Raw genomic sequence first — 56,566 nt, 5'->3', positions numbered from 1 at the left:
GCTGGTCATGTTCCTGGATAACTTATACTCGCTGATTTCCATCAGCTAAGTTATCCGTTAAAGTCCATTTAGGACTTTAACCCTTAATTTCTCTGTTTAATTTTCAAAGACCAATTTGCTTTGCTTCGTTACAGCTTTTATATCTTATCATCTAAGCTTTCATCTGTCAACATCTTTTTTTAAGTAATCTTTACTTGCTATTAGATATTGAAGATTTTTTAAATGATTTGTTGTCGCTTTGTGTCAGCGACAAGGAATATAATATCATTTTTAGATATTAGCCTTCAACATTATTATCCTGTTATATTAAAATAACCTTCTATTACTCTTATAACCTCACTATTATTGCGAATATCTCATGATGACACGCTAGGACAAGTATCTTTATTATACTTCAATAAATCTTAGAAAAGATATATAAACAGAGCTGCTTATTTATTCTCTTGTTTTATCCTTTAAGTCTAAATATTCTGGTCTCTCTTTTGATTGAGTTACATTACTAAATATAAAATTTTTCATAGCCTTAAAACTGAAAGGCGATACAGGTGAGGTATACGGTACATCGAAGCTGGTTGTAGATGCTAACTTAATCATAATAATACTGAGGCCCATAGCAAAACCAAATAGTCCAAAAACAGCTGTTAAAAAAATCATTAAAAACTTTAAAATCCTTATAGGGGTTATAATTGTAAAATCAGGTACGGCATATGAAGCTAATGATGATAGAGCTACTATTATTATTATAGGTGAACTGACAAGACCTGCAGCTACCAGTGCTTGACCAATTACTATAGCACCAACAATTCCTATAGATGTACCTATCTTTTTGGGAAGTCTTAGGTTCGCTTCTCTTAATAACTCAAGTATAATTTCCATAATAGTAGCCTCTAAAGCAGAATTAACCGGAACCCCTACCCTGGAGGCTGCAATAGCTAAAATATATTGAGAAGGTAGAAAGTCTGAATGAAAACCAACAACTGCAACATAAATAGATGATAGAGTTAAACTTATTATTAGTGAAAGAAATCTTATAAATTTTAAAAATATGCCAAAATATACATTTTCATAATGATCATCTCCTGCATCAAAAAACTCTATAAAAGTTTTCGGTGCTATTAATGCCAGGTTGCTCCCGTTAACAAGAATACAAACCTTTCCATCTAATATGTCGGCACATGCTTCATCAGACCTTTCACAAATACCAGTCTGCGGAAATAAATTATTACTTCCATCAGATATAAATTTTTGCACATAACCTGATTCCAATATTCCATCCACATTAATTTTTTGAATTCTATTTTTAATCTCCGCTACATATGTTGGATTTGCAATATCTTCAATATATATTACAGCTACAGAGGTTTTTGTCCTTTTTCCCACGCTATAATAATCAATTTTTAGAGCAGAATTCCTTATTCTGTATCTGATAAGTGATATATTTACATCTATAGCTTCAACAAAGGCATCCTTTGGCGATCTGGCCGATGACTGTACTGCGGGAGACTCTACACTTCTTTTTTCCACTTTTAAAGTATTTGCTACCAAATACTTCTCACAATCAGATATTATAATAATTGATTTACCATCAAGAATATAGTTACTTATTTCATTTTCATCATTGGCGCAGAAAACCTCATCTAAATAGATAACAGATTTCATTATTAAATCCTCTGTAATATCGTGATTACCGGAATACTGAATAATAGGTTTTATTATTTCTTCCGAGAGTCTTTCTTTGTTTGTTATCTGTGGAATATAAAGTATATAAATTGACTTATTCTTAACATACAAACTTCTCACTGATACATCGGATATATTGTTTATGAGTTCTCTAATCTTATTTGCATATTTATCTTTTCTTATCATAATATCCATCCTTAGTTTAGTCATTTAATTTTTGTATCTAGAAGATTTGTATTTTTAATTTTTGTTGTGACATTTATATGAAATTCAGCATTTAAATACTCTTCTTTCCAGTTAATCTTCCGGTATGTGCTCATATTTTGTGATTTAAAGTACCTGCCGAAAGCAAATACATCACATTTAAACTCATTTTTTGAGCGTTCTATTGCTTTAAGTACGTCATGTTCTACTTTTCGGCTAACCATTTCTTCTAGCTTTTTAATATCATTTTTACTAATCATTTCAATTTTATATGGATAGTATATCTGTGAAATAAGCTTTAAATCTAAATATATATTAACTTTATTATTTTCATAACTAGTCCTTACCCTTCTTTTCTTAAGCTTCGATTTTATTGATACTAGATTTTTTTCATTACTTGGATGAGGAAAAGGAATTATGTTCGTTGCTTTTTTGGATAAAATAAACAAAAAACCGTCACTTTCTTTTTTATCTATAATTCCAACTAGCTTTGAATCTTTCATTGCTGCCATCCCAATATACTCTATAGTACCTTCTTTTTTTGTAATGTATGGGAGCAAATATCCTATGTCGCCAAATTGTATATCAGCATTTATTTCTTGAATTATTTTATATAGGGCAGCTCCAGTATCACTTAGATATTTTATCGTATCTTCCGCAGCATATCCAATTGATATGTCATTTTCAATTTTACCACTAAAAAATTCTCTTGAAGATTCTTTACTTACTGCTGTAAGTGCAGAGCTCCTAAACTCTGGGGCATTGTAATTTCTATTTATATAAGATTCTATTCCTCTTTCAGCATATTTCTGGCTAAAAACAATTGCTCTTTGAGCGCCTAAGAAACTTTCAAAGGGTTCGTGTGAATTATAAGCACTTCTTGCATCTTCAAAATATCTGCCTGTGGCAACATTAATATATGTATCAGTTATTTGTCCTTTTCCGCCAGATGATGAATTTTTAGATAGAAGACTTGCAATTTCACCCGTAAACTCTATTTTATCATCTGTCTCGTCTATTCCATTTGCCAGAATAATACTTCTTTTATTCACATCATTATAATCCCAACAGCCAGTTAAGAGTGTGGTTAAGCTTAATAAAAACATAATACTTTTATATTTTTTTATCATTTTTTTTCACCTTTGTAACAATTAATAATATAAAAGGAATTATAAAAAAAGTCATAATGCCTGCGTAGGATAAATATGTAATAAATTTTTCTACCTGCATTATAGATTTAGGAATTAGAGATGTGATATAAGACAGAATAATAATAAAAATTATAATTATACTAGGCCTTATGCCTTTAAAAACTTTACTTGTTAAAGTTACTGTTCCATAGTTCCATAAGCTCAAACTGCAAACAATATTTAGCATCCAAATAAATATATATATACCATCCAGCCTCCTCAAAAACTCAAGAGAATATACATCAATCCCCTTTGCAACTACAAATACAGATGCTTTTATATGTATAATTGGCTCAACACCAGTAACTGATAAAACTGATTCTATAATGAAAATATATAAAATTCCTATAACCCCAACCATTAATGTTGTATATCTAGCTATTTTTTTATTATTATTTTTCTTTATAGGAATTACAGTAAGTATCTCCATTCCAATCAGAGGAAGAAATATTTTGCCTATTCCTTTAAAATAAACCATTATATCATTTGTAACAAATATGGGAGTTATATTTACTAGTTTACCTTTAGTAAATAAAATTAAGCTGAAAATTATTGAAAAACCGATACTTATAGCTCCATATATTTGACATAATCGTATGATAGTATTTAAGCCCTTTGCTGCTGCATATCCAGTAACTATATAAAATAATATACTAATGTACTTTACAGGTGTTTTTATCAGAATTGTGTTTGTCATTGTCTCACTAGATATCCTATTAATCATTGTAAAAAATAAAAAGAAGTAGATTATATAGACGAAAGTAAAAACATATGTTAAAAATTTGCCTACTAATTGCAGGCTGTACTCATAAATAGTTTTATCTTCATGCACATATTGCAGATATGTAAGCATATATGTAATAACTATAAAAATTATCGTTGCAATAAATAAGCTGACCCATCCACCAGTTCCCCCAACTTCCGCTGTATTTTTAGGCAAATCTATAATTCCATAACCTACTATTATACCGTATAGGACAAATGAAACCTGTCTGCTGGTAATATTATTTTTCATTTATAATTCCCCTCAATGGCATTTCTAATAGTTTATCCATTTAATTCAGAAATATAATTTGAAATCAGTATATATACATGCTTATGGTTTTTTGCCTTTTTAAAAAAACTAAAAAAAGTCTGCAAAGCATTTTATTATGATGCTTTGCAGACTTTTTTATTATAGAAATTAAGCTTATAGTTATATTTCTCTTGTTGCTAATTTTAAGAATTCTAAATCTTCACCCTTTAAGTTAGATGATAACTTTCCAAATACAGTCTTATGATAATTATTTAGCCATGCTTTTTCTTCTGGTGTTAATAAAGAAACATCAATAGGCTCTAAATCAATAGGACATAAAGTTAATGTCTCAAACTTCATGAATTGTCCGCCGTACTCTGTCTTTTCATCTTCTTGAGCTGTAACAAGGTTTTCTATTCTTATTCCATGCTTACCAGCCTTATAAACTCCTGGCTCATCAGACATAATCATTCCTTTTTCAAGCTTAACGGTATTAGGAACCATAGCTATTCTGTGTGGTCCTTCATGAACATTTAGGAAGAAGCCTATACCATGTCCTGTTCCATGCTTATAATCCATTCCGGCATTCCATAATGGAATTCTAGCTAATATATCAAGATTTGAGCCAGTAGTTCCATAAAGGAATCTCTGACTTGCTAAATTAATCATACCCTTTAGTACAAGAGTATAATCTTTCTTTTCTTCCTCAGTTAGCTGTCCCATTGCTAAAGTTCTTGTTATATCTGTTGTGCCATCTAGATATTGAGCACCTGAGTCTATTAAGTAAAAGCTTTCTGGTTTTATAGTTCCAAAGCTAGTTTTTGTAGGATGATAGTGAACAACTGCAGCATTTTCCTTGTATGCTGAAATTGTTGTAAAGCTTAAATCGTAGAAATTATCTCCTTCTCTTCTAAAGGCTTCAAGTTTATCAGCTGCTTCAATTTCAGTTATAGTACGTGTCTTTATAGTTTTCTTTATCCAGTTGATGAACTTAACCATAGCAGCGCCGTCTCTAACCATAGCGTTTCTTACATTTTTAATTTCAACTTCATTTTTTACTGCTTTTAATCTTGTTGTAATATCCATAGCTTCTACAGTTTTAACCTTGATTGCATCATAAACCCAAGTATTAGTCTTTGATGGATCAACAAGTACTGTCCCCTCTGTAATATTAGCAACGAAATTTACTATGCTGTCATAAGGTCTTAGCTCTACATTAGCTTTTTCAAGTTCTTCTTTAACCTCTGAACTTACTTTTCTATCATCTATGAATAAGTAGTTTTTGTTTTCTGTAACAACAGCATATGCTATTGTCAATGGATTACATTCTACATCTCTTCCTCTTATATTAAAAAGCCAAGCAATATCATCTAAACCTGATATTACATAATAATCTGCACCTACTGCTTTCATTTCAGAAACAACTTCAGAAAGCTTTTCTTCTCTTGATTTTCCAGTATATTTTATATCATGAAGTATAACTTCTGTAGTAGGCTTTTCTGGTCTGTCTGACCAAACTTCATTTATTAAATCTTCATTTATTGCATATGAAAAGTCTTTGCTGTCTAAAACATTTTTTAGACTTCTGAAATAATCTACTGATATAACCTTTCCATCAAATCCAACCTTTGATCCTTTACTTAGAGAATCTCTTAGGAAAGCTTCAATAGTTGGCACTCCGCTTTCACCCATTCTAAATAAAGTTACTCCTGTACCCTTAAGCTCATTTTCAGCTTGAAGAAAGTATCTTCCGTCTGTCCATAAGCCAGCTTCTTTTAAAGTAATTACTGCTGTTCCTGCTGAACCTGTAAAACCTGATATAAAGGCTCTAGCAGTATAATGTTCTGCAACATATTCGCTTTGGTGAGGGTCTGAGCTTGGTACTATGTATGCTTCAATATTTCTTTCTCTCATAAGGTTTCTTAACTTTTCGATTCTTTCTTTTACGTTCATAATTTCACCTCATATTTTTGTCATATTTTAGTAGTAATACTTCATGATACTGATTACATTATAGCACAGCTTTCATTAATAACATAATATTCGTAAATTTTTTTCACGATAAATTCATTAAAAAGTTGTTAACTTTAAAAAAATGCCCAAGGTTAGTCTGTAATATATATATCTATCAAAGAACTAATATGAAAGTTATAAAAATAAAGGAAGTAAGGAAAACTATTTATTGACTCTGGGGGTGATTTATTACAATTATGAATGATATAAATCTTAAAAATAAAATAAATGAAATATCAAAAGATATTGGTAACAGACATCTAGTCGTAAAATTTTTTATAATAGGAAAAATAAAGCCAATAAATGCTTCCATATTATATTTAGAAGGTTTAACAGAAAAAAATATTATTGACAGAGACGTACTGTCTCCACTAATGTTTCGTGTCGATGAAGATTTAAGTACTATTTTAAATCTTCCTGAATATCTTTGCGAAAAATATATTTCCATGAGTAATACTATTGTCGAAAAAGATATAAATAAAGTACTATATTTTTTAAAAAGAGGTTGTACTGTTATTGTATTAAGTAATTCTCCTCAATTTATTCTAATTGATACATCTTCATGGATGCGCAGAGCTATAGAAGAACCCCCTAACGAAGTCGCTATCAGAGGTTCTAGGGAGGGTTTTACTGAAAATCTAGAAAGTAATCTTTCAATGATAAAACGTAAAATTAAAGATAAAAACTTATCCATTGATAAATATCTAATAGGCTCTAGAGGTCAAACTGATTTAGCTATTGTATACATGGAAGATATTATCAATAATGATATATTAAATGAAATAAAAAAGCGTATAAAAGCAATTGATGTAGACTCAGTACTTGCTACCGGAGTGCTTGAGCAATTTATAGAAGACTATACCTACTCTCCTTTTCCCCAAAGTTTTGGAACTGAGCGTCCGGATATTATTGCGGCTGCACTTCTAGAAGGCAGAGCAGCTATTATTCTTGATGGTACACCTTATGTTATCACCTATCCTTCTACTATGATTGACTTCTTTCAGACGGTTGAAGATTACTACGAACGCACACTAATTTCTTCTTTTATAAGGATAATTAGATTTACCGCTGTTACTCTTGTTTACACTTTGCCTTCATTGTATTTAGCCCTAATAAAATTCAATAGCGAGCTTATTCCAATAAAATTTGTTATTCCAATAGTTCAATCGAGAAAAGGTATAGCACTTACTCCTTTTATGGAGATACTTTCAATGCTTTTCGTTATAGAGCTACTTAGGGAATCAGGATTAAGACTTCCAAGTAGAATAAGTCAAACTGTAAGTGTTGTTGGTGGTTTTATTATAGGAAATGCAGCTCTTCAGGCAAAATTAGTAAGCCCGGCCACACTGCTTATAGTCGGAATTACAGCTGTATGCTCCTTTTCCATACCTAATTACGAAATGGCTCAATCTGTAAGAATTATTACTATCCCTGTCTTAATCCTTGCTAATATTTTTGGCGTACTTGGGGTTACTATAGGCTGGTATTTCATAGTTCTTCATCTTTTTTCCATTGATAGCTTTGGAGTGCCATATCTTAATTTTAATAACAAGGGTGATTTTAAGGATATTTTTCTCCGCTATCCCTTATGGAAGATGAACAACAGGCCAGTATCTGTATCGAGTAATAATCCTGTACGTCAAAAGAACTTTAGAAAAATATTTAGGAGGCCAAAAAATGAATAATCCAAGCAACAATAGTGTAGATTCAAGACAACTTATTTTTCTATCAGTAGGAACTATTGTTGGCATCGGGGCTTTATCACTTCCTAATGACCTTGTAAAAAAGTCTGGCCAAGATGCTTGGATTGCAGGAATTTTAGGAGCTGTTTTCCCCTTATATCTTGGCACACTATGGCTTTTTGTTGCTAAAAAATATCCTGATAAAAACATCCTTGATTTGAGTAAGTTATGTTTTGGTAAAATACTAGGTACATTTCTAAATTTTTTATTATTTTTAATGTTTCTTTATAGAACAACATCAGTCGCTTCAGGATTGTGTAACATTTTTCTTATATCATTAGCATCTTACCAAACTCAGCTAAAACTTTTAATAGTTTTTTTATTGATAGGATCAATTACTGCCTATAAGGATTTACGCATATTAGGCAGGCTAAATACTCTGATTTTCTTTATAACAATTATTTTAAGTTCAATTTTGGTATTCGCCTTTAAAGAAGGTAATTACAGAAATCTTCTTCCTGTATTTCAGGCATCTCCAGTTAATATAATAAAATCTACAAAAGAGTCTTTATTTGCTTACAATGGTATTGAAATAATTTTTATTGCATCACCATTTTTGGTAGAAAAGGATAAGCTGGCTGGATGTATATATAAGACAATATTTATTGTAATAGGAATATATTTTTGGTTTGTATTCATAACTATTTATTTTTTAGGCATAGATCTTATACCTAAATATGTATGGTCAGTATCTACTGTGCCTAAAGCTGTTGTAATACCTGTAGTAAGTAATTTCAGGCTCATTTTTATGATGTTTTGGAGCGTAATTATCTTTAAGACCTTATCAAACTTTTATTTTTTATCTGCATTTACACTGAAAGATATATTTAAAAAAGTTAATAAGAAAATCATTTTCATAGTCATTTTTATTTTAAGTCTTTATTTAAGTCTTCAATATAAAGATGAGATTACAAGAAGGAGTATCAATAGCAGACTTGCAGTAATAGATGCAATATTCTCAGTTGCTTATACCACAGTTATTGCTTTTATATGTCATTTAAAGAAGGGTGCTAATGATGAAAGTTAGGTTCAATAACTACTTCAAACTGCTTATTTTGTTAATAATTTTAACTGGATTTATGTCAGGAATAACTGCTCAGCCTATAGAAGAAATGTTAATTACTAATGGAATTGGTTATGATTTAGAAAAAAAGGCTGGAGGTGAACTTCAATTTATAATTCCAACAAGCTTCTATACCTTTAAAAACGAAAAGTTATCTTCTTGCGATGTAAGAAGGGCTATTGGTAATACAATTGGTACTGCAAGAGAAGATAGGCAGACCAAAATAAGCAATAAGTTTGTATTAGGTTTTGAAAAGGTTTATTTATTCAGCGAAGATATATCTGAAAATGGTATTAAAACAATTATAGACTTCTTATTCAACAATCCAGCAGTAAATGATAATGGTTCCATTGCTGTAATCTCTGGTTCTGCAGAAAATGCTTTTAAAAGACAAATAGAAGGAGCTAATTGTGCTGCAGATGAGATTGACGGAATTATTCGTAATCTTAACAACAACAACTTTTTTTCAAAACACTATAATCTTTCTGATATTTACATTAAAACTACTCAAGAGGGAAAATCTCTGGTTATTCCTTATATAGAAAGCACCGACGAGGGTTTTGAAGTTAAAGGACTTTCCTTATTTAAGAACTATAAGATGATTGGAAAGCTAAATATGGCTGAGACTCGATTTTTTAATCTTCTAAGAGAGAACAAGTGCCATGGTCATATAGACATACAAAGAACCCCTACTGAATCTTTCAGTTTTTATGGCACCTCCAAACGAAAGGTTACTTGTGAAAAAAATGGTGACAAATATAAATTTACAATTGAAGTCACATTAAATGGTGAAATTTTGGAAAACGAAATGTTTAATAATTTTTATAATAATATTAATGCAAAAGAAGAGGTTCAGAAGGAAATAGAAGAAAAAATAAAAAATTCTTCAGAAACTTTAATTAAAAAAATAAAAAATGATTACAGCTTTGATGGTCTTGAACTTGGAAGTATAGCAGCTGCGAAATATGGGAGACGCAACGGAATAGATTGGGATAAAGTTATATCGGATTCTGAAATTGAAGTAAAGCCTAAGGTCCATATTGAAAGAACGGGGCGCGGAGATTTATAATAAGCATAATACTACAGGTATGCTAGCGTGAAAACCAGCATACCTGTTTTAAATCATTTAATCTTCTCCCACCAGGCTTCAGTTTTCTTAGGTACTTTAATATCTAATTTTTCGCCAATCATAGGATGAAGCAAGTTCACATTTCTTCTGCTGCTTTCTTTAGTTACTCTAATTATAGGTTCATCCCATGCATGCATAGACAAGGTAAACTTAGCCCAATGAGAAGGTAGCAGTTTTTCTGCTTTTAAGTCAACAGAAGCTTGAACTGTCTCTTCAGGCATCATATGCGAATCAGGCCAATGCCCGCTGTACTGACCACATTCTAAAATAGCTAAATCAAAAGGACCATAGCTTTCTCCAATTTGCTTAAAATGAGAGCCATAGCCTGAATCTCCACTATAGAAAACTTTCATATTCCCTGTCTTTATTACAAAGGATATCCACAAAGTTTGATTTTTCTTTCCCCCTCTTCCAGATAAATGCCTTGCAGGAGTTATAGTTATCTCAAACCCATTATCAATAATTATACCTTGGTTCCAGTCCTTTTCAATTATTATACTTTTATCAAAGCCCCAGCGCTCAAAATATGCTCCTACCCCAAGCCCTGCAATTAGCTGTTTAATTTTAGGTCTTAATTCTGCTACAGCCTCATGGTCTAAATGGTCATAGTGGTCGTGTGAGATAAGAAGATAGTCTATATCCGGAATATCACTTACTTTATATATATCACTCCCTTTATAGCTTCTATTAAAGAATTTTATTTTAGAAGCACTGCCGCTCAGCACAGGATCTATTAAAAATCTTTTACCATTAAGCTGAATGAACCAGGAGGAATGCCCAAACCAGATAATAATATCTTCATTTGGATTTAAACTCATTAAATCAGTTTTTATTGAAGGCAAAGCACAAGGAGGTTCACGTCTTTTAGTTTTATTGAAAAACATATCCTTAAGCATTCTAATGATGCTTGTATAGTCTGATAAATCATAAACACCTTCAAGATTATGAAATCTTCCTTTTCTGTAATTAGGTGAATTTTTTATTCTTCTAAGCCTTTCTTTTGATGTATTTTTTCCAAGTTTAAGCTTCATCACTGAATCCTCCTTTCTATAAACCATTCTGATAATTTAATAGTATTCTCCAAAAGAGTATTTCTAATCTTTTCTCAAACTATTAGTACACAAAGACATTTTTCAAATCATATACTGACATTATGATTATTTTTAAGCAGGTGGTTTTTATAAGCGAGCATTCAGGATTTAATTTGAAAGAACTTCAGCTTTTAGGAACAGGAACTCAGGGCAGTGTATATAAAATTGACAGTGAAAAATGCATTAAAGTATTTAAGAGCAAAAGAGAGTGCAAGGAAGAAGTACAATCTTTAACAATAGCTCAGGGAGATATTCATTTCCCAAAGCTCTATAAATATGGAGAGAACTATATTGTAAGAGAACTAATCTCCGGAATTGAGCTTGATAAATATTTAGAGACACATAAATTAACATCACATACTATAACTAAGATTATTGAACTGTATGAGTCCATGATTAAAGTTGGCTACAAAAGACTTGATGCAGCTATATTTCATGTTTTTGTTACTCCTTCTTATGAGCTTAAGCTTATAGATACTGCAAAATCAATGAAAAAGAAAACTGAAATTCCAAACTTGCTTATCAGCGGTATTGAAAAGACTGGCTTTAAACAGGAATTATTTGATTTTCTGAAGGAGACTAGACCTGATCTTTATGAAAAATGGAGACACTATAAAAAAATTAATTACAAAAAGATTAGTTAATTTGGAGATGATACTGTGAGATTCATGATATTAAGCGATACAAAAGGCAAGGATAATGGTATAAATGAAAAGGTTGTATCAAAATTATTAAAAGAAAGCAAAAAGCTAAAATCTGAACCTGAATTTATTGTACTTGGCGGGGATAATATAGCGGGCAGCAGTGATAAAGCTATATTAGTTAGTCAGCTTCAAGGCTTTAGAGCACTAATTGAAAAATATTATTCTGATAAACCTTTGCTTCCCATAATAGGAAATCATGAAGTAAATAACGAACCTATAGATAATTCTTACGAAAAAGTATTTCAAATGTTTTACAACTATACATTGCCCGATACATGCCTTGAGGATTATAACAATACCGCTTATTATGTGGACTATGGAGATACAAGACTTATAATACTTAATTCCTTTCACTATGGAGAGCTAAATAAAATTTCCGAAAAACAGCTTGCTTTTTTTGAAGCTGCTGCTTCAAGAGAAACTAAAAATAAATTTTTATTTGTTCATTCTCCTGCCTTTCCTACAGGAGCTCATTTAGGGCATTGCTTGGGCTTGTACCCTAGTGAAAGAGATGCCTTTTGGAATATAGTTAAAAAGCACAATATTGATATTGTTTTTTCAGGACATGAACATAATTATTCAATAAGAAAAATAGACTGTGTTCATCAAATTATTACTGGCGGAGGAGGAGAAAAACTTAGAGACAAATATAAAGATAAGAAGGGGGTACTGGTTGCTCCTATAGCTAAACACCATTGTGTAATTGTAGATGTTGATGAAGATTTTATCAACGTATCCGCTATTGGTATAGATGGAAAAGTCTTAAATAAATTTAAAATAGATAAATAAAAAATGCCATCGCGATATCTAGATAAGAAGTTATCTAGATATCGCGACGGCTTTTTATTACTTATAAGCATCTGCTAAGCTGCTTGATTATTTAATATAAGCAATACCTGATACTGGAATATCAACAATCAATACTCCCTTGCCTAAATTTATATTTTCCTTTTTAACTACTTCCCCCATGCAGTTTAAAACTTCCATTTTCCTATGTCCTAAATCATTTTCTATTTCAACATAGAGTTTATTTTTTAATGTTCCGTTTACTAATATTATATTTTTGTTTGCTTCCTTGCCTAAATGCACAACAAAATCAGCGTATACAGCTGCTAAATATTGTTCTTCTGTGCTAGAAACAATTACAGGATAGTTTAATGCAGGATAATAGGGTATAAGTCTGCCGTCTAAAAGTACATCTCTATGCTGCTTCCAAAATCTCAGCCAAAAGCTGATCATTTTAAAATGCTCTTGAGGTAAATTCTCAAATCTCATAGATAATTGAGGTACTGAAAATAATATATTTATAAACTGCAAAGCTGCACTTTCCACAGTATCATCAGTATTCCACATAAGCATATCTGAGTGAGCTGCAGTATTTCCACATAAAAGTCTTATATCCATTGATCCTATTCTATTAGTTATTGGGTCATTAGGACAGTCTGTAACTCTAAACATATTACCATACTTTCTCATATAAGGTCCTATATATCTTTGCCTAAATTCAATCATAATATCAGGCTTAATAAATCTAAGCTTTTCAATCACTGAACTTAATAAGCAATCTACGGCTTCTTGAACTGATTCAAAATCCATAAATTCATTGTAATTATCCTTTTTATCATAAGGTAAATCAAATTCATCTACAAAATCAAGCTTTAGGCCGTCTAGGTCCCATTCAGCAACTGCATTCTCATATATAGAAATCAAATATTCTCTAACCTCAGGATATCTTGGGTCAAGTACTCCTGTCTTTAAAATTTCATCATAGCCTAAAAGCTTATCTTTAAACCTGTTCCAAACTTCTGAATACAACCCAACAAATGGAACACTGTACCAAAGCAAATATTTAAGTCCCATATCATGCACTCTTTTTACATGCTCTTTCATATCAGAAATTCTTTTACTAGATACCTTCCAGTCGCCGCAATAAGCATACCCCCTATTATTATCCTCTGTCTGCCAGCCGTCATCCACAATAACAGCCTCGCAGCCTAGTTTTTTAGCTATGCTGCATTGCTTTTCAATTTCATAATCCTTAAGCTCTTGATGAAAACTGTACCAGGTCGAATACATAGGCTGCCTTGCAGCTTCAGGCACAAAGGCAGTCTTATACTTTTTAAAGGTTTCCCACCATTTTGAAACATCCTTTAGGCTTTCGTAGAAGGGTATGTCTCTTGTATCTATTCTAAGCTCTCCTTCATATTCATGTGTTTTCTTTGAGAGTTCTGTAAAGAGAACAATTTTACATTCAAAAGTACCATCCTCTTCATGTACACCTACATTAATGTTAACAGTATTTAAAGCATCAGAAAAAGCACATGTATGTCTATTCTGACCATTTGCATTATAAAGACATGAAACCGGTGCAGAAATTGTTGCCTTGGAGAAAAATCCTCTTGCCCAATCAGCGTGGAAGGCCTTATTTCTAAAAGCTGTAGGATACCAATAAGAATGTATATCTATAATTGGCTGCTTCCATGAAATTGTTACTTTAGGCATATAAATTGGATTTTCTGAAGTAATTTTAAACTTTATGCTTTCCAGACCCTCTTCTAACTTTTCACTCACGATATTTAAATTTAAATCATCTGCTCCATCTATTCTAATTATTCTATAGTTTGATTTAATTTCTTTCACTTTAGCCTCCTCCATTTCTTAAAAACCCAATTACAACTTAAACAAACTTAGGAAGCCAGTCGCCATGGGCCTCAATCAAATCGTCACACAAGGAAATGATATCATCTATTGATAATTCTGCTGAAGTATGAGGATCAAGCAGTGCAGCATGATAAATATGTTCCTTCTTACCTGTTAAAGCTGCTTCCAAAGTCAATAGTTGTGTATTAATATTAGTTCTGTTTAATGCAGCTAGTTGAGGCGGAAGCTCACCTATATAACATGGAGTTACTCCGCTTCTGTCAACTAAACATGGAACTTCTACTACTGCATCTTTAGGCAGATTTGTTATTAATCCTGCATTTAATACATTTCCTCCAATTTTATATGGAATATTAGTTTCCATAGCCTCCATTATATATGAAGCATATTCTGTTGTTCGTTTATGCTCGATGTTTTTGTTGTTAACCAAGTCCTTGCCCATTTGCTCCCAGCCTTTTATTTGAGCTATGCATCTTCTTGGGTATTCATCAAGAGGTATATTGAATTTTTCTATTAACTCAGGATATTTATCCTTTATAAAATAAGGCATATACTCTGCATTGTGTTCACTTGATTCTGTTACATAATAACCGAATCTCTTCATTATCTCATAACGGACCATATCATGGTGTGGGGCTTCTCTTTCTAGAGCTCTTTTCTTAATTTCCGGATATAAATCTTCTCCGTTTCTTGAAATTTCGAGCAACCAAGCCATATGATTTATACCTGCTATCTTCCATTGAAGATTATCAGTTTTCATTTCCAATCCTTTTAATAGATGATCTGCGCAAACTTGTACACTATGACAAAGCCCAACAGTCTTAATACTTGTTCCTCTAAGCATAGCTCCAGTAAGTGCAGCCATTGGATTTGTATAATTTAAAAACCATGCATCGGGGCAAACTTCTTCCATATCCTTAGCAAAATCAAATAATACAGGAATGGTTCTTAAAGCTCTAAATATTCCTCCAATACCTAAGGTATCCCCTATAGTTTGGCGCAAGCCATATTTTTTAGGTATCTCAAAATCAATAACTGTAGAAGGTTCATATCCCCCTACTTGAATAGCATTTACTACATATTTTGCTCCTCTTAAAGCTTCTTTTCTATCTAGATAAGCTGTAATCTTTGCACGTCCATTATTGGAATTATTATTAATATTATTTAAAATAACTTCTGATTCATTTAATCTCTTGTGATCTATGTCATAAAGCGCAATCTCCGAGTCACAAAGCGATGGAGTTGACATCACATCACCTAATACATTTTTCGCAAAAATTGTACTACCTGCCCCCATAAAAGCTATCTTTCCCATAAATATCCCTCCATTTAAACGTTTTATTTTTACTTTATTTTTGTTTTCATTTATAATTATAGTCAGTAGACAAGTTAATATATATGGAATTATGTTGTTAGTGTATAGTTCAATGTTACATTAATTTATATTAAATTTTCTTGGAGGTTTCATATGAGTGATTTTCTTATGGAGGAATTATTCCTAGAAATAACAAATAAATATGACTCAAATTTAGTAGTTTATCAATGTGGCTGGGAAAACTGTAAACCTAAACATTCTTATGGCCCTGCAGTTAGAGATCATTATTTGATACACTTTGTTACGGAGGGCTGCGGCAAATTTTATATAGATGAACTTACATTTGAAATAAAAAAAAACCAGGGTTTTTTAATATGCCCTGGTGATATAACTTATTATGAAGCTGATGAAAATACTCCCTGGAATTATATATGGGTAGGTTTTAACGGAATAAAAGCCCCTCAGTATATTAGTCAGCTTGGATTAAGCAAGTACAGTCCTTTAATAACAACAAAACATCCTGACATTGTTAAAGAATATTTGAGTAAAATTTTTGAAAGCACAAAACTCGAACATGCTCGCGAAATTGGAATGCTGGGTTATCTTTATCTATTTCTATCGGTATTGATTGAAGAAGCCAAGGTAAAAGAACCAACAAGCTATAAACATGAATATATACAAAAAGCTATAGAATATATAGAAATGAATTATCATAGAAGTATATCCGTAAAAAACATCGCAGAGCATATTGGCTTAAATAGAAGCTATTTTAGTAGTCTTTTTAAAAACTCCCTAAATATATCTCCAGAAAATTTTTTGATCCAATACAGGGTTAATAAAGCCTGTGAGCTTTTAAAGCAAAATAAAAACTTAAGAATAGCGGATGTATCCCGGTCAGTTGGATATACGGATCAGTTGGCTTTCTCAAAAACCTTTAAAAAGATAAAAGGTTATTCTCCCAGCGAGTATTTAGTAAAAAGTTAATATCTATATAATATTAGGACTGGTTTAAAATAAACCAGTCCTAATATTATATTTAAAATTCTTAACTTCACAAAAATTACTCATGAATTTTATAAATTCAAGTGTTTTTATATGTATTAATTTTACATGAATTAAAAATGTATTTACAAATAAAAAATATGATTATATAATAAATATATACTTTAAATGAATCACGATTCATAAAAAAGGGGTGCTATTATGCCAAAAATAATTAAAGACGTTGAGCAAACTATTAGAAACTTTGCTACTCAATTGTTTATGGAACTTAGCTATACAAATGTTGATATGAAAATGATATCCCAAAAATCCAAGGTAGCTGTTGGAACTTTATATAATTACTACGAAAATAAAAAACAGCTTTATATAAGCATACTTAAAGAAAGTTGGCAAAATACATTCAACAAACTTGATAATATAAACGAACTTACTATTTCTTCGGAACAAAAGCTCGAAAAACTTATAAAAACACTTTATGAAGATATTGAATCAAGAAATGGATTAGGAAAGGCTTTAATAAACACTTCAATAGATGAGCTAAAAGATGACAGTGAAATTAACGATTTAAAACTCTGCCTGATTTCAAAATTAGAGTATTTCTTTGAATGTAGTGCTAAGGTAAATCATCTTAGCAATTGTTCTAACGTTGATATAAGATTAGCAGAATCGTTAATGGTATGTTTATTAACAATGATAGAATTCCATCCAAATGATAAGGAAGATAACATCAATTTCTTAATTAAATTTATAAGCTTATCATTAAAATAATGCAGTAAAGGAGGCAAATTATTATGAATTTATTATTTTATATTTTAGCAGTAGCTATTGGTGTTGTAACCGGCGGTATTACAAGTCTTATAGGTGCCAGCGGAGTTATGATTATAGTTCCTATTTTAAGTATGTTCTTCAAAGTTAGTGTTCACACCGCAATAGGTACAAGTCTTTTTGTAGATGTTATAGCTTCTTTAACTGTGGCCTATTCCTACTACAAGAATGGCAATATTGAGCTTAAATCAGGTATTTGGATAGCTTTAACTTCTATTATTGGAGCTCAGTTAGGTGCATCCTTTGCAAGTAAAATGGGTGAAGGCAACCTTTCTTCAAGCTTTGGGATTGTTTTAGTTATTGCAGGCTTATCAATGATACGAAAGAGTTATAAAGAAAAAAATGCTCCATCAGATACTGTAAGTGGATTTATACATTTTAAAGCAGAATGGCAAAAAATATTAGCGGCATTAATTATAGGATTAGGTATAGGAATATTAAGCGGAATATTTGGAGCCGGCGGCGGAGTTATGATACTTCTAGCTTTAATAATATTAATGTCATTTCCACTTCATAAGGCTATAGGTACTTCTACTCTTATAATGGCTATAACTGCTCTTTCCTCAACTATAGGTTATGCTGTTAGAGGAAACATAGATATTTTATTAGGCATTTTACTATCAGCAGGTGCTGTAATAGGCGGAATTTTAGGCTCTCGCTTTGCTAATAAGATTAATGAAAAAACATTACAACGAACTGTTGGCATATGTTTTACGGCGATGGGTATAGTAATGACCGCAATAGCTATAATAAAATAAAAATGGGGAACGTAGATAGATTCGTATAAATTCAAATCTATCTACGTTCTCCTTTCTCATAATAGAATTAGCCTAAATAAATCAGATAATCTTCACATGATGCTGTTCATTTTCATGCACTGGTATTACCACATACGAGCATTTACTTCCATCACTTTTTTCTTCTTTTTGTGCTTTGACTTTTGTCCCATCTATCATAAATTCATTAGAATTAGTGGAAAATACGGCCTTCCAAAGTACAGTGTCTTTTCCTTTGTTTATAAATACTGCTTCTTTATTTCCTACGCACTTTATTGAAATTTCATTATTAAATATAGGAATATTGTCAATTTCAATCCATTCTACATCCTCTGTTAATCTTGGGGTGCTTTCAATTAATTTTTTTGTTGCATCCGGCTTTATCCCAACCATACCTGTAATAATACTGCCAACAACACTATAAGATACCTCGGGATATTCCCTTCTCTTCTTTAAAGGGCTTACTAAATCCATTATAAAGTCATATGCTTCTTTATCAAAGCCGTATTTGTATAACACCTCTGGATAATGAGATTCTGTTTCAACATTTATATTCTTACAACTTAAGAGTACTTTAATAGAATTATCAACTCTTTGCTTACCTTCAACAATATCAAAATATAAAGGTAGAGTTGTTACCAAGTGCCCGCTTTTTTCTGCATCATTTTCAGAAACACCATAAAACTCTCCATTTTCTAAAATAAAGGTATTGTAATTATTTTTATTTTCATTCCACCACTTAGTATTAAACATACGTTTTACATTTTCTGCTTTTTCTTCATGTTCTTTTGCTTCTAAATTATTTCCTCTTAGCCTCTGTATTTTAGAATAAGATAAATACCCCCTGTACTGTGCAGACAGCATATCACATGCGGATATAATTTTATCAACTCCAACCTGACCTTCAAGGTATGAAGGAATTCCTCTGTAAATGCAGTCTCCCTTATACTCTAAAAAACCATCATTATTAATATCCCAACACTTTACATAATCCTTAACAGTTCTTTCATAAAAGTTTAAGAAACCCGGATCATTAATATAATCTAAATCTCCTGTCCAAAGGTATTGCCTATAGCAACAATCCAAAACATCAAAGTTTGCAGGTAGGTTATACCAAAAGTCATCATCGGTTTTATAATCTTCCGGAGCAGGCAAATTATATTTGTTTATTTCCCAATAGCTGCACCAATCTCTTGACTTACTGATATTTTTAGCAAATTTTTTCAGCATATTTTTATTAAATGAACTTAGTCCAAGTATTTGCGCACCTGTGCTTTGATGAGAAACATCCCTCATGCAGAAGGCATCTCTTCCCGGAAGTGATGCCTCGTACCATAACCCTACAGGATCATTTGTATTAACATATTTTAAGGCCTTCTCTTTAGCCCAGTTAAAGCCTTCAACAAGCTTAGCATTAGAAGATTTTATAGAAACTCTATTTAACTCCATAACTTAATGCTCCTTTATTTTAAGTAAAATTATTCTTTAACAGCTCCAATTGTTATTCCTGATATAAAATACTTTTGGAAGAACGGATATATCATTGCAATTGGAACTGTTACAATCATTGTTATAGCAGCCTGCACTGTCTTTGGTGTAAGTGAAGAGTATTGTGTGGATGCAATCTGCTGGTCTCTTATTTTTTCTAATGCCTCTGTTTCTAGTAAAACTCTTCTTAAATATACCTGTAAGGTATCCCACTTTCCAGATGGATTATAAACCACGCTTGTAAACCAATCGTTCCAATGTCCAACACCGTTAAAAACACATATTGCTGCTATTACCGGAATACATATAGGAAACATTATTTTCCAAAATATTGTAAGTTCTCCTGCGCCATCTATTCTTGCTGATTCACTTAGTGCATTAGGTATTTCCTGCATATATGCGGCAATAATAAGCATATTATAAGCACTAAAAATACTAGGTAGCCAATATATAGTAAAGGTATTTGTTAAATGTAATTTAAGCATCAATAGATAAAAAGGAATTAATCCACCGCTAAGATACATTGTTATAACAAAGAGTCTTCTCATGAATTGTCTTCCTGAAAATCCTTTAATAGTTACCACATATGCCAAAAGTGCAGTTCCTATTACACTTGTAGCTGTTCCAACTACTACTCTTGCTATAGAAATAAATGTGGCTTTAATCATAGACTTCTGAGAAAATATAAATTTGTAAGACTCAAAAGAAACTTTCCTAGGCCAAAGATATATTCCTCCTTTAATTGCATCAGTACTATCATTAAAAGAAATGGCCAATTGATTTATAAAAGGATATAGCATTATAATAATTAGTAATATCATGAAAATAATGTTAAAAATATCAAATATTTTGCTTCCTAAGCTCTTTTTATAATGTCTTAGTTCCATTTTATACCCCCTAGTTTTCCTTATACTACTCATAATGATTATCAATCATCATGGTCTCCAAACAAAAATACTATTACATTACTGATATGTCAAAAAACTTCTTACTTAGACGATTTGTCAAAAATACAAGTGTAAGACCAATAACTGATTTAAATAATCCAACTACCATACCATATGAATATCTTCCTAATTGTATACCGTATCTATATGCATAGGTATCAATTACATCCCAATACTCTCTGGTCTGAGGTGAGCCTAAAAGAAGCTGCTGCTCAAAGCCTGCATTTAAAATGCTTCCTATTTGAAGTATCAAAAGTACTATTATTGTGCCTCTTATTCCAGGTAAAGTTATGTGCCATACTTTTCCAAACCTGTTTACTCCATCTACCTCCGCAGCGGAATATAATTCTTTATCAATACCTGCAATGGCGGATAGATAAAGAATGGATGAATACCCAATAGTTTTCCATATATTCGCTGAAGTAATTATAGTCCAAAAATACTTACCTTCTCCCAAAAATGATATTTCTCTGTGCAGCAAACCAAACTTTTGAAGAATAACTGGTAATAATCCATCAGTACTCAAAAATGTATATATTAGACTTGCTGTAACTACCCAAGAAATAAAATATGGTAAATAGGACACGGTTTGTATAGTTTTCTTAAAATACTTACTGCTTATTTCGTTAATTAGCAATGCAAGTATAATTGGCGCTGGAAATCCAAATAAAAGATTTAATCCACTTATAGCCAAAGTATTTCTCAGAACATTAAAGAACTCTGGCGCGCTAAAAAATTGTTTAAAATAAAATAGTCCTGCCCAGTCACAGGCAAAAATGCTTTTTCCCGGAGTATAGTGAAAAAATGCTATTAACATTCCATACATGGGATAATAAGCGAATACAAGAACCCATATTATTATTGGAATACAGATCATCCATATGTGTTTCTCTCTTTTAAATGTTCTTATTATTTTATCTAATTTCTTCTCTTCTTTGACTTGTAAGTTTCTTGTCTGTATAGATTGATTGCTCATTATTTTCTCCTTTCACTCGAAACACTAGGCAGCCTGAGTTGTTCTCTCCCCATCGAGCACTTGGTACCTAAGATGTTCGCTTCCTCTCGCAGGTTGCCTTTTGCATTTTATTAAAAAGAGAAGGGGGCAGTCTCCCTTCTCATTAACAATATTACTTCTTACCCCAATTGTTTAAATTATTCTTATATTGTTCTGTCATATATTTTTCTAGCTTATCTACACCTGCTTTTTGGACCTTGCTCTTCAATTCTGCATAATTTTGGTCAAACTCTGCATCAGTCTTACTCAAAATAGCTTTTGCCCAATAGCTTCTGACAATATCATCAACTTGCTGTTGAATAACTGTTACAGGATTATCTGGTAAGAATCCAATTTGATCCATAGCTGAATTATCATAAATAGTATTTTTTAAGTTATCATTCATAACTTTCTTCCACTTTGCCTGATCATTAAAGCATTGATCAATCCAAATATTTGTTTGAGGTGCATCACTAATAACTCCACCAGTATGATCTAACCACAAGTAATTTGATCCAAGCGGCTCATGTGCTTTATAATCATAAGTAGCATTAATTATTTCTTGTTTAGTCTTTTCATTAAAGCTCCACTTTCCATCTTTAAAATTCCAATTAGAATTATCTAGGTTTGGAATTCCCCAAGCAAATAATCTTGTACCATTTGGCGTAATAGCAAAATTAAGGAATCTCATTATTGCTTCTGGGTCCTTAGCTTTATCTGTTATAACAGTATATCCGCCTGCTGTTGTATCTTTTGGTGATAGATACGACTGTTCAGCATTAGAAGATTTTAATGAAACTTGTACAAATCTTTGATCTTCAGTCCAGTTTTTGTTTGTTTTTTGCCACACTTCATGTCCTGCATTCCAAGTTTCCCACCATGCTCCAATGTGACCTACAACTCTCTCATCAGAAACTTTTGTTTTCCATTGCTCAAATTTATTTGAGAATGAATCTGGATCTAACATTCCATCTCTATAGGCTTTATTATAAAACTTAGTAAAATCTAATCCTTCTTGAGTATTTACCCAATGTGTTAAATTGTGGCTGCTGTCTTCCTTATAGCCTTCCTTTAACCCCCATATACCTGCTGCTGCAGGTACAGAACCAGTTGATGAAGCATTTGCTGTAGATATAAAACAATTGTCATTATCCCAAGATAGTGCATATACCTTTTGTCCCTTTGAGTTTGTTGGATGTTTTTCCACAATCTTCTTTAATACATCGTAATATTCTTCAGGAGTTTCAAACTTAGGAGCTCCTATTTCCTGATACCAGTCCCATCTAATATGTGCTGAATAATCAGGTATAGGAAGCATTCCCCATCCAAATGGTAATGCATATACCTTGCCATCTTTATCTTTATATCTACTATATAAATCTCCCAATTCTTTTTTGATACTTTCACCATACTTATCTATATAAGGTGTTAAATCTTTTATTTTTCCTTGCTCCTTTAACTTCTCTACATCTCCCTTGCTAAGTCCTGTTATTACTTCGGGATAATCATTAGAAGCTAATGATAAATTAAACCTTTCGTCACCATCTTGATTGTAAACGATTTTATTTAATTTAACATTAAAGTTATCTAATACGTATTTTTCTAGAGGTTCAGTTCTTGTTTTAGATTTTTCAGGATCATATTTGCCCTTAGCATAAAAATTGATTTCTACAGTTTTTTCTGGAATCGCCCATCCATACTCATTAGTCCCTTTAGTTTTCCATTCACTATTTGTAGAAACAGTATCCTTTTTACATCCTATAAGTGTTGAAGTTATGAAAATACATGCTAGCAGGGCAACTAAATGTCTTTTTTTCATGTTATTTCCCCCTATTATTATTTTTTTCAAAATCTCACAAGTATTATATCAAGTAATTCATAAAATTAAATTATAGTCAATTTGATGTAGTAAATAAGCCAGCTGCAGCAGCTTATTATACTGATAGTGCTGTTCCGCGGAACTTTAAAATTTTCTTTTCTAGTATATTTAAATTATATGATAGGAACGCACTTGTTTAAAATGAATTAATGTTAGAAGTATATGTTTGATTGTTAGTTATAAAATCTTTTTAAATAAAAAAATATTGACTTGTCCTTATCAGGCAAGTCAATATTTTTATGTTACTATAGTTTTATAGCCTTATTTTCCCTTCCAAGCAGTGCCTTCTTTTGAATCGATAAGTTCAATATTCTGATCTAAAAGAATATTTCTAATTTCATCTGCTCTAGCCCAGTTTTTTTCTTTTCTAGCTTGATTTCTCTCCTGGATAAGATTATTAATATAAGTATCATCAACGCTTAAATTTTCATTTGCATTATTAATTTCGGTTAAGTTCAGAGAAAATACCCTATCAAAATCTTCAATTAAATATACCTTTTCGGAATTATTTAAAGCCTCATCCTTTATAACCTCTGATAATATTGTAAACGCATTTGCTATATTCAAATCATCACTTATTTGCTCAGCAAACTTAGCTTGGTAGCTCTTAATGTTATCTTCATTAAGCATATCTTCAGCATTTTTACTCTCCAGTATTCCTTTAATTTTGCTTTTTAGTCTACTGAACGACTTTTGAGCCTCTTTTAAACTTTCAAAGCTAAAAACTAATTGTTTCTTGTATTTAGACTGAAGGCAAAAATATCTGTAATCTAATGGACTAAAGCCTTTTTCAATAAGCTTTGAAACAGTTAAGAAACCTCCGTTTGATTTTGACATTTTGCCGTTATCAAACACTAAAAATTCACCATGCATCCAATAGTTTACCCATTTATGTCCTACAGCACTTTCTGATTGTGCTATCTCATTTGTATGGTGCACAGGTATATGGTCAACACCTCCGCAGTGTATGTCTATTCTGTCACCGAGATACTTCATTGACATTGCTGAACATTCGATATGCCATCCCGGAAATCCTTTGCCCCAAGGTGATTCCCACTGCATTATTTGATTACTAAATTTTGAGTTTGTAAACCAAAGTACAAAATCCATTGGATTTTTCTTATGAGGATCAACCTCAACCCTGCTTCCTGCCTTAAGTTCGTCTATGCTTAGGTTTGCAAGCTTAGTATAGTCAGGGAACTTTTCAATAGAAAAATATACATTACCGTTGGCTATATAAGTAAAGCCTTTTTGCTCAAGCAATTGTATAAACTTAATCATATCTTCAATATGTTCTGTGGCTCTGCACACAACATAAGGTCTTTTTATATTTAAAAGCTCGCAATCCTTCAAAAAAGCTTCCTCATAAAACCTTGCAATTTCCCATACTGTTTTCTTTTCTCTGCTTGCGCCTAAGGCCATCTTATCCTCACCGCTGTCTGAATCGGACTCCAAGTGTCCCACATCAGTGATATTCATGGCGTGCTTTACTTCAAAGCCTATATACTCTAATGACTTTTTAAGAACATCTTCAAAAATATAGGTTCGTAGGTTTCCTATATGCGCATAATTGTATACTGTAGGTCCACAGGTATAAAGTCTTACTTTCCCTTCTTCTACTGGTATTATTTCTTCCTTCTTTCCAGTTAACGTGTTATAAACCGAAAACTTCATTAATATTACCTCCCTATCTTTCTTAACAAAAAATAAAAACTGCAGGCAAAAACCTGCAGCTTATAATGCTAATTAAAATTAAACTTATAAGGCTATCTCAATAAAATTGCAGACTTGTTGCTATTTAAACTTACTAATATTAAATTAGTTAAATAACAACAGCAACAGCATTTCATTTTGATTGACCTCCTCTAAATGATATATACACATTATATACCATCTTTCAGGAAAATGTACATATAAATATTCTAAAAATTTAAACTAATTATTTCGACCATCTCTTAAGCTTTGGAAGCTGCTCGTTTAATAGTCTTCTTGCTTCAGCTTCTTCCATGCCGTTCTCCTTCATGAATGGAACGCATTCCTCAATCATTTGCTCCAAAGTAGCATTAGGAGAAGTAAATGCACCTTCCTTGTAGCAGTAAATACAATACTCGGTATTTTTAGTTCCGTCGGTGTTTGTACCCAGAACCTCCTCATTCATTGGCATTCCGCAGCTTTGACAAAATAATTTTTCCATAATGTTTTCCTCCCTATATGTTTTATAATCTAATTATATAGGGTTAAATATGACAGCATTATGTCATGTTATAATTATTTATTATAAATATTTGATATTTTTAAAGCCCGTTCCCTAATTATATCTCTAATATGCTTTGGTTTAACAACCTCGACTTCACTTCCATAACTTAAAATCATGCTGTATACCCATTCATCTTCTGGATAGTTTACGCTAACTATTAGATTGCCTGCTTCATCATAGGTTATGGAAGATTCATCAAAATACTCCTCTACTCGGTTCCTTACTGTGGGATTAAACTTCATAACTATATGCTGAGGAAAACCGCTGCTAAAACTTTTTTGCCAAGGAAATTCTTCTACCTTTCCTTCTCTTTCTTCAAAGGCATCTTCTAACATATTTAAATCTTTCATTCTAGAAACCTTAAATAGTCTGTAGTCATTTCTTGCTCTACAGTAACCGTAAATATACCAGCTATATAGTTTTAATACCAAAGATATGGGCTCAACTAACCTTTCAGAAATTGATCCATTTGAACTGATATATTTAAAGGATATAACTCTTCTTCCTTCTAATGCTTCTTTTATAAGAGCAACCTTCTTTTCCTGAGGATTATATCTCTCCCATGGTGTCATATCAATAATCAACTTCTGAGACCTTTTATTTATATCCTCTATTTTATCCTTAGGAATCAGTCCTTGAACCTTTTCCATAATATTATTAACACTTTTATCACTTAAAGCTTTATTTACTCCACTTAGCGCTCTTAAAATAGATGCTATTTCATCAGGTGTCAAAAAATTTTTATCAACCTTATAGTTTTTTAATATACTGAAGCCTCCATTTTTACCTTGATGAGCCACTATAGGTATTCCTGCCATATTTATGGCTTCCATATCCCTAACTATGGTTCTTACTGACACCTCAAAATACTCAGCCAATTCACTTGCTGTTATCTTATCCTTATTCATAAGCAGCATAACTATTGCCAGCAGCCTCTCAACCTTCATACAATCACCATAACCTTCTCATGCTTAATCAAGCTTCTTTTTAAACCTTATCATACTTATTATAAGCAGTACAAGGCCAAGCACAAATAATAATGATACATCATTAAGCAAATACTCCATGCCCACTCCTTTTGTTACTATTCCTCTTAAAATATTTAGGAAGTAGGTTAAAGGAAGTGCATAGCCTAAATACTGTATAAACTTAGGCATAGCTTCTCTTGGAAAAACAAATCCTGATAAAAGCACGCTTGGAAGTATAATAAGCACACTAAGCTGCATAGCTTGAAGCTGAGTTTTTGATACTGTAGATATAAGAATGCCTATGGCAAGTGCACAAACTACAAAGCCTGCTCCCAAAAATAGCAGCAATCCAAGACTTCCTGCTATAGGAACTTGAAACCATATAAGCCCTAAGGCAAGAGAGAAAATAAAGTCTAAAAAACCTATTAATACGTAAGGTAAAAGCTTTCCTAATATAAGTTCATGTGATTTTATAGGGGTTACAATAAGCTGCTCTATAGTACCTCTTTCTCTTTCTCTTACTAATGCAAAAGCAGTTAAAAGTACAGTTATATTTTGCATTATAAGTCCTACCAAGCCTGGAATAGTAAAGTTCTGATTTCTAAGACTTGGATTATACAATACCTTAGTGGATACCTCAACACCACCAGTATTTATATTTTGTGACAATTTCTCAGACAGACCAGCCATTGTCTTCATTCCGCTTTTTTCACCGGCCATTACTCCGCTTGAAAAAGCTGTTTTTGCGGTAGTAGGGTCAGAGCCATCAATTATAAGCTGTACCTTTGGTCTTTCTCTACTCAAAAGTTTTTCAGAATAATTTGGAGGTATAATAATCCCTGCATGAACTTTTCCACTGTTTATCTTCTGCTCCATATCTTCTAAATTATTTACATTTCCTTGTATTTTAAAATAAAGAGTATTTTGAAAGCTCCTAATAAGTTCACGACTTTCAGCTGTATTACTTTGGTCAAGTACTACTGTTGATATATCTTCAAGCTGCGTAGCTACTGCATATCCAAATAATAGCATCATCATAATAGGCATACCTATAGCAATACCAAAGCTCGCTTTATCTCTTTTTATCTGGATGAATTCTTTTTTTACTATTGCCCAAAATCTCTGAAGCTTCATATTTCCTCCCCCTCTCCTACAATAGTTTTCAGTTCTTCAAAGGAGGCTTCTATTTTTTGATTAGTTGATCTTTCAACATATCTTATAAAAACATCTTCGAGGTTTCCTACCTGCTCTTTTTCTATAAGTTCTTTTGGAGAACCTGCAGCCATTATCTTTCCATTAAAAATAAAACATAGGAGATCACAGCTTGAAGCTTCGTCCATATAGTGAGTAGTTACTAAAACAGTGATGCCTTCTCTAGCTAAGGAATAAATCATTTCCCAAAATATCCTTCTGGATACTGGATCTACTCCTGCTGTAGGTTCGTCTAAAATAAGAAGCTTTGGTTTATGGATAAGTGCACAACCAAGCGCCAGCCTTTGCTTCCAGCCTCCTGAAAGGTTTTTAGTTATATTTTTTTCTCTTCCGTTTAGTCCTGCCATAGCTATTATAGCTTTTTTTCTTTCTTCTTTTTCTTTCTTTGAAAGTCCATAAACTCCGGCATAGAAATCTAGATTTTCACTAACTGTCAAATCTTCATAAAGGCTAAATTTTTGTGACATGTAGCCTATACTCTGCTTTATTTTCTCAGACTCCTTTTTTATATCATACCCAAGTACCTCAGCTGTACCTGATGTAGGGGTAAGCACTCCGCATAGCATTCTAATAGTTGTCGACTTTCCTGATCCGTTTGGACCTAAAAAGCCATAGATTTTTCCCTTTGGAACCTCAAAGCTTATATCATCTACCGCCTTAAAGTCTCCAAAGCTTTTAGATAAATTTTTTACTGATATTGCATTCATAGATATCACCTCAATTCCACATCTACCATAGTACCTGGCATTAAAGTGGTATTGTCATCAAGCTTAAGTTTAACTTCAAAAACCGTCTTTTCCTTATCACTTTTTTTCTCTACATTCTTAGGAGTAAATTCAGACTCTGGGGAAATATATATTACTTTTCCCTGTCCTAAATCTTTGCCATTATAATAAATTGGAAAATTACTATTTAGCTTAATCTCATTTCTCTTTTCCTCTTCCACATATATCTTTACATATCTGGTTTTTAAGTTTATTGCCTTTGCGATATTCATACCAGGTGAAGCAATTTCTCCCTTATGAAGGAAAACGTCAGATATTACTCCATCATTGGCTGAGGTTACCTTTGTTTTTTCTATTTGCAAACTAAGAAGGTCAACTGAAGCCTGAGCCTGCTTAACAGCCTCCTCAGCCTGATCTTTAACTTTGCTGCTTGCCTTGCTTGGCAAATCATCCTTTTTAAGCTTAGCAATGTTAAGGACTGCTTCTGCCTGCTGCTTCTGTATTTCAAGCCCTTTACTCTCAATTTGTGCAACTACTTGATTTGCTTTTATCTCCTTTCCCTGCTCAACTGATATATTTTCTATCTTCCCGGAAATCTCTGCTGGAATATAAAAACTCTCAGCTTCAACTGTTGCCGTATACTTATTGCTTTTTTCCTCACCTTTTAAACTGCATCCTGAAAAATTCAGTAATAATACTGTTACAGTAATGAGTGAAAATATCTTCTTAATCATAAAACTTCCTCCCTTTTATACAAACCATTTAAAAATAGATCTATCATTATATCCAGCTGCTTATCCTCTTCCACAGTGACTAAGTCAGGCATTATTTGCTTTTGTATAACGTACAGGCCCATCATGCCGATTAACGATCTTATAACTATATTTGTATCTATATTTCTAAATCTTCCTTTCTCTATCCCCTGTTGAAAAAACAATTCTACAATACTCTTTCCTTTGATTATTATATTTTTGATCAAGGCTTCCTTTAAATCTTCATGATATTGCACTTCGGTCATAACTACCTTTATCATGTCCCAATATTTTACTGCAACATCGAATCTATCTTTTAATAATATTTTGAGTACTTCTTTTTCATCTTTATCTTTATTTACCTCAAAAATTTGAGCAAGTCTCCTTGTCATTATCCTTTCCCCCATCACCTCCACAAGCTTAATCATAACTTTTCTTAAAATATCTTTTTTAGTTTTAAAATATCTAAATATAGTGCCTTCAGCTATTCCAGCTTCTTTTGCAATTTCACTTGTAGTTGCAGCACTAAATCCTTTTTCTGAAAAAATCTTAACCGCTGCTTCTATTATTTCTTCTTCTCTATCTCCACGTGCCACTAGCAAAACTCCTTTCAGTATTTATCAATAATTAAAATGAGTGATTACTCACTTTTATTTTAGTACTAATATTTACTAAAAGCAAGGGTAATATAAGAATTAGATGAAATATTCAATTGATAGTTGTTAATTTCCTAATAAGATGTATAGGAGGATTGCTATGATAATTTCTAATGAGGTTTATAACTGCTTAATTAATCAGGCTATTGTTATGAAGCATGCTTCTCAGGAAAGCGGAAGTGAAATTGCTAAAAAAGTTGTTGAGAAATACTTTAGAAATGATAGGTTCGACACTGATGAGAAAGGTAATCTTATACAAGAGATAGCAAAGATTCTAGGAAAGTAAAAAAGGCAGCTAAGCTTAGCTGTCCTTTCTTTCAAAAATATTTAATTTAAAGACTTCATTAATGCTAACAGGCTTAGATAAAATGTATCCTTGAACAATCTTACAATTACTATCTCTAATCAATTGAAGCTGTTCTTGTGTTTCTACGCCTTCTGCAACAGTTATAAGTTTCAATTTATTAGCTAATTCTATAATGGAATTAAAAATTATATTTCCAGCTGAACTATCAACAATTTCGTCTATTATAGACTTATCAAGTTTTATAATATCAATAGGTAGTTTCTTCAAGTAGTTTAAAGAGCTATACCCTGAGCCAAAATCGTCTAGGGCTATCCTTACTCCAAGACTTTTTAAACTATTAAGAATGCTTATAGCATGATCTGTATCCTTTATGAGAGAGCTTTCAGTAATTTCAAATACTATTCGTTTTGGTAAAATGGGATATTTATCTAGTAGTCTTTTTATATCATGAACTAAATTATCCTTTTCAAAATGCTTTGCTGACAAGTTAATACTTACACATATGTCATTATCTCTAAAATAATCCGAGTAAGCTACAAGACTGAAAACTTTGTTTATAATCCACATATCTATTTCAATCACCATATCGAGTTCTTCAGCCAAAGGGATAAAAATCCCCGGCGAAATAAATCCGTTTTTTTCATGTTTCCAACGGATTAATGCTTCAAGTCCTAACATTTCATTTTTAGTTATATCGTATTGTGGTTGAAAATCAACTGAAAATTCACCATTGTTAATTGCTTTTTTTAACTCATTAGTAAAACTAAGCTTTTCCAGTACTTCGTGATGCAGCCCTGAATTATAAAATGCAAAAATGTTATTTCCAAATTCTTTTGCTGCACTTAATGCCATGCCTGCTGACTGTATAGATCCTTCTATACTGCTTCCTATATTTATACCTATAGATATAATGTAAGTAGGTATATCAACTTTATCCTCATAGAGAAGACTATTGATCCAAAGTATATCAATTATATTTCCATTCTTTGTGAGCAGCTTTGCCTCATGAGGCGGCAATGATTCTCCTAGTAAAGCGTTGTCAAACAAATCGCTCATATTATGGCAGATATCATCGGTTATTAAGGTTCCTCTCCACCCTTTTCCCAGCACTTCTTCCTTTGAATAACCTGTAATTATTTCAGCGAATCTATTAAATAGTATCAAGTTTTCATTTAAATCCCAAATATGTATTATTACATTTGAATTATCAACTACATTATTAATAAAATTTTTATCTTCTAATGGAAAATCTCTGCTAGGTTGTATTTTTAAGTAGCTGTTAGTCATCTTCATAGTTTTATCATCCTGTATAGTTCAGATTTTTTTGCATACTAAGACAAAATATCTTTCATTTTGGCATAAAATTCATTAAATTAATTTTATCATATAAATGTCAATTTTGAAATATACAAGCTACAACTTTAGTTTGTTAAAGTCTTCCTTAATATTACGTATACTTAAAATAAATACAAAAAGTGCGAGAATTTAATTCCTCGCACTTTCTCAATATTATTTTTACACATAGACCACCTTCTAAATGCTCTATTTTATAGCAGAATCTCTTCAATAAATCTTCCACTAGCAATACTGACTGACAACCTTCTAAATATTCTTACCTCTATACATCTCTCAAATCTTCTAACAGCTGCTGACATCTTTTTGACGACATCATTCTTCTAAATGGAAGATATTCTACATAGTGAAACAATTCTTTTTCTGTGCACATTACCATCATCACTTTATTATTTCTCTTTTTCTTAAAAATCACATTACGATTATCTCTTATTGCACTTAAAGCTTTAGTAAATACTTCTTTTATATACTGATATGCTTCTTCATTTTCTTTTATTTTCTTCTCAAGATATTCCCCTTTAAGATAATCAAATGATGCATCACTATTATAGTGCCTAAATATATAATATAAAAAATCGTCATATATAATGAATGCATCTTCTTCATTTTTTATATCTCCAAAAACTCTTTCCATAGCTGAATAGGTTGTAATCCATACATCCCCAGCCTGCTTTATCTCATATTTTTCAAATTTGCCTCTTTCAATAGCCTTTCTAATAGTTGAGCCATCAGATAGTCCCCATTTTCTTGCTGCCTCTGATAAAGTCATAACTGAGTTAAGTTCTCTATTGCTTTCTTCTTCACTAATATTAAATATACATTTTATATCTTCCTTTTCCAGCTGACCGTAAAAGATTTCCAGGTTATTACCTTGTTGGTCATATTGATTCGATATAACTAATATTTTCTGCCCTCTATATAGTAAATCATAAATACCGTCAATGCTTACTATTGTATTTATTAATTCTTTATCTTCACTATTGTATACCTGTGCCGGATAGAGCCTTCTGTTTTCCATTGTTATAATAGAAATATTGCTCATATATCTTCACTCCCTAATTAAATTATCACTATCTAGTGACAATTTAATTGTATATCTATGGGTATATATAATCAAGTTTCAAATATATGTATTTATCTGAAAATAATTGAAAATTACATGTTTACAATAATATTTCACGTTCTATCTCCGTTTATCTCTAGTTTTTCACTATATAGTGAAAAACTAGATTAAAAATACCTCCCATGGAGTAAATTCTATTCGAACTTACCCTATGGGAGGCATCATGCTATTTCATTCCCGTATAAATAAATATTGCGTCTCTTAAAAACTCTGCTGTTCCTGGTTGCTCTTTATCATAATAAGCTGTAAATCTTTCATCAGCTACATACATCTGAGCAACACCCGCATGAGCTTCTTTACTATAACTGTCCCAGTAGAAACTTAGCCACTGTCTATGCAAATCTGCAGCCTTTTGAGCTAGTTCTCCTGCAGGATCCCCTGTTTTAAAAGCATCCTTAAGAGTTTTTAAAACTTCCTCACCAAGCTTAGTCACTTCATCATATTCCTCTTGAGTCATGTTATTGAGCTTGGCATTTGATTTGTTAACCGTTTCGTCACCATATTTTTCACGGATTTCCTTACCATATTTTTTTTCATTATCTTCAATTAACTTTTTCTTAAAGCCTTTAAATTTATCTTTATCACTCATTGTAATCCCTCTTTCCTTAACTCCAATTGTTCTATCCACATTTTCAATAAGCGTATCCAATTGTTTTCTTTTATCAAGAAGCTTTTCCCGATGTTCTTTCAGTGCTCTTACTGCATCAAAGGATGGAGAGGTTACTATTTCTTTAATTTCTTCCAAGCTCACACCAAGCTCTCTGTAAAAAAGAATTTGCTGAAGTCTATCAACTTCTTTCTCGCCATAAATTCTATATCCTGATGAATTGATTCTTGCCGGCTTAAGAATGTCAATTTCATCATAATACCTTAAAGTTCTGGTACTTACATTAGCGAGCATTGCTAGCTTTTGAATTGTATATTCCATGATACCCTCCTGCATTCCTTATACTGCCCTTGAGGATTATTAATCCTCAAGTCTCCTGTATTCCTTTTACGCACTTAATGATTATCAATCATTAAGCATCCTATATTTATTCAATGCACTTGCTGATTTTCAAGTATTGAGCCTCCTGATGAAATAAATATACACCTTTACGCTGCGTTAATGTCAACAACCTTTTATAATATTTTATCTTATATTATTGGGAATTAACAAATAGTAATGCTATAATTTTTATATATTCGCATTTCACCTAAGATAGATTAGGATTTCAAAGATATAGTGTTCTCCATATAAATTTAGGAGGTACTTCTAATGAATCAAATTTATGAAACAGATCGACTTATACTAAAGATACTTGATAAATCCCACGCACAAATAGTTTTAGACTATTTTTTAAGAAACAAAACTTTTTTGGAAGAATGGGAAGCACGAGGACCAAAAGATTTTTACACAGTTCAATACCATGAGAAAAGGCTAGATGATGATTTAATTAATTTTAATAATGGTATAGGGCTGAGGTTTTGGATTTTCAAGAAAACTGAACCTGATAAAACAATAGGAACCATAAGCTTTAATAATATTGTAAGAGGTGCTTTTCTATCTTGCCATCTTGGATACAAATTAGATGAAGCAGAACTAAATAAAGGGTACATTACAGAAGCAATAAAAAAAGGAATTGATATTGTATTTAATGAACTTGGCCTTCATAGAATTGAGGCTAATATTATGCCTAAAAACAAACGATCTTTAAGAGTAGTTGAAAAGTTAGGTTTCTATAATGAGGGTTTAGCTTATAAATACCTTAAAATTAACGGCAAATGGGAAGACCATATACATATGGTCTTGTTAAATGAAAATGTATAGATAATATAACTTTTAAGAGTAGGCATATTTTGATTGCCTACCCTTAAATTATAGTAGTGATTTCTTAGTTTTTCTTTCTGCCAAATAAAAAATCAACTAAAAAAACAATAACTGCAACTATTAATAATAGGTTCAAAAGTCTGCCTGCCAGTCTTAAAACAAGCCCAAGCACCCAGAAAAATACGACTACCCCGCCTATCCATCGTAAAAATGCCATTACCTTAATCTCCTTAATTCTTAGTTTTTTTTATACATTATTTATGAATATTATCTACATATAGTAATTGTTTGTCAAATACTAGATACGAATAAAACACCCTAGAAAAATATCTAGAGTGTTTTATTCTTTTTACAAAAATAGTATACCTGAAATAAGACATACTATTTTTATATTATTTTGTTAGCATAGCTTTTGTACTTTCTTTTATTGTATTTAATTTAAAGCTTCTAGTTTTTTTAGTTATGCTGATATAATCAAACCTTTCAGCTTTTACAGGCATTAAAAGTCTTTCCATGGAAGTTAAGCAGGATATTGTACCATTGCCGCTGCCTCCTGCTGCCGCAACAGCTATAACAGGTTTATCTTGAAGATATCCCTTCTCTTTTTTCCATGCCTCGCATCTTCTTAATCTATCAAAGAAAGCCTTGGCAGATTCACTCATATCTCCCCAGTAAACTGGAGTAACGAATACAAATGCATCCATATCCTTAAGGGAATTATGTAAATCTTGAAAATCATCTCTAACCTGACACTGATTTACGTTTAGGCATGGTCCCCACCCATTTCCACAGGCATGACACTGGCCTACTTTCATATTGTCTAAATCAACCATAACAACTTCAGCACCAGCTTCTTCAGCGCCAAGCTTTGCAGAATTTCCACAGGCTTCAGTAAGCCCATCCTTGTTTGGACTGCTTGTAATAACCATAACTTTCATTGTTTCATCCACCTGTGTTAATTTTGTTATACCTTAGGTATTAAAAATGAAGTAACATATATTTCGCTATCTGATCTTAAAGCATGCATAACACCAGCAGGTACTATAAACGCCTTCCCAACTTTAAGTTCAATATCCTTGTCTTCTAATACTCCAAAGCCTTCGCCTTTTATACAGTAAAAAACTTCATCATGGGTTGGATGCTTATGAAGCGCCACCTTCTTGTCTGCAGGAATGTGATACACATTAGTTACAATTGAGTTTTTTATATTTTCTAAATCCATTTTATTATGCCCCTCCTTTAAGTATGTCTAAGCTATTATTTTATATCTTCATCATCACTGAAAATTATTATGTAACTACCGGTTTTTAAACACATCCTACATTACGTAGTTTACTGTGTATTCTACTTCTGTTCCCTCTCTATCTGCATTAAAGCCTCTCTAAAGCTTTCTAAAGCCTGAGCTCCTACTACTGCATATTTGTTGTCTATTATAAAAGTTGGTGTACTGTTTATTTCATTCTCATGTGCTATTTGCTGGGTTTCTTCAAGTATGTTATCATACTTTCCTTCTTGTATATTTTTTAATAGATCCCTGCTGTCAAGTCCCACCTTCTCAGCTATTGAAGAAATAATTTCTATATCTCCAATATCTTTACCTTGTGTAAAATACGAGTTAAAAGCTTCCTCATGAAACTCATGGAATTTACCCATTTCTTTAGCATATTCCCCTGCAGCTAATGCCATATGTGAGTTAGACAAGATAGTAAACTCATTAAATTGAATTCCATACTGCTTTCCAGCTGCCTTTAAATTTTCAATCATTCTATTAAGCTGAGCTGCTGGAAATCTTTTAGTAAGTGCCATTCCCTCTTTAGGAGTGTCCGGATGTATTTCTAATGGAAGCCAATCATCCTCAATATCGAATTCTTCCTTAAGTTTGTCGACAATTCCTTTGCCGATATAACAAAAAGGTCATATGTAATCTGAAAAAATTAAAAATTTGTGTCTCATTTATAAAAACCTCCTTTAATAAAGACTTAATATTATTATTATCATAATATATACAGATATGATAGTACAAATGCATAAATTTACAGCAATATAAAAACCTTGAATTCTGAGAATTTATAATCAAAATTTCAAGGCTTTTATATTATATATTTCTTTAATTTATAATGTCTACAGCTGTTTAATCTTTTCATCAAGCTCAGAAATCTGATTTTCTATATCTTGAATTTCATCAAATATCTTTATGAGCTTATCTGCATCAGGCGCTGCATTACGTTTATGATCTTCATAAACTGTATCTCCAATTTCAAACTTCTTGTCCTTGATAACACTTTCAAGCTTATTTCGTTGTAATTTTAGTTTGCCTATTTCTAATACATCCATAGATTTTGCTCCAATAGTAGAAGCAGTATCTTTTACTGTTTCGCCTAGGTTCTTAAAAAAACTCATCATTAACACCTTCCTTTCCCATTTCCACTATATGATATTTTTATTAAATGTTGATAACTTTATTATAATATCCTTGAAATAAGCTTTATTTTAGCTGTATACAATGCAAAAGTTCTAGTATATTACCTTTAACACAATTATTACATAGAGAATATTATATACAAAAACATTCAATAAGGAGGTAATTTTTGTGTTCTTAGGTTTAAAAACCTTAATTGCTATTGCACGAATAAGGAACAATAAAGATCTTAAAGACAAGGATTTTTTGGACAAGACTATAGAAACCTTTGGATATGCTTACGATCCAACTCAAGACATGTTCTACTCCACTATGGACGCCTGGCAGAGAAAAATGGGATACTGCCGTTTGTATGATGAATCCGCAGCACCTACAGGAATGATTGTAGACTGCGAACCATTTTACTTTGAATATAAAGAAAAGAGGTGGCTGATTGAATTATGGAAGGGCCAATACGATATGACTACGGGCTGTGAGATAGGAGTTTATACATCTGAATGGGCAAACTTATTTGTACCTCTCATATATAAAAATCTTTTCTATCATTGTGCAAGCGATGAGGAAATTTTAAAGATATACGTTTGTTTAAAGAAAAATGGACAACCTCTTTTCCAAAGAGAAGAAACTCATTGGTGGCTAACAGGATTTAAACTAGGTGAATTTTCAAAGCCTTCCGAATTAACAATGGATGTTCGTATTACATTAAAGGATAAAGAAATGTGCAATGCATTTGTAGAATCAGTATTAAGAGCCGGGTATTTGCAAAACGAGATTCAAATAAATGAAACCACCGTGGGATTTACCTTTAAAAAACCCCATTCACCTCAACCTATTACACGAACAAAATTAACAGACTGGGCTATACAAGTAAAAAATCAGTATTTATGCGATAAGTACCAAGATGTCACTAGGCCATTCAACAGATTAACTGATAAAATAATAGTCGTTATGGTACAAGCACCAGAAATATATAAAAATATTAAAGCAGTTATGCGAAAGAAACATTAGTTTAAAAAGTTTTGACCTTTTAGGGGTGAAAAAATGAAAACATCAAAACGTATATCTCAAGTTTTTAAAACCGCCGAAGAAATACCTTTTAATGATTCCTCAAAAATTGTTTTAATAAGCGACTGTCATAGAGGCAACGGAGGCTTATCTGATGCCTTCTCTAAAAACGAAAATCTTTATTTTGTTGCTATAAACAATTATTATAATGAAAATTTCACTTATATAGAAATTGGTGATGGGGATGAGCTATGGAAAAACGGCAACTATTCTGATATTAAAGAAGAATATAACAGTATTTTTAAATGTCTGTCCAAGTTCTACAATGAAGGAAGGCTTCACCTTATCTTTGGAAATCACGATATTGTAAAGAGAAGTATCCAGTTTGTAAAAAATAATTTGTACGAGTATTATGATGAGCATGAAAATAAAACTATCGATTTATTTAAAGGTATAAAAGTTCATGAGGGATTAGTTTTAAGATATACACCCTCCAATGGTAAAATACTTTTAATACACGGTCATCAAGGTCAATATATAAATGATAAGCGTTGGCAATTAGGTAGATTTTTATGCAAAACCTTATGGGAACCACTTTCTGCATTAGGCATTAATGATCCAACAAATACAGCGAAAAACTATGATCAAAAAGAGGCCGTGGAAAAAAAGCTTACTAATTGGGCAAGGAAAAAAAAGCTTATGCTTATTGCAGGCCATACCCATAGAGCCAAATTTCCTGAAGTAGGCGAGATACCATACTTTAATGCTGGAAGCACAGTTCATCCTCGTTTCATAACAGCAATTGAGATTATGGAGGGCAGCATCATGCTTGTTAAATGGAATGTTAAAGCAAAGGGAGATGGCACATTATTTATTGGTAAGGAAATACTTGCAGGGCCCAGAAGTTTAGTAGATTATTTTAATACTCTAAAACCTAAGTAATTTTAGTTGCTTATTTATTTTATATATTGTACAAGCTGCTCGTTATTCGTATACGAGCAGCAAATGCTACATAGTATAATTCGTTTAACATATCTGAACTCATATAAAATTTATAAACTCCTTCATATTTTGAAAACTAAGTATTCAATTAAAACTATTAACTAAACAATTATGTAAAAATTCAAAACTAGATTTCTAATGTTAATTTTTTGACGAAAGAACACATATATTGTAAATTTATGTCTAATAGTTTATAATATTCTTAAATGTATAATTATAAAAATTAAACTCTTGATTTCAAATTAAAATTGGAGTGATATTTAAATGGAGCGCTATCGAAAATATGTCTTTATTCTTTTTTTCTGTATCATTATTCTGCAATCCTTTTCAGTTAAGGCAGATGTAAAAGAAATAAAATATCAGCCTGAAGTAAATTATCCCCCTTACAAATATATGAATAACAATCAAATATCAGGCTTTGATATTGAACTTACTAACCTTATTTTTAAAAATGAGGACTACAGGCTTTCTATTTCTACTGACAGCTGGGATAAGATCTATGAAAGACTTAAGGCCGGAGAAATTGATACAACAGGACTTATGGTAGTAAATGATGAAAGAAAAAAAGATATACTTTTCTCAAATACAGTTTTAGACACTTATATATCAATTTATACAAGGAATGGATTTAACAGGGTAACTTTGAATGACCTAAGCAAATATTCAGTTGGCGTTGGCAAAGCTCAGTATTCTGAGAACATACTAAGAAATAATCTTAAATTAACGAATTACATACAGTATGACAACATAAGCCAAGCAGTTGACGCTCTCGCTAAGGGGCAAATTGATGTATTATTTGAAAATCAAGAGGTAGTTAATTACTATATTACAACTAAGGATCTAAAGAATGACATTATACAGCAAGTTGGTGATCTATTTCCACAGCAGGTGTGCTATGGAGTAAACAAGGCTGACCCTGAATTGGTGGATTATATAAATAAAAGACTTGAAGATCTTCATAGATCCGGAGCTTACGAAGAACTTTACCAGAAGTATTTTTTCTATCACTCAAAAATATATAAGCAAAATCAGAAAGAAAAATATGTAGCGCTAGGTATCATATTAATTATTATCCTGCTTATACTTCATATAGTTGCTCAGCGTTATATAAGATCACTCAGAAAAAAAGTAATTACTGAACGAACTCAGTACGAAAATATGCTTAAAGAAAAGTACGAAGAACTAAAGATGTATCAAGAGCAGCTTCATTATAATGCGTACTACGATTCTTTGACAGGTCTCCCAAACAGATTGTATCTATATGAAAATACAGCTTCAATTATAAATACAACTATTAATAATGGTCATAAAGGTGCTCTACTATTTATTGATGTGGATAATTTTAAACTTATAAACGATACTTTTGGTCACAATACTGGTGATGTCCTTCTCCAAAATACAGCTGAAAGATTAGCTAAAATATGCCCTGAAGAAAACAATTTAATAAGACTTGGCGGAGACGAATTTATTATAGTACTTACTAACATAGATTCGAAAAACAATGTTGAAATCATCGGAAAAAGTTTAATTGATACTTTTAATGATCCCTTTAAAATAGATGAAATAGTTGTGAGTTCTACATTAAGTATTGGCATATGCATGTTTCCAAAGGATGGAGATAATTTAGGAGTTCTTTTAAGGAATGCTGACACAGCAATGTATAAGGCTAAATCTTATGGAAGAAATAATTTCACTTTTTATAATGAAGAGATGAGTAAAAGTCTTTTATATAGAATTAATCTTGAAGATAATCTTAAATTAGCTCTTAAAAATAATGAATTTAAATTATATTATCAGCCTCAGCTAGATTTGACTTCAGGTAAAATAACCGGAATGGAGGCTCTTATTAGATGGGACAACCCAAAGCTTGGCAGAGTTCCTCCCGATAAATTTATATCAGTAGCAGAAGAAATGGGCTTAATTATGCCTATTGGTGAATGGGTACTTAAAACAGCCTGCGAATTTCTCGTAAAACTGCACAATGAGGGTTTTAAGGATCTTAAAATATCTGTTAATATTTCTATAGTACAACTTATTCAAAATAACTTTCCAGATATAGTTATGGGAATTGTTAATGAAACTGGCTTATCTTCAAATTATTTAGAGCTAGAAATTACAGAAACAGTGCTTATGGAAAACATTGATACAAATATAGAAAAACTTAGAATGCTTCGAGACTTAGGTCTTGATATTGCACTTGATGACTTTGGAAAAGGATATTCATCATTAAATTACTTGAAATGTCTGCCTATAAATACTCTTAAAATAGATAAATCTTTTATAGACGATGTAGTCACGGATAACCTTACAGAATCAGTAGTAAGTTCTATAATATTCATCGGCCATAAGATGGGTCTTAGTATTGTTGCTGAAGGTATAGAGGATAAGACTCAGCTAGCTTATTTAAAATCTGCAGGCTGCAATAAAATGCAGGGATATCTTTTATCAAAACCCCTTCCTGAAGAAGAAGTAATTAGTTTTTTAAATATGAGTAAGTAAAATGAGGCAGTACAATAATTTTTATTGTCTGCCTTATCTTATTTTATAGTATTTCTAGTATATGTTCTTTTGTATTTAATAGTTCTTGAGATAATAGTCTGTTAATTTTATTCTCTGTGCAAAAATCTATAACTATCTCTTCTTTTATAACTCCTGGTCTTGAAGACAAAACATATATCCTGTCTGATAAAAATATCGCTTCTTCTATATCATGAGTTATAAAAAGTATAGTATTATCTAAAGTATCTTTCATCTCCAAAAGCCACTTTTGCATTTTTCCCTTTGTAATAGAATCAAGTGCACCAAAAGGCTCATCTAAAAGCATTATTTCCTCAGAAGAAAGAAAGGTTCTTAAAAAGCTTGCTCTTTGTTTCATTCCTCCTGAAAGCTCATAGGAGAATTTATCTTCGTAGCCTTTAAGTCCCATTACCTCTATATACTTCATTGCCTTTTGAATTGAAAACTTCTTATCTTCTCCTCTTATCTCTAAAGGCAAAACAACATTATGAAGCACTGTCTTCCAAGGAAGCAGCAAATCTTTTTGCTGCATATAACCTATGTTTCCCTCAACAGAAACAGATCCACTATCTGCTTTTATCAATCTGGTTATAATATTAAATAAAGTGCTTTTGCCGCAGCCGCTGGGGCCTAATATGGAAATAAATTCACCCTTATTTACTGTAAGCGAAATATTCTTCAATACCTCTGCTTTATTAAAGCTTTTACTTACATCTTCAAGCTTGATTAAAAAACTTTGATTATTATTTTGGAAGGAATTCATTTGTGAATGCATCTTCAGCCTTTAGCTCCTTTTTGATTAGTCCTTTATCCTTTAAGAACTTAGCATAGTTGTTCCAAACTTCTGTTTTCATAACTCCCCATTTTGGCGCATCTGCAACATATTGTTTTGCTAGATATTTTTGACTTTCTACAGCAAGGTTTTGGTTTATTTCTGGAGCATATTTTAAAAGTATTTTAGCTGCTTCGTCAGGATTTTTTATTGCATCCTCATAACCTTTTTGAGTTGCTCTTAAAAATTTTTTAACCTTTTCTGGATTGTCCTTTATAATGCTGTTGCTAGTAATTAATATTGGAGTATAGTAATCTAAAGCAGGATCTAAATCTTTTACAGGTATATAGTCTAGATCTATTCCTTTAGTCTTTGCTTCTATTCCTGTCCAACCTTCAAAAATCCAAGCAAAATCTATATTCTTCTGAACAGCTGTAAAGAAATCATCATTACCCATGCTAATATTTTTAAGCTTGCTGTAATCCGCTCCGTTTTTCTCCATAACAGCTTTCAAAACAGCTTCCTCAGAAGGAGATCCCCATCCACCGTAAGTTTTTCCTTCAAAGTCTTTTACGCTCTTTATATTTTTGCTCTTTGGAGCCGCAAAGCCTGAAGTATTATGCTGAATTATAGTTGCAATAGCTTTTATAGGAACTGGTTCATCTCCTGTTAGAGCATATGTAACGTCTTCCTGGTAGCTAACCCCAAAGTCGCCTTTTCCTGCCGCAACAAGGGTTGCAGTGCTTCCTTCTGAAGGCTGAATTATTTGAACATCCAGTCCTTCTGCCTTATAATAGCCTTTTTCCAATGCAGTATATAATCCTGTATGGTTTGTATTTGGAGTCCAGTCAAGAATAACTGTAGTCTTTTCTAAAGGCTTGTTTGCTTCTTCTTTTTTTATATCTTCTTTCTTTGCTGCACAGCCTGACATTATTGCTGCAGTAACTGTTAAAGCAGCCGCTATTGATAAAATTTTATTTTTTTTCATAACTTACTCTCCTTACTTCCAATGAACTATTTTCTTACCTATAAAATCGATAATATAAATAATTAATATACTTACAAACACTATTACTAATATTGATGCAAATACCTTGTCCAAAGCATAGGCATTTTTGGATCTTACCATATACACTCCTATACCTTTATCTCCACCCAGCCATTCACCTATAACCGCTGACATTATCATATAAGTTGCCGCAATTTTAAGTCCTGAAAATAAGTTTACCATGGCATATGGCAGCTTCAAATGATAAAAGGTTTGAAGCTTTGAAGCCTTAAAGGTACTAAATAGATTTATATAATCCCTGTCCACTTTTTCAAAACCATCTACTAAGCTTATAACTATAGGAAAGAAGCACACCATTACAACTACTATAATCTTTGGCAATGCACCAAACCCAAACCATATTATAAACAGCGGCGCAATAGCTATTGTAGGAATGGTCTGAGATATAACTAAAATAGGGTATATACATTTTTTTATTACTTGAAAGCTGTCCATTAGTATGGCCAATACAAATGAAAATATTATTGATAGTCCAAAACCGATAAAGGATTCATAAAGCGTTACCTTTGTATGTGCTGAAATAATTTTAAAATCTTTAAACAGAGTATTAACTATCTTAACAGGAGACGGAAGTAAATACTGCGGTACATGCCTAAAGACTGTAATTCCCTGCCACAATAATACAACGATTATTATTGTGACAATAGGATACAGCTTATTCCCTATATTTGTGGATCTTTTCATCTATGGTCACGCCTTCGCTTTTGTAGTCTATTTTTACTACTGATGCTACTCTTGAAGCTCCTTCTTCAACACATATCTGTTGAGCTTTTTTTACAATGTCTAAAAGTGTATCTAAATCACCCTCCATAGTAGTTTCCATAGGACCTACGATATACTTAACTCCAGTTGATGCTATATATTCTATAACCTTGTCTACAACTGGATAAATTCTTTCCTCAGGAACATTTGGTATTACTTGAAGACTTACATTAACTGTATTCATTACATTCACCTGCTTTCTTAAAGTTTTCTGCAATAGTATGCTTTACTTCCTCATAGGGAAGATTTTTTATTATTGCTATTTGATTTACTATGTTTTTAACCTCATCTGGATATCCATATTGCCCGTTAACCCATTCCAGTGAAGTTGGTCCGTCCGTCTCTGTCAATATTCTGTTTAAAGGAAGAGTTTTTACAATCTCTTCCGTAAGCTTTGAATAGCCGATATCCACACTTGTAGTAAAATAACAGCCATAGTCTAAAAGCTTTTTCATTGTATCTAAAGGTCCGCTGTACCAGTGGATTATTGGAGTTTTTAATTCATATTTCTTTATGCTCTCATAGATTTCTTCCTCCGCACCTTTTGTGTGTATATTGGTAATCTTATTGTACTTATAAGCCATTTTGAGAAAGTAACTAAATACTTGTCTCATATATGGATATTTCTCTTTTTCTAGCACCCAATGATAATCAAGCCCTATTTCTCCAATTACTTTACTCTCCTTAATGTACTGCTCAAAGCTATCTAAGTTCATAAAATTTTCATCAGCCTTCCAAGGATGTATGCCAAAGCATGGTATTATAAGAGGATTATCCTTGTTTATTTCTTTTGTAAATAAATAAGTTTGCACATCCATAGCGCAGCCTAAGGTGATAATATTGTTCTGCTTGATTATGTTTAAAGCTTTATCAAGATTTTTTCCGTAAAAATCTAAATGATTATGAGCATCAATATACATAGCTTCCTCCAAGTCTTCCACTGCTAAAAAAATAAAAAATGCACTATAAAAATAGTGCATTAGGATACTAATATCTAAACAGCTTTCCTACGTCGGTTTTACCCGCATCAGGTTCGAAGGGTTAAAGTTATAAACTTCTCTCAGCCATAAGGCGCCCCTAGCACTACAAACAATATTCAATTTGACCACATTTAGATAATAACACTTATTTGTGGAAAATAAAATACCTATTTCTAAATTTAAATAATTTCTTAAAGCCACTATTTGGTAATAAATATAATATTATGCTATAATTGTTATACATTTTAATTGGGGGAATGATAATAATGGATAGAATAAAGGCACAAAGACAATGGTTGAAATCAAGGTTTGATGACAATGAAGAGGATGAAATAAAATCTGATCAGGAACTTCAGCTTCCACAACCTCCTCTGCAAAAACCTTACGACAGCAATGCTGAAATTTTAGCTCTGCCAGAGGTTACAGAAAATGTGTTAAAAAAGCCTAATATAATGGAAATTTTAAAAGACAGAAAAAGCAATAGAGTTTATTCAGAAGAAAGTCTCACTCTAGAAGAACTTTCTTTTCTTCTTTGGGCTACTCAAGGAATAAAAGAAATAAGAGGAAATAACTATGCTGCATTGAGACCTGTTCCTTCTGCTGGCGCAAGACATCCCTTTGAAACTTACATTGCTGTAAATAGAGTTCAAGGATTAAAGAATGGAATATATCGTTATCTGGCATTAACCCATGAGCTTTTATTCATTAAAGAAGATAAGAATTTAGAAGAAAATCTCTCAAGGCTGACTTTAGGTCAAAAGTTTACAGGCAGAAGCGCTGTTACATTTATTTGGAGTGTAATTCCTTATAGAGGTGAATGGAGGTATAGTATAGGTGCCCATAAGCCCATGCTTTTAGACGCAGGACATGTATGTCAAAATTTATATCTTGCCTGTGAAGCTATAGGCTGCGGCACATGCGCTATCGCTGCTTATGACCAGAACAATTTTGATAACTATCTAGAGCTTGATGGTGATGATGAATTTGTAGTTTATGCGGCTCCTGTTGGAAAGGTTCTATAAATTTGTTTTTAGTAAAAAGGTGTTGTTTTTATGGCAGCACCTTTTTTTCGTCCAACTATTACATAATAAAAGTAATTTTTGTTAATACTACCTACAGTATTTATGAATTTAATTATTTAGGAGGTAAACTATGAAAGCAAGAAAATCAATACTATCAGCAGTATTAGTATCAACAATTGTAATATCTTCATTATTCACTGGATGCGGTCCAAAACCAGCACCAGCTCCCGCTCCATCATCGCCAAATACTACTAATCAGCAAAATACAAATCAAAAAACTCCCCCAGATGCAGTAACTACTGCTTCAATTGTAGATAATGAAGCTGCATTCTTAAAAGCTACCAGCAAAGATGGAAGATGGATTATTGCAATTGTAAAAGACTTAACTATTAGTAAAGATATTATACTAGAAGGTGACTTTAAAAACAGTAAGGGCGATTTACAAAGGAAGTTAGCTCTTTATACTCAAGACAGCAATAAAAAAGTTACAAACAGGTTTACTTTGACAGCGCCTAAAATGGTTGTTAAAAGTCCAAATGCCAGCATTCAGCACGGAACCTTTAAAGGTGATGTTTATGTAGAAACTAAAGATTTTCAGTTAATAGATGCAAAAGTTGATGGAAATATCTATTTTAACAGTGACGAAGCTAAAGCCGGCTTTAAAATGGATGCTGATTCTTCTGTAACTGGAAAACGTGAAGTAAAGAAATCCTAATAATAAAAAGGAGCTTTCTCAAAATAAGACAGCTCCTTTTTTTGTTAATTATAAGATTCTAAACTTCTCAGCTTTTCTATAATTATAAACTTGAAATTATCATCCTCAAGATACTCACCGCGTTTTTTAAAGCCAAGCTTATCAAACAGTCCCAATGCTGCTTTATTGGTTTCACCTGTTTCAATGTATATTCTATTGATATCCATGTTTTCGAATATAAACTTTACAACAGCATTTATTGCTGTATAGGCAATACCTTTTCTAAAGTACCTTTTATCGCCTATGGTTACTCCCATTTCACCTTGCTTCTTTTCCTTATTAATACTAAAAAAATTAACAAAACCTATAAAATTATTGTCCTTGTTAGTTATAATAAAATATTTGTATTTTCTATCTTCCGTGTTTTCATTCATTATCTCAGTATCAAATCTATTGCAATAATCTTTACATTCATTCAGCAGCTCTTTACTTGTATTAGGTATTGGCCTTGGATCATGTAAATTTAATTCTCTATCTATCCTGCAGGAAAATAAGTTAATAACATCCTCATTAAGCAAATCTCTAATCTTTATGCTATCATCTTCATAATAAATCATGATATCACCCGCTAATCTATTAGTTTTTGTAAATTTATTTTTTCAAATAGAACCAAGTTTTCTTTTAAAATTCTTTCACTATCCCGATTCATATTTCTATCAGCTTTTTCATTTTTCCTTTTTCTATTTTCTCTTGCTAAAATACTTTTATTTATTCCTGTTTCCTTGGCTACTTCAGAAAATGAGCTTCCATTTTCAATCAAGTTCAATGCTTGCTGCAGCTCTGCCTTAGAATATCTTTTCACAAAATTCCCCCTGGTATAATCTTTTACATCTTGTTTATATACTCTTCTACTTAAACCCAAATTTACTGTATAAATTTCGAGCCGGTATATTATCTGAATGAACATCTAATATAACTTCATTTATGTTATTTTTAAGCATATCATTTATGCATCTTGCTAATAAGGCTGAAGCTATCCCCTTTTTACGATACTCCTTAATTACTCCTAAAGAATAAATATGCATTGTTTTTTCTTTATCAGGCAGACATATCAATATTCCTATTACTTTATCATTATCTTCAGCTATTATAATGTATCTTTTAGAAAAATCTCCCAATCTGCCACTTTGCAAGTTATTTAAATATCCATCAGGCTTCTTTCCTGCAGTGTCAGGATCCAAAATTCCTTCCATAGCATCTGTCAAATAAGCTTTTAAGGCTTCTATGAGTTCTGCACCTTCTAGTTTCAACTCATTAATATTCCAATTGTGAAATATCTCCACCTTATGGTCATAACTTCTTTTTAATGTGTACTTCATAGAGTTAACCTCCGTTATCTTTTCATAGCACCCCAAAGAGATAGCTGTCCCTCTTCATCCTTTTCAAAGACATATTCTTCGTCAATCCATGTATGGTGTAAAATATTCTCGCCAATTGGATAGGCTGGTAAAACATATTCTTCATCAATAATTAAATTCAGATCATCTTTTTCTTTTTTCAGTTCAAGTTTAAAGCCTTCCCCTCCATATATACCTAAATAACTGTTAAGAGTTTCTGAGTTTAAATCATATACCTCAGGCTTAACAGGCATTTCATACTTGTCCTCAAATGCAATAGCCGCAATAGCCTTACACAATTTATTTACAGCTGTAAATCCATAGTTGCTGAGCACAACAACACAAAAATCATCGTCCACATATCTGTGTATTTCCGTTAAAAAGCCTTCACAGCTTCCACTATGATGAACAACTCTTCTATTTCCGTTCATATTTATCGAAACTCCATAGCCATAATTGTTTTTATAGGCTGTATTCATTTTTTCAACTGATTTTCTGTTTAAAAGTTTGTTGGTTCTCAAAGCCCCATCCCATATGAGTAAATCTTCAACTGTTGAATACATTCCTCCTGATGAGTACATTAATTCCATGTCAATATAATTACAATGAATTAAATCATTTTCATTCAGATAATATCCTGATGCTTTGTTAGAAACAATTGTTTTATCATCATCTACTCCTGTATTAAACATTCCTAAAGGTTTAAAAATATTATCCTTCAAAAACTCACTATAGGTTTTTCCTGATAATTTTTCAATTAGTAATCCTAAAAGATAATAGCCTGTATTGCAGTAATTCCAATCTGTGCCCGGCTCAAAATCCAAAGCTTTGCTTGTAAACATTTCAATTAATTCAGCTCTGTCATGATGCATTCTTTGAAAGGTTCTATGAGAATTCGGTAAATTTGAATAGTTGAAAATTCCTGAAGTGTGCGTCAATAAATGATGAATAGTAATATCAGAGTCCAGCTTAGTCCATTCAGGAAAATGCTTCCTTAAGCTATCTTCTACTTTTAATGCTCCTCTTTCCTCAAGAATTAATATAGCTGCTGCTGTAAATTGCTTTGTAATTGACCATATTCTATATTTAGTTTCCGTAGTATTTAAAATTTTGTGTTCCCTGTTAGCATATCCGTAAGCATTTTTAAAAAGCACTTCCCCATCCTTCATAGCAGCAATAGAGCCGCTGAAGGCCCATAGTTTTGTATAAGCTTCTAAGTATTCATTTATTTTTTGTTCTATGCCCCTGTTTTTCATTTTATACTCCCCCATATCTTTTAATTGTCTATCTTTTAGTTTTACACCATATATGCAACTCTTCAATGTAAAATATTTTTATAATCAAATTTTCCTATTCCCTTTTATTCTTTTCCACATAGGTTTCAAAGCACCTAAAAACAATAATTAATAACTCGCAAATAATTTTCCATATCAAAACTCCGAATATAAAATAAACGATGCCAAGGAAACTTCTAAATAAAATGCTTGATATAAATAATGGTGCAAGGCCTAAATAAAATAATATAGTCAAAGCTCTTTTAGCAGTTATATTTCCAAAGTCCTTCAGCCAGTTCCATTTATCACTTATATCATCCTTCTCTTCTTCAGGCTGTTTAACTAATGCAGTACCACAATCACTGCAGATTGATACTCCATCTTCAAATTCGCTTTTGCAATTTGGACATATTAACATACTGCGCCCCCCTTTATATTAACTACTTCACCATTCTTGTTTATGCTGCAAATTAAAGGACACCTGCCGCTATCAATAAATTCATTGTAGCTGCCTCTCATACCGCACAAAAATTCCTTAAAAAATCTAACAGTTATTTCGCTTATTATTACATGCGCCTCTTTTATGGACAATATATTATTTTCAAATTCCTGGTTATAAATAACAGGCCAATCTGTAAAAGTAAGATGCTCTGAATGCTTAAGTTTTATAAATGACTTATAATCTGATAAATATTCATAAAGCTGCTTTTGTCCTTCTATCTGACCTATTAGAGTTTTGTTACGGCCTATAATTCTCTTTTTAAATTCCTCTCCATCAGTTCTGCTTTCATTAAATTCTATTGTCTTTTTCATTTCCTCATTATAATCAATGGAGCCTCTTCTAAAATTTAAAAAAGGTGTTGTCATTCTTTTTCCTTCTTCAATATCTTTAACCAAATCAAAATGCTGTAAGCTGCCGTCAAGCATTACAACAGCTTTAATTCTTATATCTTCTTTTGCCGCATTAAATACAGCTGATCCTCCGAGTGAGTGTCCGATAATTCCAATCTTATCTAAATCCAATTTACCCTTTATCATTTCATCTTTGGAATTTAATACTTTTAATTCCTCTATTAAAAACAAGATATCTTCTTTTCTTATTTCAATAAGCTGCTCTTTTTCTTCAAAAGTAAAATCATCAATTCTATCAATTTTATTTAACACTTCTCCGCTAGGCAGTATTGTAAAATCAGTTTCATATATATGTCCCAATGTAAAAACAATAAAGCCTTCACTAACTAATTTTTCAATATTATAAATCAAGCAGTCTTTGTCCATCCCTAAACCAGGTGAAAATATAACCACAGGATATAATATTTCCCTTTTGCTGATTTCAATATTATTAAAAGTATTCGTCTTTATGCTCCTAAGATAAGTTTCATCCACCTGCTGTCCTGCCATGTTTTTCTTTCCTGCAAACTTTTTAATAAACTCTTCCTCACAGGGAGTAAATAAGTCAATATAAAATCCTTTTTGATTTTCCTTTATATCCTCATCAGAAGGATAAAATATACTTACTATAATTTTTCTTTTTTCACCTGTGTTCTTTAATAATTCCTCTCTATTCTCATCCGTTAGTACTCGAACTGCCCTTCCAACTCTCATCATAATCTCCCCCATATTCCTTTAAACTTTTAATAAAAAATTTTTTAAACCCCTGAATTACCCCTAAGTTTTTGCTTCTTTTACCTTTCAGATCATAATAATATTTCATGCTATTTATATCTACAGATAAAGAATCAAGCGGAAACCCTTCCACATATTTCTTATGAGGCTTATCTACAATATAAAATTTCTCTGAATAAATATCTGCACCATCATATGTATAAATCTTCTTTTCATTCATCACTAAGCATATTGCGTTTTTATAGTAGGCTGTTAATTTACCTCCATAGTTTTTTGCTAATTTACTGTAGAAGGTAAGCATCTCACTATAAGACAAATTTTGTCCATGAATCCTTTTTATCAACACTCCCGGCTGATCCTCTTCATTAACCTCCTCAAAATAGAGCCCTGAATCACAGGAAAATATAGATCTTTTTATTTGCTTGTAGTAGCACATAGCCTTTTGCTTTGCATTTGCCAGCGGTTCCTTACCGCTTTCTTCTGCCTCTTTTAATCTTGTATCAATGCATGCAAGACCTGTAATAGAAATATCTAGTCCCTCAAGCATTTGTATCATACTTGCCACCTTAGCAGGGTTATAAGTTCCATATATCAAATTCATAAAAAAATTCCTTTCTCATATGTAAAAAATCATGAAGTTAAGCACTTTCAGAGGCTGAAATTTCATTAGCCTTATTATCTATTAAATGCAGTCTGTACATCATAACAGCTCCTATAATAGAAAGCACTCCTAAAAAAAGCCATAGGTTTCTTATATTTGTGTACTTTACATAAAGTCCCGCAATTATCGGTCCAATCATAAAGCCAAGCTTTCTTATTATGGGGAATATAGAATTAAATCTTCCCCTGTGTGAAGCTGGAGTATGATCAGCAATATATACATTAGTATTGGTCGCTATTAATATTTCTCCCATAGTCCAAATCATAGCTGAAATTACAAATAAGAAATAGCTGTGAATAAAAAATATCATTCCAAAGCCTACAGCATACAGCATTCCCCCTGCAACCATACTTAAGGAGGCTTTTATTTTGCCAGTTAAGGCTGTTAAAAACATTGGTATTATACTGCACAGCACTGCATTAACTGTCATTAGACTTCCAAATACAGCTGCTGACTTGTTTTTAAAAACTTCACTGACTTGAAGTGAAAGACCAAAGTTGAATTGAGAAAATACTATAAAATATAGAATTATTATAAAAGAGAATAAAACCAGAGTCGGTCTTTTAATTAAAGCCTGAAGAAGACTTCCTTCCTCTGCATGTTCAAGCTTATTGTTCTTTGAACTTGATATCTTCAGTTTATCAGGCATAGTTTCTGGAATAAACAAAGCTACTAATATTACAGAAATAAATGTAGTTGCTGCATCGCCTAAGAAAAGCCAAATCAAATAGTTATTATATAAAAATCCTGCTAATAGAGGTCCTACTGAAAAGCCGATATTTAAAGCCATATACTGCAGTGAGAAAGCTGTATTTCTCTGTTCTCCTTCTGTAATGTCCGTAATGATAGTGCTGTAAACAGGAAGAGAGTATCCTCCAAGAAAATTTGACAGAATAAGCAGCACTGTCAATATTATTGGATTTCTTGTAAAGGCACATGATAGAAGAGCTATAGCTGAAGTAGTCCTAAAAATAATAAATATCTTTTTTCTTCCTATAATGTCTATTAGTTTTCCTCCATGAGCAGAAGCTACAAGACCTACAAAACTGTTTATTGCAACAATTATTCCTACTGTTTCTACCTTCATACCTATGGAGTAAGTCAAAAACATTGTTAGAAATGGCGCCACGAAATTACCTAGATTATTTATTATGGATGCAAAAAATATTACGTAGACACTCATAGGTAAATTTTTATATGGCTTTAGTAATTTGCTGATAATATTCATATTTCATTCCCATCCTTTGAATCGTAAATTACAAAATTCTATAATATTTACTTACAATTGTACCACATTATTACAATAACTCATAAATATATATCTTTCATAATCAGTAATGATTGCATTCATTGTTTTTCATGTTTATTAATTATTTTTCATGCTTTGTATTTACAATCATTAACAATAATGATAAAATATTACTAAAGATGAATAAATTCGGATTTTATTTATTTTGAATTTATTATTATTTGAGGTGATATTATGTTTATTGAAGAAAGGCATGAACAAATATTAAAAATCATTAACGAAAAAGGAAGAATATCTATCGGAGAAATTCAGGAGACCTTTGATGTCTCTGTTGATTCTGCAAGACGAGATTTAAGAATACTTGAGGAAAAAGGACTTCTTAAGAGAACCCATGGCGGAGCAATACCTGTGCTTCAGGTCGGTCAGCAAAAACCAAGTAAATGTAACAATGCTAACCTTGAAAATGTATATGAAAATTATGATGCTATAGCGAAAAAAGCAGTAGAGTTTATAAAGCCAAATGACTCAGTATATATTACTGCTGGAAACCTTGGATATTTAATGCTTAAGTATTTTCCAAAAAATATTGAGTTCACAGTTATAACAAACTCTGTAGACAATGCTTCTTTTTTAAGAGACTACGAAAACATTTCAGTCTTTGTAGTTGGAGGCAAAATGAGAGCTAATGGAAGAATTGTAGATTCTTTTGCTCAAGAGTTTGTGAGAAATATGCGTTTTGATTTAAGCTTTCTAACTGGTGCAGGCTTTTCAGCAGAGTACGGAGCTTCTAACGGCACACCAGAAACCTCATCATTTCAAAGGGCCATTGCCAATAACTCCAGAAAAAACATTGCATTGTTTCCAAGCCAAAAAATAGGGCATAATGCTTTTTTGAAAGATGTGGATGCAAATAAATTTGATTTATTAATAACCGACTGGGATGCAGTAGAAGACGAGTTGGCTAAAATAGAGGATTTAGGTATTGAAGTAATAGTGGTCCAGAAAGAATAAATTTAATTTTAAAAATTCAAGGCTGCCTCATATTTATATTATGAGGCAGCCGCTTAGAGCTCTTTACGTATTTCTATATTACTCCTCCATTAATAGACTTGGAAGATGCGTTATATCTTCTATGATATAATCAGGCTTTTCCTTGAAGCTTTTGACTATCTCTTCATTATAATGTCCTGTCGTTACAAGCACGCTTATAGCATTAACAGCTTTAGCCCCTGTAATATCAACTGTAATGTCATCTCCAACCACAATTGTACTTTCTGCTTTGCTGCCTAAACGATTAAGTGCCAGGTTAAAAAACTCTTTTGAAGGCTTTCCAAGTAAAACAGCTTCTTTTTCACAAGCTTTTTCAAACATGCCTACAAAGGCCCCCGTATTAATATTGATTCCATTATCCTGAAAATAATAGTTTGCTTTAGATAAAGCAAGAATCTCAGAACCATTCATTATAAATCTAAAGACCTTATTTATTTCTTCGTAGTTTGTTTTATCACTAAAATCCCCAACTACTACATAGTCTGGATTAATGTCATTTAATTTCAAGCCCTTCAAGCTTTCAAACACCTCATCAGTAACTAATAAATAGCAGGACTTATCTTTATTATCAGCAAAAAACTGTTTTACTGCAGCTACTGGTGTAAACACTTCCTCAAGAGCAATGTTAAAGCCCATATCAATAAGCCTTTTATGAATATGCTCCACTGTCCATCCATCCGTATTAGTAATAAATGCAAGTTTAACTTTTTCTTTTCTTAGCGTTTCAATAACATTTACTGCTGACTTTATTGGCTTTCCTTTAGCATATAAGGTTCCATCCAGATCAAACAATATAGTGTCAATCTTACCTCTCATAATTAAATCCCCCATTTATATTCAGCTTATAAATTTATGATTATATATTCTTTATACTTACTTAAAATCCTCTTAAACCCAAAATGATATAATAAATAATAATGTTAGTTCGTAAATATTTAAATATATAAATATGCTTATCAAAGGAGTTTTCATATGGAAAAAATCTCTGAAGAAAAGGAAACTGTGGGAGATGTAAAATTCACTGCTATAAGACTGAATATAGAGAAAAGATAAAAGATGTTATGAGATTTTCAGGACCTAGAATGATAATTTATGAACCTAGGCTAGCATTGAAACACCTTATTGAAAGCTTAAGACATAAATAACAATATTTTTCTCTGATTAGCTATTCACACTCACTTTTAATACCATTCATATATTTTAGCCCGTTTACTAGCTTTTCTTCTATTTTGTCTTGGTAAATTACTATTAATACACTTATAATAATTATTAATGCCCAACCAAGCCAGTTAAGAGATATACTTCCTGAACCAATTAAAGTTGATCCTAAAATTCCCCATGGCCTTGTAAGTACCGTAATTATAAAAAACCTTCTAAAGGAGATTTTACTCATCCCTGCTAAAAAGCAAAGTGCGTCATCTGGAAAAAAAGGAAGTAAAAACATTAATATTAAGAGAGTTGTGCCTTTTTTTGAAATTAACTTCTCGTATTTGTCTGAAATTTTGTGACCCACAAGCTTATTGACAATTGGTCTTCCAAGCTTTTTAGCAAGTATAAATGCTGCAGCAGAGCCTATTAAAGTAGCAAATGTGCTAATAAAGAAAGCTTGCCATCCTCCAAGTACCGCTGCTCCTGCAGCCGCGGTTATATTATTAGGTATAGGTGCCAAAATTGTGCCCAAAAGTTGCAGCATGAAAAAAATCACATAAGCTTTTTGTCCAAATCCATTAATATAACTTTTAAAAGCTTCAGCAGAATACATATAGCTTAGCACTCCACTTGATTTTAAATAAACAACTGCTCCAGTCATGATAGGCATTAGTGCTATCATCAATATAATAAGTTTCCAATTGCTTTTATTACTCTTCATAACTTTTCTCTACTTTCTCATTTAATAGAATTTAAAATCTATAATTCATTATGAAGTGTAAAGTTTAAGAATTAGTCTTATATTTCTTTAAGAAAATCTTAATTTTATATTACTTTTAAGTTATAATTACGAATACCCCATATAATGTATGCTTTTATATTCTTTACTAATGGAATAATGCACCTATTAAAAATAAAGAGGCTGTCCTGAAAACTATTTAAGGTGACCCTAAAAAATGGCATACCAAAATAAGCCTGCCTTTAGGTAGGCTTTTTTCATGCCATGATTAAAATTTAGGTCTGTGGCATCAAGCTCA

The 56,566-nt window shown here is 32.0% G+C and carries 57 protein-coding genes, 1 pseudogene and 1 riboswitch; of the genes and pseudogenes, 17 read left to right on the top strand and 41 right to left on the bottom strand.

Annotated elements, in window-relative coordinates; all coding sequences use genetic code 11:
- Positions 1 to 435: 435 nt before the first annotated feature.
- From JK636_RS23230 to JK636_RS23215, 4 genes are all read right to left on the bottom strand, one after another.
- Positions 436 to 1,866 carry a spore germination protein gene (locus tag JK636_RS23230; RefSeq protein WP_202751401.1) on the bottom strand — a complete coding sequence of 477 codons (1,431 nt, stop codon included), beginning with the start codon at positions 1,864 to 1,866 and terminating at the stop codon, positions 436 to 438.
- 20 nt (positions 1,867 to 1,886) lie between these two features.
- Entirely contained in the window at positions 1,887 to 3,014 is a 1,128-nt protein-coding gene (locus JK636_RS23225; protein WP_202751400.1) for a Ger(x)C family spore germination protein, read from the bottom strand.
- Positions 2,998 to 4,089, bottom strand: coding sequence for a GerAB/ArcD/ProY family transporter (locus JK636_RS23220; RefSeq protein ID WP_202751399.1), 1,092 nt, complete (start codon positions 4,087 to 4,089; stop codon positions 2,998 to 3,000). Before JK636_RS23220 ends, JK636_RS23225 begins: the two co-directional genes overlap by 17 nt.
- Before the next feature lie 180 nt (positions 4,090 to 4,269).
- Entirely contained in the window at positions 4,270 to 6,042 is a 1,773-nt protein-coding gene (locus tag JK636_RS23215) for an aminopeptidase P family protein (RefSeq protein ID WP_202751398.1), read from the bottom strand.
- Positions 6,043 to 6,299: 257 nt separating this feature from the next.
- Between JK636_RS23215 and JK636_RS23210 the strand changes: the two genes are divergently transcribed.
- The 3 genes from JK636_RS23210 to JK636_RS23200 are packed head-to-tail and all read left to right on the top strand — an operon-like array spanning position 6,300 to position 9,976.
- A complete protein-coding gene (locus JK636_RS23210; protein WP_202751397.1) occupies positions 6,300 to 7,787 on the top strand; it encodes a spore germination protein in 1,488 nt (495 codons plus the stop codon).
- The gene (locus JK636_RS23205; protein WP_202751396.1) at positions 7,780 to 8,871 is read left to right on the top strand and encodes a GerAB/ArcD/ProY family transporter; all 1,092 of its coding nucleotides are present in this window, start codon (positions 7,780 to 7,782) and stop codon (positions 8,869 to 8,871) included. Before JK636_RS23210 ends, JK636_RS23205 begins: the two co-directional genes overlap by 8 nt.
- The gene (locus JK636_RS23200) at positions 8,858 to 9,976 is read left to right on the top strand and encodes a Ger(x)C family spore germination protein (RefSeq protein ID WP_202751395.1); all 1,119 of its coding nucleotides are present in this window, start codon (positions 8,858 to 8,860) and stop codon (positions 9,974 to 9,976) included. The genes JK636_RS23205 and JK636_RS23200 overlap by 14 nt, the downstream gene beginning before the upstream one ends.
- A 53-nt stretch (positions 9,977 to 10,029) precedes the next feature.
- Here the strand turns inward: JK636_RS23200 and JK636_RS23195 are convergent, their stop codons facing one another.
- Positions 10,030 to 11,067 carry an MBL fold metallo-hydrolase gene (locus tag JK636_RS23195; protein ID WP_202751394.1) on the bottom strand — a complete coding sequence of 346 codons (1,038 nt, stop codon included), beginning with the start codon at positions 11,065 to 11,067 and terminating at the stop codon, positions 10,030 to 10,032.
- A 173-nt stretch (positions 11,068 to 11,240) separates the two neighbouring features.
- Here JK636_RS23195 and JK636_RS23190 point away from each other — a divergent pair, with 173 nt between their 5' ends.
- Both JK636_RS23190 and JK636_RS23185 read left to right on the top strand, forming a co-directional pair.
- Positions 11,241 to 11,771, top strand: a complete 531-nt coding sequence (locus tag JK636_RS23190) for a hypothetical protein (protein WP_243428303.1) — start codon at positions 11,241 to 11,243, stop codon at positions 11,769 to 11,771.
- Positions 11,772 to 11,795: 24 nt separating this feature from the next.
- Positions 11,796 to 12,620: a metallophosphoesterase family protein gene (locus JK636_RS23185; protein ID WP_207751808.1), complete on the top strand. Its 825-nt coding sequence runs from the start codon at positions 11,796 to 11,798 to the stop codon at positions 12,618 to 12,620.
- An 87-nt stretch (positions 12,621 to 12,707) separates the two neighbouring features.
- On the opposite strand, the gene JK636_RS23180 is transcribed toward JK636_RS23185, so the two are convergent.
- Both JK636_RS23180 and melA read right to left on the bottom strand, forming a co-directional pair.
- The gene (locus JK636_RS23180; RefSeq protein WP_202751392.1) at positions 12,708 to 14,471 is read right to left on the bottom strand and encodes an alpha-galactosidase; all 1,764 of its coding nucleotides are present in this window, start codon (positions 14,469 to 14,471) and stop codon (positions 12,708 to 12,710) included.
- A 37-nt stretch (positions 14,472 to 14,508) separates the two neighbouring features.
- Positions 14,509 to 15,807 (bottom strand): alpha-glucosidase/alpha-galactosidase, encoded by a 1,299-nt coding sequence (gene melA, locus JK636_RS23175; protein WP_202751391.1) that lies wholly within the window; start codon positions 15,805 to 15,807, stop codon positions 14,509 to 14,511.
- A gap of 153 nt (positions 15,808 to 15,960) precedes the next feature.
- Between melA and JK636_RS23170 the strand changes: the two genes are divergently transcribed.
- The 3 genes from JK636_RS23170 to JK636_RS23160 all read left to right on the top strand — a co-directional run bounded on the left by JK636_RS23170 (position 15,961) and on the right by JK636_RS23160 (position 18,392).
- The gene (locus JK636_RS23170; protein ID WP_243428302.1) at positions 15,961 to 16,791 is read left to right on the top strand and encodes an AraC family transcriptional regulator; all 831 of its coding nucleotides are present in this window, start codon (positions 15,961 to 15,963) and stop codon (positions 16,789 to 16,791) included.
- Positions 16,792 to 17,010: 219 nt separating this feature from the next.
- Positions 17,011 to 17,577 carry a TetR/AcrR family transcriptional regulator gene (locus JK636_RS23165; RefSeq protein WP_202751390.1) on the top strand — a complete coding sequence of 189 codons (567 nt, stop codon included), beginning with the start codon at positions 17,011 to 17,013 and terminating at the stop codon, positions 17,575 to 17,577.
- Between the two features lie 23 nt (positions 17,578 to 17,600).
- A complete protein-coding gene (locus tag JK636_RS23160) occupies positions 17,601 to 18,392 on the top strand; it encodes a sulfite exporter TauE/SafE family protein (protein ID WP_202751389.1) in 792 nt (263 codons plus the stop codon).
- Positions 18,393 to 18,473: 81 nt separating this feature from the next.
- Here JK636_RS23160 and JK636_RS23155 read toward each other — a convergent pair whose 3' ends face one another.
- The 11 genes from JK636_RS23155 to JK636_RS23105 form a co-directional block, all read right to left on the bottom strand.
- On the bottom strand, positions 18,474 to 19,859 hold the full coding sequence (locus JK636_RS23155) for a hypothetical protein (RefSeq protein WP_202751388.1): 1,386 nt from the start codon (positions 19,857 to 19,859) through the stop codon (positions 18,474 to 18,476).
- A 29-nt stretch (positions 19,860 to 19,888) separates the two neighbouring features.
- Positions 19,889 to 20,785, bottom strand: coding sequence for a carbohydrate ABC transporter permease (locus JK636_RS23150; RefSeq protein ID WP_202751387.1), 897 nt, complete (start codon positions 20,783 to 20,785; stop codon positions 19,889 to 19,891).
- Between the two features lie 73 nt (positions 20,786 to 20,858).
- On the bottom strand, positions 20,859 to 21,821 hold the full coding sequence (locus JK636_RS23145; protein WP_202751386.1) for an ABC transporter permease: 963 nt from the start codon (positions 21,819 to 21,821) through the stop codon (positions 20,859 to 20,861).
- Between the two features lie 151 nt (positions 21,822 to 21,972).
- Positions 21,973 to 23,658, bottom strand: coding sequence for a type 2 periplasmic-binding domain-containing protein (locus JK636_RS23140; protein ID WP_202751385.1), 1,686 nt, complete (start codon positions 23,656 to 23,658; stop codon positions 21,973 to 21,975).
- Positions 23,659 to 23,979: 321 nt separating this feature from the next.
- On the bottom strand, positions 23,980 to 25,392 hold the full coding sequence (gene cysS / locus JK636_RS23135) for a cysteine--tRNA ligase (protein WP_202751384.1): 1,413 nt from the start codon (positions 25,390 to 25,392) through the stop codon (positions 23,980 to 23,982).
- 265 nt (positions 25,393 to 25,657) lie between these two features.
- A complete protein-coding gene (locus tag JK636_RS23130; RefSeq protein WP_202751383.1) occupies positions 25,658 to 25,912 on the bottom strand; it encodes a zinc ribbon domain-containing protein in 255 nt (84 codons plus the stop codon).
- Between the two features lie 74 nt (positions 25,913 to 25,986).
- On the bottom strand, positions 25,987 to 26,922 hold the full coding sequence (locus JK636_RS23125) for a helix-turn-helix transcriptional regulator (RefSeq protein ID WP_202751382.1): 936 nt from the start codon (positions 26,920 to 26,922) through the stop codon (positions 25,987 to 25,989).
- A gap of 24 nt (positions 26,923 to 26,946) precedes the next feature.
- Positions 26,947 to 28,077 carry an ABC transporter permease gene (locus JK636_RS23120; RefSeq protein WP_202751381.1) on the bottom strand — a complete coding sequence of 377 codons (1,131 nt, stop codon included), beginning with the start codon at positions 28,075 to 28,077 and terminating at the stop codon, positions 26,947 to 26,949.
- Complete coding sequence (locus JK636_RS23115; protein WP_202751380.1) at positions 28,074 to 28,862, bottom strand: ABC transporter ATP-binding protein; 789 nt, start codon at positions 28,860 to 28,862, stop codon at positions 28,074 to 28,076. Before JK636_RS23115 ends, JK636_RS23120 begins: the two co-directional genes overlap by 4 nt.
- Positions 28,863 to 28,867: 5 nt before the next feature.
- Positions 28,868 to 29,614: an HlyD family secretion protein gene (locus tag JK636_RS23110; RefSeq protein ID WP_202751379.1), complete on the bottom strand. Its 747-nt coding sequence runs from the start codon at positions 29,612 to 29,614 to the stop codon at positions 28,868 to 28,870.
- Positions 29,611 to 30,228 (bottom strand): TetR family transcriptional regulator, encoded by a 618-nt coding sequence (locus tag JK636_RS23105; protein WP_202751378.1) that lies wholly within the window; start codon positions 30,226 to 30,228, stop codon positions 29,611 to 29,613. Before JK636_RS23105 ends, JK636_RS23110 begins: the two co-directional genes overlap by 4 nt.
- A gap of 160 nt (positions 30,229 to 30,388) precedes the next feature.
- On the opposite strand from JK636_RS23105, the gene JK636_RS23100 reads away from it, so the two are divergent.
- Entirely contained in the window at positions 30,389 to 30,574 is a 186-nt protein-coding gene (locus JK636_RS23100) for a hypothetical protein (RefSeq protein ID WP_202751377.1), read from the top strand.
- Positions 30,575 to 30,589: 15 nt separating this feature from the next.
- On the opposite strand, the gene JK636_RS23095 is transcribed toward JK636_RS23100, so the two are convergent.
- From JK636_RS23095 to JK636_RS23085, 3 genes are all read right to left on the bottom strand, one after another.
- A complete protein-coding gene (locus JK636_RS23095) occupies positions 30,590 to 31,888 on the bottom strand; it encodes a sensor domain-containing protein (RefSeq protein WP_202751376.1) in 1,299 nt (432 codons plus the stop codon).
- 325 nt (positions 31,889 to 32,213) lie between these two features.
- Complete coding sequence (locus JK636_RS23090) at positions 32,214 to 32,990, bottom strand: helix-turn-helix domain-containing protein (RefSeq protein ID WP_202751375.1); 777 nt, start codon at positions 32,988 to 32,990, stop codon at positions 32,214 to 32,216.
- 247 nt (positions 32,991 to 33,237) lie between these two features.
- The gene (locus JK636_RS23085) at positions 33,238 to 33,999 is read right to left on the bottom strand and encodes a MerR family transcriptional regulator (protein ID WP_202751374.1); all 762 of its coding nucleotides are present in this window, start codon (positions 33,997 to 33,999) and stop codon (positions 33,238 to 33,240) included.
- 330 nt (positions 34,000 to 34,329) lie between these two features.
- On the opposite strand from JK636_RS23085, the gene JK636_RS23080 reads away from it, so the two are divergent.
- On the top strand, positions 34,330 to 34,881 hold the full coding sequence (locus JK636_RS23080; RefSeq protein ID WP_202751373.1) for a GNAT family N-acetyltransferase: 552 nt from the start codon (positions 34,330 to 34,332) through the stop codon (positions 34,879 to 34,881).
- Positions 34,882 to 34,945: 64 nt separating this feature from the next.
- On the opposite strand, the gene JK636_RS23075 is transcribed toward JK636_RS23080, so the two are convergent.
- The 5 genes from JK636_RS23075 to JK636_RS23055 form a co-directional block, all read right to left on the bottom strand.
- Positions 34,946 to 35,098 (bottom strand): DUF5670 family protein, encoded by a 153-nt coding sequence (locus tag JK636_RS23075; protein ID WP_202751372.1) that lies wholly within the window; start codon positions 35,096 to 35,098, stop codon positions 34,946 to 34,948.
- 175 nt (positions 35,099 to 35,273) lie between these two features.
- The gene (locus JK636_RS23070) at positions 35,274 to 35,819 is read right to left on the bottom strand and encodes a flavodoxin family protein (protein ID WP_202751371.1); all 546 of its coding nucleotides are present in this window, start codon (positions 35,817 to 35,819) and stop codon (positions 35,274 to 35,276) included.
- Between the two features lie 26 nt (positions 35,820 to 35,845).
- Positions 35,846 to 36,103, bottom strand: coding sequence for a cupin domain-containing protein (locus tag JK636_RS23065; RefSeq protein WP_202751370.1), 258 nt, complete (start codon positions 36,101 to 36,103; stop codon positions 35,846 to 35,848).
- Positions 36,104 to 36,225: 122 nt separating this feature from the next.
- Positions 36,226 to 36,783, bottom strand: coding sequence for a DsbA family protein (locus JK636_RS23060; protein ID WP_202751404.1), 558 nt, complete (start codon positions 36,781 to 36,783; stop codon positions 36,226 to 36,228).
- Positions 36,784 to 37,002: 219 nt separating this feature from the next.
- On the bottom strand, positions 37,003 to 37,284 hold the full coding sequence (locus JK636_RS23055) for a hypothetical protein (RefSeq protein WP_202751369.1): 282 nt from the start codon (positions 37,282 to 37,284) through the stop codon (positions 37,003 to 37,005).
- A 187-nt stretch (positions 37,285 to 37,471) separates the two neighbouring features.
- Between JK636_RS23055 and JK636_RS23050 the strand changes: the two genes are divergently transcribed.
- The 3 genes from JK636_RS23050 (at position 37,472) to JK636_RS23040 (ending at position 41,806) form a co-directional block, all read left to right on the top strand.
- Positions 37,472 to 38,308 carry a DUF4474 domain-containing protein gene (locus tag JK636_RS23050; protein WP_202751368.1) on the top strand — a complete coding sequence of 279 codons (837 nt, stop codon included), beginning with the start codon at positions 37,472 to 37,474 and terminating at the stop codon, positions 38,306 to 38,308.
- A 33-nt stretch (positions 38,309 to 38,341) separates the two neighbouring features.
- Positions 38,342 to 39,247 (top strand): metallophosphoesterase, encoded by a 906-nt coding sequence (locus JK636_RS23045; protein WP_202751367.1) that lies wholly within the window; start codon positions 38,342 to 38,344, stop codon positions 39,245 to 39,247.
- A gap of 324 nt (positions 39,248 to 39,571) precedes the next feature.
- Positions 39,572 to 41,806, top strand: coding sequence for an EAL domain-containing protein (locus tag JK636_RS23040; protein WP_202751366.1), 2,235 nt, complete (start codon positions 39,572 to 39,574; stop codon positions 41,804 to 41,806).
- A 43-nt stretch (positions 41,807 to 41,849) separates the two neighbouring features.
- On the opposite strand, the gene JK636_RS23035 is transcribed toward JK636_RS23040, so the two are convergent.
- From JK636_RS23035 to JK636_RS23015, 5 genes are read right to left on the bottom strand one after another with little or no spacing between them, the layout of a single operon-like run.
- Positions 41,850 to 42,599 carry an ABC transporter ATP-binding protein gene (locus JK636_RS23035; protein ID WP_243428300.1) on the bottom strand — a complete coding sequence of 250 codons (750 nt, stop codon included), beginning with the start codon at positions 42,597 to 42,599 and terminating at the stop codon, positions 41,850 to 41,852.
- Entirely contained in the window at positions 42,568 to 43,584 is a 1,017-nt protein-coding gene (locus tag JK636_RS23030; protein WP_202751365.1) for an ABC transporter substrate-binding protein, read from the bottom strand. Before JK636_RS23030 ends, JK636_RS23035 begins: the two co-directional genes overlap by 32 nt.
- 12 nt (positions 43,585 to 43,596) lie before the next feature.
- Positions 43,597 to 44,349: an ABC transporter permease gene (locus JK636_RS23025; protein WP_202751364.1), complete on the bottom strand. Its 753-nt coding sequence runs from the start codon at positions 44,347 to 44,349 to the stop codon at positions 43,597 to 43,599.
- The gene (locus JK636_RS23020) at positions 44,321 to 44,611 is read right to left on the bottom strand and encodes a thiamine-binding protein (protein WP_202751363.1); all 291 of its coding nucleotides are present in this window, start codon (positions 44,609 to 44,611) and stop codon (positions 44,321 to 44,323) included. Before JK636_RS23020 ends, JK636_RS23025 begins: the two co-directional genes overlap by 29 nt.
- Entirely contained in the window at positions 44,598 to 45,347 is a 750-nt protein-coding gene (locus tag JK636_RS23015; RefSeq protein ID WP_202751362.1) for a TatD family hydrolase, read from the bottom strand. Before JK636_RS23015 ends, JK636_RS23020 begins: the two co-directional genes overlap by 14 nt.
- A gap of 67 nt (positions 45,348 to 45,414) precedes the next feature.
- A riboswitch (TPP riboswitch) is annotated at positions 45,415 to 45,516 on the bottom strand.
- 157 nt (positions 45,517 to 45,673) lie between these two features.
- On the opposite strand from JK636_RS23015, the gene JK636_RS23010 reads away from it, so the two are divergent.
- Positions 45,674 to 46,429: a SagB/ThcOx family dehydrogenase gene (locus tag JK636_RS23010; RefSeq protein WP_202751361.1), complete on the top strand. Its 756-nt coding sequence runs from the start codon at positions 45,674 to 45,676 to the stop codon at positions 46,427 to 46,429.
- Positions 46,430 to 46,559: 130 nt separating this feature from the next.
- Positions 46,560 to 47,144: a hypothetical protein gene (locus JK636_RS23005; protein ID WP_202751360.1), complete on the top strand. Its 585-nt coding sequence runs from the start codon at positions 46,560 to 46,562 to the stop codon at positions 47,142 to 47,144.
- Between the two features lie 44 nt (positions 47,145 to 47,188).
- On the opposite strand, the gene JK636_RS23000 is transcribed toward JK636_RS23005, so the two are convergent.
- The 8 genes from JK636_RS23000 to JK636_RS22965 form a co-directional block, all read right to left on the bottom strand.
- The gene (locus JK636_RS23000) at positions 47,189 to 47,740 is read right to left on the bottom strand and encodes a GNAT family N-acetyltransferase (RefSeq protein WP_202751359.1); all 552 of its coding nucleotides are present in this window, start codon (positions 47,738 to 47,740) and stop codon (positions 47,189 to 47,191) included.
- Between the two features lie 11 nt (positions 47,741 to 47,751).
- Positions 47,752 to 47,985 carry a hypothetical protein gene (locus tag JK636_RS22995; protein WP_202751358.1) on the bottom strand — a complete coding sequence of 78 codons (234 nt, stop codon included), beginning with the start codon at positions 47,983 to 47,985 and terminating at the stop codon, positions 47,752 to 47,754.
- Between the two features lie 46 nt (positions 47,986 to 48,031).
- The gene (locus JK636_RS22990; protein ID WP_202751357.1) at positions 48,032 to 48,502 is read right to left on the bottom strand and encodes a GNAT family N-acetyltransferase; all 471 of its coding nucleotides are present in this window, start codon (positions 48,500 to 48,502) and stop codon (positions 48,032 to 48,034) included.
- A 14-nt stretch (positions 48,503 to 48,516) separates the two neighbouring features.
- Positions 48,517 to 49,776, bottom strand: coding sequence for a serine hydrolase domain-containing protein (locus JK636_RS22985; protein ID WP_202751356.1), 1,260 nt, complete (start codon positions 49,774 to 49,776; stop codon positions 48,517 to 48,519).
- A 94-nt stretch (positions 49,777 to 49,870) separates the two neighbouring features.
- Positions 49,871 to 50,212, bottom strand: a complete 342-nt coding sequence (locus tag JK636_RS22980) for a hypothetical protein (RefSeq protein ID WP_202751355.1) — start codon at positions 50,210 to 50,212, stop codon at positions 49,871 to 49,873.
- Positions 50,206 to 51,399: an alpha/beta hydrolase family protein gene (locus tag JK636_RS22975; RefSeq protein ID WP_202751354.1), complete on the bottom strand. Its 1,194-nt coding sequence runs from the start codon at positions 51,397 to 51,399 to the stop codon at positions 50,206 to 50,208. Before JK636_RS22975 ends, JK636_RS22980 begins: the two co-directional genes overlap by 7 nt.
- Positions 51,362 to 52,021 carry a non-canonical purine NTP pyrophosphatase gene (locus tag JK636_RS22970; protein ID WP_202751353.1) on the bottom strand — a complete coding sequence of 220 codons (660 nt, stop codon included), beginning with the start codon at positions 52,019 to 52,021 and terminating at the stop codon, positions 51,362 to 51,364. The genes JK636_RS22975 and JK636_RS22970 overlap by 38 nt, the downstream gene beginning before the upstream one ends.
- A gap of 37 nt (positions 52,022 to 52,058) precedes the next feature.
- Positions 52,059 to 53,309 carry an MDR family MFS transporter gene (locus JK636_RS22965; RefSeq protein WP_202751352.1) on the bottom strand — a complete coding sequence of 417 codons (1,251 nt, stop codon included), beginning with the start codon at positions 53,307 to 53,309 and terminating at the stop codon, positions 52,059 to 52,061.
- A 255-nt stretch (positions 53,310 to 53,564) separates the two neighbouring features.
- On the opposite strand from JK636_RS22965, the gene JK636_RS22960 reads away from it, so the two are divergent.
- Entirely contained in the window at positions 53,565 to 54,341 is a 777-nt protein-coding gene (locus JK636_RS22960; protein ID WP_202751351.1) for a DeoR/GlpR family DNA-binding transcription regulator, read from the top strand.
- Between the two features lie 78 nt (positions 54,342 to 54,419).
- Here JK636_RS22960 and JK636_RS22955 read toward each other — a convergent pair whose 3' ends face one another.
- Complete coding sequence (locus tag JK636_RS22955) at positions 54,420 to 55,196, bottom strand: HAD-IIA family hydrolase (RefSeq protein WP_202751350.1); 777 nt, start codon at positions 55,194 to 55,196, stop codon at positions 54,420 to 54,422.
- A 188-nt stretch (positions 55,197 to 55,384) separates the two neighbouring features.
- On the opposite strand from JK636_RS22955, the pseudogene JK636_RS23745 reads away from it, so the two are divergent.
- A pseudogene (locus JK636_RS23745) lies at positions 55,385 to 55,525 on the top strand (nitrous oxide-stimulated promoter family protein); the annotation flags it as partial.
- 20 nt (positions 55,526 to 55,545) lie between these two features.
- Here the strand turns inward: JK636_RS23745 and JK636_RS22945 are convergent.
- Positions 55,546 to 56,250, bottom strand: a complete 705-nt coding sequence (locus JK636_RS22945) for a TVP38/TMEM64 family protein (RefSeq protein ID WP_202751349.1) — start codon at positions 56,248 to 56,250, stop codon at positions 55,546 to 55,548.
- Positions 56,251 to 56,566: the final 316 nt, after the last annotated feature.

The sequence above is a fragment of the Clostridium rhizosphaerae genome (genome assembly GCF_016765585.1).
GTDB classification, from domain to species: Bacteria; Bacillota; Clostridia; order Clostridiales; family Clostridiaceae; genus Clostridium_AT; species Clostridium_AT rhizosphaerae.
Note: the sequence above shows the minus strand (reverse complement) of the source record. Positions and strands in the feature narration are given on the sequence as shown.

Coding starts and splice junctions, on each gene's coding strand:
- JK636_RS23230 (WP_202751401.1), bottom strand. CDS start 1,866: ATGATAAGAAAAGATAAATATGCAAATAAGATTAGAGAACTCATAAAC.
- JK636_RS23225 (WP_202751400.1), bottom strand. CDS start 3,014: ATGATAAAAAAATATAAAAGTATTATGTTTTTATTAAGCTTAACCACA.
- JK636_RS23220 (WP_202751399.1), bottom strand. CDS start 4,089: ATGAAAAATAATATTACCAGCAGACAGGTTTCATTTGTCCTATACGGT.
- JK636_RS23215 (WP_202751398.1), bottom strand. CDS start 6,042: ATGAACGTAAAAGAAAGAATCGAAAAGTTAAGAAACCTTATGAGAGAA.
- JK636_RS23210 (WP_202751397.1), top strand. CDS start 6,300: ATGAATGATATAAATCTTAAAAATAAAATAAATGAAATATCAAAAGAT.
- JK636_RS23205 (WP_202751396.1), top strand. CDS start 7,780: ATGAATAATCCAAGCAACAATAGTGTAGATTCAAGACAACTTATTTTT.
- JK636_RS23200 (WP_202751395.1), top strand. CDS start 8,858: ATGATGAAAGTTAGGTTCAATAACTACTTCAAACTGCTTATTTTGTTA.
- JK636_RS23195 (WP_202751394.1), bottom strand. CDS start 11,067: ATGAAGCTTAAACTTGGAAAAAATACATCAAAAGAAAGGCTTAGAAGA.
- JK636_RS23185 (WP_207751808.1), top strand. CDS start 11,796: ATGATATTAAGCGATACAAAAGGCAAGGATAATGGTATAAATGAAAAG.
- melA (WP_202751391.1), bottom strand. CDS start 15,807: ATGGGAAAGATAGCTTTTATGGGGGCAGGTAGTACAATTTTTGCGAAA.
- JK636_RS23170 (WP_243428302.1), top strand. CDS start 15,961: ATGAGTGATTTTCTTATGGAGGAATTATTCCTAGAAATAACAAATAAA.
- JK636_RS23165 (WP_202751390.1), top strand. CDS start 17,011: ATGCCAAAAATAATTAAAGACGTTGAGCAAACTATTAGAAACTTTGCT.
- JK636_RS23160 (WP_202751389.1), top strand. CDS start 17,601: ATGAATTTATTATTTTATATTTTAGCAGTAGCTATTGGTGTTGTAACC.
- JK636_RS23155 (WP_202751388.1), bottom strand. CDS start 19,859: ATGGAGTTAAATAGAGTTTCTATAAAATCTTCTAATGCTAAGCTTGTT.
- JK636_RS23150 (WP_202751387.1), bottom strand. CDS start 20,785: ATGGAACTAAGACATTATAAAAAGAGCTTAGGAAGCAAAATATTTGAT.
- JK636_RS23145 (WP_202751386.1), bottom strand. CDS start 21,821: ATGAGCAATCAATCTATACAGACAAGAAACTTACAAGTCAAAGAAGAG.
- JK636_RS23140 (WP_202751385.1), bottom strand. CDS start 23,658: ATGAAAAAAAGACATTTAGTTGCCCTGCTAGCATGTATTTTCATAACT.
- cysS (WP_202751384.1), bottom strand. CDS start 25,392: ATGAAGTTTTCGGTTTATAACACGTTAACTGGAAAGAAGGAAGAAATA.
- JK636_RS23130 (WP_202751383.1), bottom strand. CDS start 25,912: ATGGAAAAATTATTTTGTCAAAGCTGCGGAATGCCAATGAATGAGGAG.
- JK636_RS23125 (WP_202751382.1), bottom strand. CDS start 26,922: ATGAAGGTTGAGAGGCTGCTGGCAATAGTTATGCTGCTTATGAATAAG.
- JK636_RS23120 (WP_202751381.1), bottom strand. CDS start 28,077: ATGAAGCTTCAGAGATTTTGGGCAATAGTAAAAAAAGAATTCATCCAG.
- JK636_RS23115 (WP_202751380.1), bottom strand. CDS start 28,862: ATGAATGCAATATCAGTAAAAAATTTATCTAAAAGCTTTGGAGACTTT.
- JK636_RS23110 (WP_202751379.1), bottom strand. CDS start 29,614: ATGATTAAGAAGATATTTTCACTCATTACTGTAACAGTATTATTACTG.
- JK636_RS23100 (WP_202751377.1), top strand. CDS start 30,389: ATGATAATTTCTAATGAGGTTTATAACTGCTTAATTAATCAGGCTATT.
- JK636_RS23095 (WP_202751376.1), bottom strand. CDS start 31,888: ATGAAGATGACTAACAGCTACTTAAAAATACAACCTAGCAGAGATTTT.
- JK636_RS23090 (WP_202751375.1), bottom strand. CDS start 32,990: ATGAGCAATATTTCTATTATAACAATGGAAAACAGAAGGCTCTATCCG.
- JK636_RS23085 (WP_202751374.1), bottom strand. CDS start 33,999: ATGGAATATACAATTCAAAAGCTAGCAATGCTCGCTAATGTAAGTACC.
- JK636_RS23080 (WP_202751373.1), top strand. CDS start 34,330: ATGAATCAAATTTATGAAACAGATCGACTTATACTAAAGATACTTGAT.
- JK636_RS23075 (WP_202751372.1), bottom strand. CDS start 35,098: ATGGCATTTTTACGATGGATAGGCGGGGTAGTCGTATTTTTCTGGGTG.
- JK636_RS23070 (WP_202751371.1), bottom strand. CDS start 35,819: ATGAAAGTTATGGTTATTACAAGCAGTCCAAACAAGGATGGGCTTACT.
- JK636_RS23065 (WP_202751370.1), bottom strand. CDS start 36,103: ATGGATTTAGAAAATATAAAAAACTCAATTGTAACTAATGTGTATCAC.
- JK636_RS23055 (WP_202751369.1), bottom strand. CDS start 37,284: ATGATGAGTTTTTTTAAGAACCTAGGCGAAACAGTAAAAGATACTGCT.
- JK636_RS23045 (WP_202751367.1), top strand. CDS start 38,342: ATGAAAACATCAAAACGTATATCTCAAGTTTTTAAAACCGCCGAAGAA.
- JK636_RS23040 (WP_202751366.1), top strand. CDS start 39,572: ATGGAGCGCTATCGAAAATATGTCTTTATTCTTTTTTTCTGTATCATT.
- JK636_RS23035 (WP_243428300.1), bottom strand. CDS start 42,599: ATGCATTCACAAATGAATTCCTTCCAAAATAATAATCAAAGTTTTTTA.
- JK636_RS23030 (WP_202751365.1), bottom strand. CDS start 43,584: ATGAAAAAAAATAAAATTTTATCAATAGCGGCTGCTTTAACAGTTACT.
- JK636_RS23025 (WP_202751364.1), bottom strand. CDS start 44,349: ATGAAAAGATCCACAAATATAGGGAATAAGCTGTATCCTATTGTCACA.
- JK636_RS23020 (WP_202751363.1), bottom strand. CDS start 44,611: ATGAATACAGTTAATGTAAGTCTTCAAGTAATACCAAATGTTCCTGAG.
- JK636_RS23015 (WP_202751362.1), bottom strand. CDS start 45,347: ATGTATATTGATGCTCATAATCATTTAGATTTTTACGGAAAAAATCTT.
- JK636_RS23010 (WP_202751361.1), top strand. CDS start 45,674: ATGGATAGAATAAAGGCACAAAGACAATGGTTGAAATCAAGGTTTGAT.
- JK636_RS23005 (WP_202751360.1), top strand. CDS start 46,560: ATGAAAGCAAGAAAATCAATACTATCAGCAGTATTAGTATCAACAATT.
- JK636_RS23000 (WP_202751359.1), bottom strand. CDS start 47,740: ATGATTTATTATGAAGATGATAGCATAAAGATTAGAGATTTGCTTAAT.
- JK636_RS22990 (WP_202751357.1), bottom strand. CDS start 48,502: ATGAAGTACACATTAAAAAGAAGTTATGACCATAAGGTGGAGATATTT.
- JK636_RS22985 (WP_202751356.1), bottom strand. CDS start 49,776: ATGAAAAACAGGGGCATAGAACAAAAAATAAATGAATACTTAGAAGCT.
- JK636_RS22980 (WP_202751355.1), bottom strand. CDS start 50,212: ATGTTAATATGTCCAAATTGCAAAAGCGAATTTGAAGATGGAGTATCA.
- JK636_RS22975 (WP_202751354.1), bottom strand. CDS start 51,399: ATGAGAGTTGGAAGGGCAGTTCGAGTACTAACGGATGAGAATAGAGAG.
- JK636_RS22970 (WP_202751353.1), bottom strand. CDS start 52,021: ATGAATTTGATATATGGAACTTATAACCCTGCTAAGGTGGCAAGTATG.
- JK636_RS22965 (WP_202751352.1), bottom strand. CDS start 53,309: ATGAATATTATCAGCAAATTACTAAAGCCATATAAAAATTTACCTATG.
- JK636_RS22960 (WP_202751351.1), top strand. CDS start 53,565: ATGTTTATTGAAGAAAGGCATGAACAAATATTAAAAATCATTAACGAA.
- JK636_RS22955 (WP_202751350.1), bottom strand. CDS start 55,196: ATGAGAGGTAAGATTGACACTATATTGTTTGATCTGGATGGAACCTTA.
- JK636_RS22945 (WP_202751349.1), bottom strand. CDS start 56,250: ATGAAGAGTAATAAAAGCAATTGGAAACTTATTATATTGATGATAGCA.